Annotated in this window: 43 protein-coding genes and 2 tRNA genes (1 of these 45 running past the window's edge); 23 read left to right on the forward strand and 22 right to left on the reverse strand. The window is 33.9% G+C overall.

Annotated features, from left to right (window positions below; all coding sequences use genetic code 11):
• Window positions 1-1,720 carry the 5' portion of a penicillin acylase family protein gene (locus KMW28_RS09920; RefSeq protein ID WP_169665298.1) on the reverse strand. It extends 719 nt beyond the left edge of the window, so the window shows 1,720 of its 2,439 coding nt (coding positions 1-1,720); it begins with the start codon at window positions 1,718-1,720; the stop codon falls past the left edge of the window.
• A 63-nt stretch (window positions 1,721-1,783) separates the two neighbouring features.
• The gene (locus KMW28_RS09925; RefSeq protein WP_169665297.1) at window positions 1,784-2,425 is read right to left on the reverse strand and encodes an HAD-IA family hydrolase; all 642 of its coding nucleotides are present in this window, start codon (window positions 2,423-2,425) and stop codon (window positions 1,784-1,786) included.
• A 99-nt stretch (window positions 2,426-2,524) separates the two neighbouring features.
• On the opposite strand from KMW28_RS09925, the gene KMW28_RS09930 reads away from it, so the two are divergent.
• The 3 genes from KMW28_RS09930 to KMW28_RS09940 all read left to right on the forward strand — a co-directional run bounded on the left by KMW28_RS09930 (window position 2,525) and on the right by KMW28_RS09940 (window position 7,298).
• Window positions 2,525-3,481 carry a FecCD family ABC transporter permease gene (locus tag KMW28_RS09930; RefSeq protein WP_169665296.1) on the forward strand — a complete coding sequence of 319 codons (957 nt, stop codon included), beginning with the start codon at window positions 2,525-2,527 and terminating at the stop codon, window positions 3,479-3,481.
• Window positions 3,482-4,537 carry an ABC transporter ATP-binding protein gene (locus tag KMW28_RS09935; protein WP_169665295.1) on the forward strand — a complete coding sequence of 352 codons (1,056 nt, stop codon included), beginning with the start codon at window positions 3,482-3,484 and terminating at the stop codon, window positions 4,535-4,537.
• Between the two features lie 133 nt (window positions 4,538-4,670).
• Complete coding sequence (locus tag KMW28_RS09940; RefSeq protein ID WP_169665294.1) at window positions 4,671-7,298, forward strand: GAF domain-containing SpoIIE family protein phosphatase; 2,628 nt, start codon at window positions 4,671-4,673, stop codon at window positions 7,296-7,298.
• Window positions 7,299-7,377: 79 nt separating this feature from the next.
• On the opposite strand, the gene dnaN is transcribed toward KMW28_RS09940, so the two are convergent.
• Window positions 7,378-8,508 carry a DNA polymerase III subunit beta gene (gene dnaN / locus KMW28_RS09945; RefSeq protein ID WP_169665293.1) on the reverse strand — a complete coding sequence of 377 codons (1,131 nt, stop codon included), beginning with the start codon at window positions 8,506-8,508 and terminating at the stop codon, window positions 7,378-7,380.
• Between the two features lie 21 nt (window positions 8,509-8,529).
• A complete protein-coding gene (gene trpS, locus KMW28_RS09950) occupies window positions 8,530-9,498 on the reverse strand; it encodes a tryptophan--tRNA ligase (RefSeq protein WP_169665292.1) in 969 nt (322 codons plus the stop codon).
• Between the two features lie 257 nt (window positions 9,499-9,755).
• Between trpS and KMW28_RS09955 the strand changes: the two genes are divergently transcribed.
• Window positions 9,756-10,274 carry a gamma carbonic anhydrase family protein gene (locus KMW28_RS09955; RefSeq protein ID WP_066207757.1) on the forward strand — a complete coding sequence of 173 codons (519 nt, stop codon included), beginning with the start codon at window positions 9,756-9,758 and terminating at the stop codon, window positions 10,272-10,274.
• 45 nt (window positions 10,275-10,319) lie between these two features.
• On the opposite strand, the gene KMW28_RS09960 is transcribed toward KMW28_RS09955, so the two are convergent.
• Window positions 10,320-10,667: a 4Fe-4S binding protein gene (locus KMW28_RS09960; protein WP_066207754.1), complete on the reverse strand. Its 348-nt coding sequence runs from the start codon at window positions 10,665-10,667 to the stop codon at window positions 10,320-10,322.
• Window positions 10,668-11,071: 404 nt separating this feature from the next.
• Between KMW28_RS09960 and KMW28_RS09965 the strand changes: the two genes are divergently transcribed.
• Window positions 11,072-11,995, forward strand: coding sequence for a hypothetical protein (locus KMW28_RS09965; protein ID WP_169665291.1), 924 nt, complete (start codon window positions 11,072-11,074; stop codon window positions 11,993-11,995).
• Window positions 11,996-12,055: 60 nt separating this feature from the next.
• Complete coding sequence (locus KMW28_RS09970) at window positions 12,056-12,229, forward strand: hypothetical protein (RefSeq protein ID WP_169665290.1); 174 nt, start codon at window positions 12,056-12,058, stop codon at window positions 12,227-12,229.
• 204 nt (window positions 12,230-12,433) lie between these two features.
• Here KMW28_RS09970 and KMW28_RS09975 read toward each other — a convergent pair whose 3' ends face one another.
• Window positions 12,434-13,384 carry a DUF3078 domain-containing protein gene (locus tag KMW28_RS09975; RefSeq protein WP_169665289.1) on the reverse strand — a complete coding sequence of 317 codons (951 nt, stop codon included), beginning with the start codon at window positions 13,382-13,384 and terminating at the stop codon, window positions 12,434-12,436.
• A gap of 269 nt (window positions 13,385-13,653) precedes the next feature.
• Here KMW28_RS09975 and KMW28_RS09980 point away from each other — a divergent pair, with 269 nt between their 5' ends.
• Window positions 13,654-14,091: a thioredoxin family protein gene (locus KMW28_RS09980; RefSeq protein WP_169665288.1), complete on the forward strand. Its 438-nt coding sequence runs from the start codon at window positions 13,654-13,656 to the stop codon at window positions 14,089-14,091.
• A gap of 56 nt (window positions 14,092-14,147) precedes the next feature.
• Complete coding sequence (locus KMW28_RS09985) at window positions 14,148-16,274, forward strand: carboxy terminal-processing peptidase (protein WP_066207743.1); 2,127 nt, start codon at window positions 14,148-14,150, stop codon at window positions 16,272-16,274.
• A 148-nt stretch (window positions 16,275-16,422) separates the two neighbouring features.
• Here the strand turns inward: KMW28_RS09985 and KMW28_RS09990 are convergent.
• Window positions 16,423-16,496 (reverse strand) — tRNA-Met (locus KMW28_RS09990).
• Window positions 16,497-16,533: 37 nt separating this feature from the next.
• Window positions 16,534-16,607: transfer RNA gene (locus KMW28_RS09995), tRNA-Met, on the reverse strand.
• A 342-nt stretch (window positions 16,608-16,949) separates the two neighbouring features.
• On the opposite strand from KMW28_RS09995, the gene KMW28_RS10000 reads away from it, so the two are divergent.
• From KMW28_RS10000 to KMW28_RS10015, 4 genes are read left to right on the forward strand one after another with little or no spacing between them, the layout of a single operon-like run.
• Window positions 16,950-17,342 (forward strand): START-like domain-containing protein, encoded by a 393-nt coding sequence (locus tag KMW28_RS10000; protein WP_169665287.1) that lies wholly within the window; start codon window positions 16,950-16,952, stop codon window positions 17,340-17,342.
• A gap of 14 nt (window positions 17,343-17,356) precedes the next feature.
• Complete coding sequence (mgtE, locus tag KMW28_RS10005) at window positions 17,357-18,703, forward strand: magnesium transporter (protein WP_169665286.1); 1,347 nt, start codon at window positions 17,357-17,359, stop codon at window positions 18,701-18,703.
• A gap of 56 nt (window positions 18,704-18,759) precedes the next feature.
• Window positions 18,760-19,791, forward strand: coding sequence for a thiamine-phosphate kinase (gene thiL / locus KMW28_RS10010; RefSeq protein ID WP_066207736.1), 1,032 nt, complete (start codon window positions 18,760-18,762; stop codon window positions 19,789-19,791).
• A 2-nt stretch (window positions 19,792-19,793) separates the two neighbouring features.
• Window positions 19,794-20,543 carry a YebC/PmpR family DNA-binding transcriptional regulator gene (locus tag KMW28_RS10015; RefSeq protein WP_169665285.1) on the forward strand — a complete coding sequence of 250 codons (750 nt, stop codon included), beginning with the start codon at window positions 19,794-19,796 and terminating at the stop codon, window positions 20,541-20,543.
• A gap of 126 nt (window positions 20,544-20,669) precedes the next feature.
• Here the strand turns inward: KMW28_RS10015 and KMW28_RS10020 are convergent, their stop codons facing one another.
• The 7 genes from KMW28_RS10020 to KMW28_RS10045 form a co-directional block, all read right to left on the reverse strand.
• Window positions 20,670-23,069 (reverse strand): efflux RND transporter permease subunit, encoded by a 2,400-nt coding sequence (locus KMW28_RS10020; protein WP_169665284.1) that lies wholly within the window; start codon window positions 23,067-23,069, stop codon window positions 20,670-20,672.
• A 48-nt stretch (window positions 23,070-23,117) separates the two neighbouring features.
• Window positions 23,118-23,600 (reverse strand): 6,7-dimethyl-8-ribityllumazine synthase, encoded by a 483-nt coding sequence (gene ribH, locus KMW28_RS10025; RefSeq protein ID WP_066207730.1) that lies wholly within the window; start codon window positions 23,598-23,600, stop codon window positions 23,118-23,120.
• Between the two features lie 140 nt (window positions 23,601-23,740).
• On the reverse strand, window positions 23,741-25,438 hold the full coding sequence (locus KMW28_RS10030; protein WP_169665283.1) for a sodium:solute symporter: 1,698 nt from the start codon (window positions 25,436-25,438) through the stop codon (window positions 23,741-23,743).
• Window positions 25,439-25,444: 6 nt separating this feature from the next.
• Window positions 25,445-25,567, reverse strand: coding sequence for a hypothetical protein (locus KMW28_RS28580; RefSeq protein WP_257794074.1), 123 nt, complete (start codon window positions 25,565-25,567; stop codon window positions 25,445-25,447).
• Window positions 25,568-25,569: 2 nt separating this feature from the next.
• The gene (locus tag KMW28_RS10035; RefSeq protein ID WP_169665282.1) at window positions 25,570-28,086 is read right to left on the reverse strand and encodes a PIG-L family deacetylase; all 2,517 of its coding nucleotides are present in this window, start codon (window positions 28,084-28,086) and stop codon (window positions 25,570-25,572) included.
• A 110-nt stretch (window positions 28,087-28,196) separates the two neighbouring features.
• A complete protein-coding gene (locus KMW28_RS10040; RefSeq protein WP_169665281.1) occupies window positions 28,197-29,105 on the reverse strand; it encodes a DUF2911 domain-containing protein in 909 nt (302 codons plus the stop codon).
• Between the two features lie 444 nt (window positions 29,106-29,549).
• On the reverse strand, window positions 29,550-31,115 hold the full coding sequence (locus KMW28_RS10045) for an AbgT family transporter (RefSeq protein WP_169665280.1): 1,566 nt from the start codon (window positions 31,113-31,115) through the stop codon (window positions 29,550-29,552).
• A 401-nt stretch (window positions 31,116-31,516) separates the two neighbouring features.
• Here KMW28_RS10045 and KMW28_RS10050 point away from each other — a divergent pair, with 401 nt between their 5' ends.
• The 3 genes from KMW28_RS10050 (at window position 31,517) to KMW28_RS10060 (ending at window position 35,764) form a co-directional block, all read left to right on the forward strand.
• On the forward strand, window positions 31,517-33,751 hold the full coding sequence (locus KMW28_RS10050) for an APC family permease (protein ID WP_066207725.1): 2,235 nt from the start codon (window positions 31,517-31,519) through the stop codon (window positions 33,749-33,751).
• Window positions 33,752-33,768: 17 nt separating this feature from the next.
• Window positions 33,769-34,506 (forward strand): DUF4262 domain-containing protein, encoded by a 738-nt coding sequence (locus KMW28_RS10055; protein ID WP_169665279.1) that lies wholly within the window; start codon window positions 33,769-33,771, stop codon window positions 34,504-34,506.
• Window positions 34,507-34,597: 91 nt separating this feature from the next.
• Window positions 34,598-35,764, forward strand: coding sequence for a homogentisate 1,2-dioxygenase (locus tag KMW28_RS10060; protein WP_169665278.1), 1,167 nt, complete (start codon window positions 34,598-34,600; stop codon window positions 35,762-35,764).
• Window positions 35,765-35,816: 52 nt separating this feature from the next.
• On the opposite strand, the gene KMW28_RS10065 is transcribed toward KMW28_RS10060, so the two are convergent.
• From KMW28_RS10065 to KMW28_RS10075, 3 genes are all read right to left on the reverse strand, one after another.
• Window positions 35,817-36,722, reverse strand: a complete 906-nt coding sequence (locus tag KMW28_RS10065; protein WP_066207718.1) for an NUMOD4 motif-containing HNH endonuclease — start codon at window positions 36,720-36,722, stop codon at window positions 35,817-35,819.
• 74 nt (window positions 36,723-36,796) lie between these two features.
• A complete protein-coding gene (locus tag KMW28_RS10070) occupies window positions 36,797-37,324 on the reverse strand; it encodes a DUF4924 family protein (RefSeq protein ID WP_066207716.1) in 528 nt (175 codons plus the stop codon).
• Window positions 37,325-37,424: 100 nt separating this feature from the next.
• Entirely contained in the window at window positions 37,425-38,258 is an 834-nt protein-coding gene (locus KMW28_RS10075) for an XRE family transcriptional regulator (RefSeq protein ID WP_066207714.1), read from the reverse strand.
• A 394-nt stretch (window positions 38,259-38,652) separates the two neighbouring features.
• Here KMW28_RS10075 and sppA point away from each other — a divergent pair, with 394 nt between their 5' ends.
• From sppA to KMW28_RS10105, 6 genes are all read left to right on the forward strand, one after another.
• Complete coding sequence (gene sppA / locus KMW28_RS10080; RefSeq protein ID WP_169665277.1) at window positions 38,653-40,455, forward strand: signal peptide peptidase SppA; 1,803 nt, start codon at window positions 38,653-38,655, stop codon at window positions 40,453-40,455.
• 250 nt (window positions 40,456-40,705) lie between these two features.
• Window positions 40,706-41,608: a hypothetical protein gene (locus KMW28_RS10085; protein WP_169665276.1), complete on the forward strand. Its 903-nt coding sequence runs from the start codon at window positions 40,706-40,708 to the stop codon at window positions 41,606-41,608.
• A gap of 197 nt (window positions 41,609-41,805) precedes the next feature.
• Complete coding sequence (purL, locus tag KMW28_RS10090; protein ID WP_169665275.1) at window positions 41,806-45,486, forward strand: phosphoribosylformylglycinamidine synthase; 3,681 nt, start codon at window positions 41,806-41,808, stop codon at window positions 45,484-45,486.
• A gap of 82 nt (window positions 45,487-45,568) precedes the next feature.
• Window positions 45,569-46,168, forward strand: coding sequence for a YdeI/OmpD-associated family protein (locus KMW28_RS10095; protein ID WP_169665274.1), 600 nt, complete (start codon window positions 45,569-45,571; stop codon window positions 46,166-46,168).
• A gap of 62 nt (window positions 46,169-46,230) precedes the next feature.
• The gene (locus KMW28_RS10100) at window positions 46,231-47,238 is read left to right on the forward strand and encodes a pirin family protein (RefSeq protein WP_169665273.1); all 1,008 of its coding nucleotides are present in this window, start codon (window positions 46,231-46,233) and stop codon (window positions 47,236-47,238) included.
• A 66-nt stretch (window positions 47,239-47,304) separates the two neighbouring features.
• Window positions 47,305-48,177, forward strand: coding sequence for a hypothetical protein (locus tag KMW28_RS10105; RefSeq protein ID WP_215585829.1), 873 nt, complete (start codon window positions 47,305-47,307; stop codon window positions 48,175-48,177).
• Window positions 48,178-48,257: 80 nt separating this feature from the next.
• Here the strand turns inward: KMW28_RS10105 and KMW28_RS10110 are convergent, their stop codons facing one another.
• The 4 genes from KMW28_RS10110 to KMW28_RS10125 all read right to left on the reverse strand — a co-directional run bounded on the left by KMW28_RS10110 (window position 48,258) and on the right by KMW28_RS10125 (window position 54,615).
• Window positions 48,258-49,109, reverse strand: coding sequence for a putative zinc-binding metallopeptidase (locus tag KMW28_RS10110; RefSeq protein WP_169665271.1), 852 nt, complete (start codon window positions 49,107-49,109; stop codon window positions 48,258-48,260).
• Between the two features lie 83 nt (window positions 49,110-49,192).
• Entirely contained in the window at window positions 49,193-52,471 is a 3,279-nt protein-coding gene (locus tag KMW28_RS10115) for an amidohydrolase family protein (protein WP_169665270.1), read from the reverse strand.
• Between the two features lie 114 nt (window positions 52,472-52,585).
• A complete protein-coding gene (locus tag KMW28_RS10120) occupies window positions 52,586-53,272 on the reverse strand; it encodes an MORN repeat-containing protein (RefSeq protein WP_169665269.1) in 687 nt (228 codons plus the stop codon).
• A 119-nt stretch (window positions 53,273-53,391) separates the two neighbouring features.
• Window positions 53,392-54,615 carry a DUF445 domain-containing protein gene (locus KMW28_RS10125; RefSeq protein WP_169665268.1) on the reverse strand — a complete coding sequence of 408 codons (1,224 nt, stop codon included), beginning with the start codon at window positions 54,613-54,615 and terminating at the stop codon, window positions 53,392-53,394.
• A gap of 357 nt (window positions 54,616-54,972) precedes the next feature.
• Between KMW28_RS10125 and KMW28_RS10130 the strand changes: the two genes are divergently transcribed.
• The gene (locus KMW28_RS10130) at window positions 54,973-55,617 is read left to right on the forward strand and encodes a hypothetical protein (RefSeq protein WP_183363927.1); all 645 of its coding nucleotides are present in this window, start codon (window positions 54,973-54,975) and stop codon (window positions 55,615-55,617) included.
• Between the two features lie 545 nt (window positions 55,618-56,162).
• Window positions 56,163-57,539 carry a group II intron reverse transcriptase/maturase gene (gene ltrA / locus KMW28_RS10135; RefSeq protein ID WP_169667328.1) on the forward strand — a complete coding sequence of 459 codons (1,377 nt, stop codon included), beginning with the start codon at window positions 56,163-56,165 and terminating at the stop codon, window positions 57,537-57,539.
• Window positions 57,540-57,671 lie beyond the last annotated feature (132 nt).

Here is a 57,671-nt window from a genome sequence, read left to right on the forward strand (position 1 = left end):
TGGCGAATAAACTAAAATTGTCGTTTAACATTTTAGTCATGTCTTGAATAGTAAAATTATTCCCAGAATCAAGTAATTGATGTATCCTTCTATTTCTATAAAATTCATAATATTGACCATATGTATAATATGGATAATCTTTACCTGCAGGATGTTCGTTGGCAGAACTTACAAATCCCTTCTTTGGATTTTTGATACGAATATTATGCTCTTGAGGAATATAACCTTGCCATTTCATATCTGATCTAGCTCCATCCATCACAAACTTTCCTTGTTCTTTCCATTTATTTGGATAACGGCCCTGAATATTCATAGCAATAGTATTATCCTTTGAGATGAATGCGAAGTTTAATGATGGACCAGAAAAATAGGCTAAAGCTGAATTGAACTGCTCATAATTTTGAGATTTGTTCATCAAATAAATCGACTTTAACTCATTAGAAGGATCATGAGCTGACCATCTTAATGCATACCCAGCTCTTTGTTTCTCAGCACCAAATGAGTGATCGTAAACTATAGGTCCCCAAATAGTTTGCTGAATAGTATCTATAATTGATTCGCTCTCTCTTACTTTAATTTCTTCAATATTTAATTCAAAAGATTCATATTTCCCATCTACAATGTAATTAGAAGTGTGGTTATGATCACTGTATAATATCTTATACCAATCTTTATCATCTCTTCTCGCACTTGTCACGCCCCAAGCAATATTTTCATTATAACCAGTAATGATACACGGTATTCCTGGTATACTCATACCCATTACGTTCATTAAAGGAGTGGTTAATTGATTTGAAAACCAAATAGAAGGTAATGATAAATTTAAGTGAGGGTCATTACATAAAATAGGGTTGCCATTGGCCGTCTTTTCAGCAGATAACGCCCAGTTATTACTACCATTATCAGGGTCTGGTTTAAAGCCAACAGTTTTTCTTAAACCCGATAAAGGTTTAAAGTTTTTTGGCTTTTTAGGGTGATGTACATCCCATTGTGCCCAAGCACTATCGTAAGGGACAATAGCTTCTTGGTGAGGTAGCATATCAGGAAATAAAAGATCAAAATTCTTTTTTCCTATTTGCTTGAGAACGTTGGTGTTTTCAAAATCATAATCAGTACCACTTAAAGAATACTGAATAAACTTAAAAATCAAACCTACTTTTAAAGGGGTCCATTCTTCAGGTTTGTAGTTGAAGAATTTATACTCAACAGGATAATCTTTGAAATTTAATTGATTGATATAAGCATTTACACCCTCAGTATATGCCTCTATCACTCCATATATCTTCTTATCTTTCTTCGTCTCTTCGATAAATTTTTCAGCACCATATCTTAGACCAAGTCGACGCATTTTTTTATCGTAATCAATCGTCAACTTACCAAAAACTTCTGATAATCGTCCCCCAGCAGCCATCGCTTGAAATTCCATCTGCCAAAGTCTGTGACGTGCAGTGATATATCCCTGAAGAAAATAAAGATCATGTTCATTTTCTGCATAAATATGAGGAATGAGCAATGAATCGTAATATACTTTTGCTTTATTATTTAGATCTGTAGTAATGATGTTGGAAGTGATTTTGTCATCGTTAATTTCATTTTGCCAAAAACCATGAAATGGATCTAAAAATCTACCAAAAGGGGGGGAGTTGTTGATTTTTGAGTCTAAAGCAACAATACAGAAAAAAGTAAATGCACAGATAATACCTGCAATAGATGACCTCATAATAAAAAATTAATCCGAAAAGCTCGAAAGTTCTCTTTTTATAAAAAATGCAAATTAATTAACCTAATCCATCTTATCAACAGAAATAGAAGTTAAAAGTGGAATTAATTCTTTAGGTTCCTTAATAAGGTAATTGGGATTTTCTTTTTTTAGAATTTGAGCGTCATTAAATCCCCATTCCACAGCAATATTGTTCATGTTGGCTAATTTACAAGCCACGATGTCTCTAACTTCATCACCAATGTAGACACAATTGGAGTATCTCTTTTTTATCTTTTTTAATGGAACCTCCTTTTTAAACAATTTTGATGAAGTAATGATGTCTTCAAAATAATGTTCTAATTTATGTTTTTGAAGATAAGATTTTATATTTTTCTTACTATTAGAGCTCATGATAATTAATCGAAAGTTCAGAGTATGTAATTGCCTTATGACTTCCTCTAAACCCGGTTCAATGCTTAGAGAGTTAATATCTACTCTCATCAGTTTCTTAACTTCATAGATAAAAAAAGGAATTTTCCATTTCTTAATTTTTATCGCTTTGAGCAGTTCTTTTGCTGTTAATTTTCGTACATCAATTTCTACAGTATTGATTTCAGCTAGTTTATATTTATGTTGTAATGACTTTACGATACCTTCGATCAGTAATTGTGATTGGACTATCGTACCATCAAAATCAAAAACAATAGTTAATTTGTTTTTCATAAAGATTAAATGCTTTATGTTCGTGTTATGATTGAAAAAACCAAATCGATTAAATTTCGAATAACCCTTTTTGGATTAGCAATTATACCCTTTTTTCTTTTGAATATAAGTGTAGGGTCATCAGATATTTCCCTGAGCAGTCTTTGGGAAGCAGTAATTCATCAGACGGATGAGAATAGTGGAATATATACCATATTTACTTTGATACGCTTGCCAAAAGCATTGGTAGCACTTTTAGCAGGAGTAGGGTTATCTGTGAGTGGTTTGTTAATGCAAGCCCTTTTTAGAAACCCAATGGCAGGGCCTTCTGTATTAGGAATCAATTCTGGAGCATCATTAGGTGTTGCTTTTGTTTCTCTTTCTGTTGGATTAGGGATCGGGAGCTCTAGTTTTCTACAAAATTCTGGAGCATGGATGACAATTCTAGCATCCTCTGCAGGGGCAGCAATGGTTTTATTAGTCATTCTAATAGTTGCTCACAATCTAAAGGATAATGTTGCTTTGTTGATTATCGGTATTATGGTAGGGGCTTTAACATCGAGTTTAGTTGGTATTGCTCAATATTTCTCAAGTCCAGATGCACTTCAAGAATATATTTTATGGACTTTTGGTAGCTTAGGTGGAATCGTTTACGAACAAATTATTGTGCTCACCCTTATCATTATATTAGGGATTATAGTTAGTGTGACTTTATGTAAATCAATGAATTTGATGATTCTTGGAGAACAGTATGCCATTTCTATGGGGTTAAATATTAAGCGATATCGTTTTCTGTCAATATTATCAGCTAGTTTATTAGCAGGGTCGATTACTGGTTTTTGTGGACCAATCGGATTTATTGGTATTGCGGCACCACATTTAGCTAGAGTTGTAGCCAAAACTTCTGATCACTTTAAATTATTACCTTTGTCGGCATTTATTGGGGCAATAATTATGTTAGGGTGTGACACGATCTCTCATATAAGTGAATCAGGAGTTGTTTTGCCCATCAATTCCATTACCTCTTTAATAGGAGCACCAATTGTTATTTTAGCCATGGTTAAAGGAAGGAAATAGATGAAGACGATAGAAATTAAAAATTTAATTACTGGATATCATCAAAAAAATAAAGAGATTTATAAAGTTGGTAATTATCCTTCTCTTACCTTAAATAAAGGTGATTTTGTTACTTTAATTGGGCGAAATGGAATCGGTAAATCAACTTTATTAAAGACATTGTCGGGTGATATTCCACCTATTGAAGGAGAGGTGAAGATAAATGGAACACCTATTCATCAATTAGACAATATTACTCGTTCTAAGCTGATTAGTTTTGTTTTGCCAAATGTTCAGATCAATGGACGGTTAACAGTAGAAGAAGTCGTTATGTTGGGTCGCTATCCTTATATTAATTGGTGGGGCAAAACATCTGATGACGATAAATTATCGGTTATTCGTGCTTTGGAAAGTGTACAGGCAATGCATTTAAAGAATAGAGATATCACTACTTTAAGTGATGGCGAAAAGCAAAAAGTGATGATTGCAAGAGCTTTGGCTCAGGATACTCCAATTATCTTTCTTGATGAATCTACAGCACATCTTGATTTACCAAATCGTGTGGAAGTTTTCCAGTTATTAAAAATTATAGCAAGAAAAAGCCAAAAAACTATACTATTATCCACACATGAAATCGAAATGAGTTTACAAGTAGCAGACTACATTTGGTTGCTTCAAAAAGGTAAATGTACTTTCGGGACTCCAGACTTATTAGTATCGAAAAACACTATTAGAGAGGTGTTTAATTCCAATTATGTCGGTTTTGATAAGGAAAGTGGAGTATTTAAATTTTGTTCGATCGAAAAACAATTCTCTTTTGGCATAGAATTAGACGTATCAGTTAAAGATTATCTTGGACATCAAGATGTCGATATTAGAATTCTTTGGTTAATAAAGAAATTTATATCGGAAGGTTGTGATGAAAGTAAAGATGCAGATGTTCAGATAAAATTATTGTACTCTACTGATAATGAACTATTGGAATGGAATGTTACATACAAAAACAAGACTTTGATATATCAAGACCATGATAATTTGAATCTTTATAATCAAATTAATAAAGACTTTTTCTCTTGATTATATCATTTATTTGATAATAATTTGAACAAAAATTATATATTTGTTCAGAAGCGTATAAGATATTTACAATTTTTTAATTAGAAATCTCATAATGGGGGTTAATAAACTTTTTATCAAATTCTTTTATTTATTGTCACTGATTTTTTTACCAATACTATCCATTGCTCAAAATCAAACAATTAAAGGGACTATTTTGGATGAAGATCATCGTCCGGTGTCATCAGCAATTGTTTATGTAGACGGTGAAAAAGTTGCCTCTTCTAATTTAAGAGGGGAGTTCACTTTTGAGACAGCGGATAAGACAAAAATCAATACGATAAACGTAATCAAGAATGGTTATAAAATGCAGACTTGGGCTACAAATGGTCCAAATAAAATATCTGTATTATTATCATATGCCCCAATTTATATCGAAGGTACTGTTCTAGTAGGAAAAAGACCTTTTCCAAATAAATTAGTAAAGATCAGTGGAGAACCTTTTTCAGCTGTAAAAACCAATAGTGCTGGAAAATTCAAGATAAAAGTAAGTAGAAATTTTATAGTAAAAACGTCAACAATATTTTTAGTTGATGGTGAACCTGTTTCATCAAGTCAGTTCTTTTTTAGTAAAAAACTGAATAATGTTACTATTAATCTACCGGCAGATAAAAATGCTAATAATGAGGCACCTGTTTTAGCAAAAAAGACACCTAATACACCGACTCAACAACAAATAATTGAAGATAAAGATATTGAAATTGATCCTATCTTAGTTGTTGTAGTTTATGATGAAGATATTTCTCCTGCGGATTCATTAAGAGTAAATATCAACGATAAAGAGTTTTTAACGGATAGTAATGGTGAATTTGAAGTATATGCAGATTCATTAAACGAAAACACTTTAGCGATAAATGACTACAAAATTGTAAAAACAAAATATGATTATGAAGATAATTATATGTTTGTGTATATCTCTAGCTTCGATGAAAATGCTCCTCCAAAAGAGGAAATGAACATCGAATACTCAGAAAATTTCCAAGCTGTTTTCAATACTTTAGAAGCGGAGAAGCAAATTTTACAAGAAACTGGAGTAAGTCTTAGAAAAGAGATTCAGAAAATTTCAGAGAAATTAGAGAAAGATAATACCACTCGATCTAAACAAGCTGCACTAGAAGCTTATTTAGAAAGATTGACATCCTCATTGATTGAAAACGAATTGGCCTATGAAGATGCACAATTCAAAACCAATCAAATGATGGAAAGAATGAGGTCTCAAATTAATCAGCAGACATCAACTATTGAGCAAATAGAAGAGGAGAAAGAATCTGTAGAGAAGGAAAGAATGTTGTATTTTATTATTGCAGCAATTTCTTTAATCCTAATATTCATCTTCTATAAAAATTCTCAGAAGCTAAAAGAACAAAGAGACGACTTAAAAGAAATTACTGAACGTTTGCAAGAAGCAAAAGATGATGTGATCAAATCGCATGAAGAAATGCTTTCTGTAAAGGATATTGGACAGAAGTTTACCTCTCAGTTGGATTTTGAAAACCATATGGTGGATCTACAAGAAAGTGTAAACGAATTGTTACCGGCATCAACTTTTGGTATTGGAGTTTACAATAAATACGAAAGAAGATTAGAGTTTAGAAATCAAGTATCTGATGTTGGATTAGAATCATTCTATTCTGAATCTATTGATGATACTCAAAGTTTAGCGGGATGGTGTTTTAATAACGAGGTAGAACTAATTATTAATGATTATGATACTGAGACCAACCTATACATTCCACAAACTGAAAATAAAAGAGATTTTAGAAATAAGTCGGTAATCTATATGCCGTTAATTATTGATTCTAAAGCAATAGGGGTAATTACTATGCAAGCTTTAGCGAAAAATCAATATGAAGAATTAAACGTCTCTACTTTAAAATCTTTGGCCTCATATGCATCTATTGCAGTATCAAATTATGTGGCTTACAAAGAATTAAAAGAAAAGAACAAGAGCATTTATGATAGTATGCGTTATGCTAAGACTATCCAAAATGCCATTTTACCATCCAATAAATTCATTAAGAAAAGTTTTAGCGATAGCTTCTTATTATACAGGTCGAAAGAATTAGTTTCTGGAGATTTCTACTGGTATAAAGAAAAAGAAGTTGAAGGCAAATTAAGAAAGCTTATTGCGGTAGTGGATTGTACAGGTCATGGTGTACCGGGTGCATTCATGTCGATGATTGGTAATGCATTGTTAAATGATATTACGAACACTAAGAAGAGGTTATCTACTGTAGAAATATTGGATAGTTTGAATGTGGGTGTTCAAGATTCATTGAGACAAGAGGAGTCATTAAATGACGACGGTATGGATTTAGCACTTGTTAGTGTTGTAGAAAATGATGATAAAACTATAGATGTTGAATTCACAGGAGCTAAAAGACCTATCTATATTTTTAAACAACAATCTAAAGAATTGGAAGTTGTAAATGGAGATAGTAAATCTATTGGTTATACTACACGTAAAGTGAAAAACTTTACATCTAAGAAGTTAACCTTAGAGAAAGGAGATATTATCTATCTAAGTTCTGATGGATATGTTGATCAAAATAATTTGGATAGAAGAAAAATTGGTACCAACCGTTTGAAAAGCATCATCTTAGATAATGCAGCTCTTCCATTGGATCAGCAAAAAGAAAAATTAGAAATAGCTTTAGATGATCATCAAAAAGGTGGTGTTGAGCAAAGAGACGATATCACAATAATGGGTGTGAAACTATAGTCGTTTTTAAATAAAGTTTATAAAAAAGGTCTCAAAATCAAATGATTTTGAGACCTTTTTTATTGATCTGTAATGATGCTTAGTAAGAGAAATTATGCAACATAATTGGCATAACTAGCATTAATACATCTTCTGTATCTGGTTGATCTTGAGGAACAAGAAGACCTGCCATACCTGGTTCAGAAAGTCTTAAAGTTACTCTATCAGAAGAGATGTTATTAAGTATCTCGATTAAGAATTTAGCATTGAAGCCAATTTCTAAATCTTCACCATCGTGCTCACAGAATAATCTTTCCTTCGCCTCGTTTGAGAAGTCTAAGTCTTCTGCTGAAACAAATAATTCGTTGTCTTGAATTTTAAATCTTACTTGATTAGTTGTTTTGTTAGCATAAATAACAATACGTTTTAAACAGCCAAGTAATGCTTGTCTATCAAGAGTAACTAAATTATTATTGTTTAATGGAATTACATTTTCATAATCAGGGAAACGTTCGTCGATTAATCTTGAAATTAATCTCATTGTTCCAAATGTAAATACTGCATATTGATCATTAAATTCTAATGATACATTTGTTTCGTCTGCAGGAAGGATATTTTTAAGTTGAGTAAGTGCTTTTTTACCTAAGATAATAGGTTCCATCATACCACTTACTTCAATATCGTTTCTTCTGTAACGAACTAATCTATGCGAATCTGTAGCTACAAAATCTGAATGATCTTCAGTAAAGTTGAAGAATACACCATTCATATTTGGTTTCATATCATCGTTACTTGTAGCAAAAAGAGTGTATCCAATCGCATCTTGTAAAGTGATAGCAGACATAGCCAATGAACTAGACATTGCGATGTCTGGGTTCGAAGGATAATCTTCTGCATTCTCACCAGCCAATTTGTAACGTCCGTTATCTGAAGCGATTTCAATAGTATAAGTATCAAAATCAATTGAGAACGTTACTGGTTGTTCAGGTAAGTTTTTTAATGTATCTGTTAGCATTCTTGCAGGAATGGCAACATTAGCATCAGCGTCAGCTTCAACATTAATCTCTGAGATTATTGTTGTATGCATGTCTGAGGCAGTTATTTTTAATAATCCCCCTTGAATTTCAAATAAGAAATTCTCAAGTATTGGCATAGAAGGATTGTTTGGAATAACACCATTTAGCATCTGAATTTGTTTCAGAATAGTAGATGTTGATGCAGTGAACTTCATTTTATATTTTTAATTAATTTATTAGTAACCAACTTTTTGACGGATTTCAGCTAATTTCTTGTTAGCAATAACTCTAGCTTTTTCCTCGCCAACACTTAATTCTTTTTCTAACTCATCAAGATTGGTCATATAGTAATCAAATTTCTCTCTAGCTGTTTCATAACGTTCTAGAATTAAATTTAATAATGCAGTTTTAGCATGACCATATCCATAGTTTCCACCCTCGTAGTTGGCTCTCATTTCAGCAATTTGCTCTTCAGAAGCCATCAATTTATATAAAGCGAATACATTACAAGTATCTGGATTTTTAGGTTCTTCCAAAGGAGTAGAATCTGTTTGGATACCCATTACTTGTTTTTTCAATTGCTTCTTTGGTAAGAAAATATCAATAACGTTACCATAAGATTTACTCATTTTACTTCCATCTGTACCTGGGATAGTCATTAATTCTTCGTTAATAACGGCTTCTGGTACTACAAAAGTTTCTCCATACTGACGGTTGAAAGCTGAAGTTAAATCTCTAGTAATCTCTAAATGCTGCTTTTGATCCTTACCGACTGGCACTTTCTCAGCATCATAAAGAATGATATCACAAGCCATAAGCACAGGGTAAGTGAATAATCCTGCATTTACATCGCTTAATTTATCTGATTTATCCTTGAATGAATGTGCATTAGCCAACATAGGGTAGGGAGTCAAACAACTTAAGTACCAAGTCAACTCACATACTTCAGGAATTTTAGATTGACGATAAAAAATGTTCTTTTGAGTGTCAAAACCTAAAGCCAGCCATGCAGCTGCAGTTGCATATACATTTTGTTTTCTCGTTTCTGCATCCTTAATGGTTGTCATTGAATGAAGATCCGCGATAAAGAATAATGCATCGTTATCATTAGATTTTGATAGCTCGATAGCAGGTTCAATTGCACCTAGAACGTTTCCTAAATGTTGTCTGCCAGAACTTTGTACTCCTGTTAGAATTCTTGCCATTTTATGTAAACTGACTTGTCTTTATAGTTATTATTTCAATCGGTAAAAATAACAAAAAAAAGTATTATCAAGAATTATTTTTTTACCTCTTTAGTCTCATTTAAATATTAAAAGTTTATATATCCATATAAAGGTATATAAATGTGTGATATCATTAAATTATGTTAGTTTTTGATGATTAAAAACATTGAATTGTAAAAACTGTATTCCGTACCTTGTCTTCATAAATTCCAATTTTTATAAATTAAAAATTTGTTATGGCTTTAATTAGAAAGGTAAAAGGAATCGAACCACAAATAGGAGAGAATACATTCTTAGCAGAAAATTGTACTGTAGTTGGAGATGTTACAATGGGCAAGGACTGTAGTGTTTGGTTTAGTGCAGTTGTTCGAGGAGACGTAAATAAGATTACAATTGGTGATAAATGTAATATTCAGGATGGTGCGGTTATCCATGCTACATATAAAACATCAGCAACTACATTAGGTAATAATGTATCGGTTGGACACAATGCTTTAGTTCATGGATGTACAATTCATGATAACGTTTTAGTGGGTATGGGTGCAATTGTAATGGACGATGCAGTGGTCGAAGAAAATGTTTTGATTGCAGCAGGAGCCGTAGTATTGCAAAATTCTAGATTAGAGTCAGGTTATTTATATGGAGGTATTCCAGCGAAAAAAATCAAGCCACTTGATGATAAATTAAAGGCTGTATTCGAAAGAACAGCTAATAATTATGTAATGTATAGTAGTTGGTTTGAGGATGAAGAATAAAAAAAGGGCAACATTTAGTTGCCCTTTCTTTTTGATACACACGTCTTACTCGTCGTGTAACCATTCTTTCTTTGCTGTAAGCTCTTCTTCTGTTTCTCTGTAATCAGGATCGTCTACACAACAATCAACAGGACAAACAGCAGCACATTGTGGTTCTTCATGGAAACCAATACATTCCGTACATTTATCTGGAACAATGTAGTAGAACTCATCAGAAACAGGTTCTTGATCTTCAGATCCATCGATAGAACTTCCATCTTCCATTTCGATTGAAGTTAAAGAAGTGCCATCACCCCATGTCCATTCAACACCACCTTCATAGATGGCTGTGTTCGGGCATTCTGGTTCACAAGCTCCACAATTAATACATTCGTCGGTGATAATGATCGCCATATTGAAATTCTTATGTTTTAAAAAGCGTCAATTGGTTAGTGGTTCGCTAACGTTTTAGTGACGTTTTGTTTGTTACACAACTAAACTAAGATCTTTAAAAAAAGTTTTTTTGATCTTTTACTTTTACAAAGGTGTACACTTAAATATAAAAAATCAATACCCTAGTTGATTTGAAGACTAAAAAAGTTGGGTTGAAAGGGTATTTATTATCAATTATTATGGAGCTATAACAAAAAGTTATAAGTATTGACCTTGAAATAGTTCAATTAACAATTGCACTATATTGATATCATGTTGTATTTATTTGTCAAAAATGAACTTCCAGAGATAAATGTTTCTAATAGTTAAAAATTATAGGTATTATTAAATATATGTTAAGCTATTCATCCATTAAACTCTTAAATATGTACAAACTTGTTAGATACACCCTAATTCTAAGCTTATCAATACTGGCTTTCTCTTGTGATGATTCAGAAGATGAAAAAGAATTTTACAATACATCTCCTATTTCAGGGGATTGTAGTTTACAGACATACACCTATTCACAAGTTCTCGATAGTGCAGGTGTAACATATAGAAACATTCAAATCAACAGAGACTTTGATTACACTGGAGATAATTTAACATCTTATACCTATAGTTTAGATTATATGGTATTAGATACAAATATGGTAGAACAAAGACAATCACAAAGTTACCAAATCGATTTTTCATACAACGATGATGGTACATTTTCTAATGTAACATCTGGTACAGAAGAACTCTTGGAAATTGTAAATGTTGATGGTAGATTATATTCTTTAAAAGGTACAACTACATCTGGCGGTACATTCGAATTGGTATTTGAATATGATGATCAAAACAGAGTAGAGTATATCGTAAATGCGGAAGATGTAGGTTCTGATAAAGCAGAGATTACTTATTTTAAAATGACATATAATGATGCTGGAGATGTCTCTAGATTGGCATATATGGATGGTGATTTTGAATTTGCCTACAATGAGTATAGATATAATGAAGATATGAGAAACCCTACTCAAGGAATGGTATTTTACATTATTTCCCTTGTTGAAGCGGGTTCATTTGATATTTATGGAGATCCAAGTACTCTAAGTGGAAGTATAAGTGAATTCTTCAGATTATACGTTTACAATACACAATCTGAAGATTATGATTACACAGATTGGATGTCTACAGAATATATAATGGAATTCAACTATCAGGTTAACGATAAAAATTATCCTGTTTCTTCCAATTATAAAGTAGATTTTACAGATACAATTAAAGAAACATATAACGAAACGTATTCTTATACCAATTGTCAATAATTGTAAATGTGTAGTTTAAGTGTTATATTTACCATTGCACTTAAACTACACTTTTAAATTATGGAATTATTTATTGGCATTATTCTCATTTCTATGCCTATTCTTTTTGCTCTCGGACTTTTGGGATTTATGATGTCTGGTCCAAAAGGAGAAGAAGAATCTAAATTAAATATCGTAGAAGAAGGAGAAACAAAAAGAACTGCTTTCGAAGTAGAAAAAACGATTGCAAGCTAAATGTAATCGTTTTTTTTATTCCAAAATTTTAATATCGAACATTTGATTGGTTTCGTAATTTAATATGGTTACTACTTTTATTGAGTAGCATTTTCATAATACTTGATCCTTTTATAAATATAAAAAAGCCAAGATATTTGATACATATTCAATTATCTTGGCTTAATATTTATTTCAAGATTGAGGATCAATCAACTCAATCAATTATTCTTTCTTTTCTTTTTTCTTATGCAATGTATAAACAATACCAATGTTTAAGGCGTGTTTAAACTGAATAGCTTGACCCATTGTTCCATCATCACGATTAACAGTAACATCAGGATCGTATATCAATTGTGTGCCAAAGTTAGCAGACAACCAGTCATTTACCTTCATATCAATCAGCAGGTCCCAATTAACAACCCACTCATCTAAACGATCATATTCGGCAAACATATTATAAGTTGAAGTAAGCGTTACATTTTTTACTAATTCCTTTTTAATGCCTAGTTTAAAATTCATACCTAGCTGATCTCTAAAGTTGTCGCCAGTATCCAAGCCGTATCGAGTGGAGAATACAGTGTCAACAACGAAAGTCATTCTATTGGCAACAGGGGAGTAAGTAGCATAGATCCATTTGGCAGGTGTATACGTCAAACCAATGTTAGCATTTAGATAACCGGGGGCCATAAATGCTGAGATTTGAGTTTCTGTTTCGATTTTTCCACCAGGATTATTTGGATCATCTATGGTGTTGTATTCGAAACCTTTATCAAATTGTGATCTAAAATCTAAAGCGACAGTAAATAATAATTTTTCCGTCCATTTATAGCTGTAGTCAAATCCAAGAACCAATTGGTCGTCAGTTTTTTTCATTGGAAATGCAGACTCTGACTGATTGATCATACCATAAGCCATATCTGTGCTAATTCTGGTAATCGCTTTTTCAGTTTCTCTTATCATTTTGTAGTTAAATACACCGCCAAATGAGTAAGAACTTGTACCACCACCTGTCCAGTTGACTAGACCAACGTTGGAGAAATTTGCACCAATTTTACCTTCTTTTTTCCACGGTCCCTGAGGAGCAGTAGCTGTAGAATCTTGTGCAAATGTTTCACTTGTAATGAAAGAAGTTATGGTGAGTAGAAAAATGAAATAAACTTTTTGGATTTTCATTAGGGATTTATGTTTTGATATTTTTTCAAACTTAATGTAAAACTGTGAAAAAAAATTAAAAAATAAAATTGTATTTCAAGTAAGATTACTTTTTGCATTTCATTTACGCATCAAATAATACCAATTCTTAATGGTGCATCTTAAATTTTAAACAAAAAAGAATTTAATTCGTATTAAAAAAGAATCATTAAAATTTATTATTTTTGATAAAGTAACCCATTGTGTATTCTATATTTGAATACATCTTTAAAACATTATTAATTATCTTCATGAAGTATATTTTATCACTTTTTATCATCTCATTTTTTTCAATCAGCGCAGTCTATAAAGAAAATATAGAATGGAAATCTATTGATATAGCAATTGGACAATCAGAAAATGACAATAAACCAATATTTGTTGATGTTTACACAGATTGGTGTGGTTGGTGCAAAGTATTAGATAAGAAAACTTTTCAACATGAAGATGTGGTGGATTACGTTAAAAATAATTACCATGCAGTAAAGTTAAATCCTGAGAAAGAAGGCTCTTTTACATTTAAAGGGAAAAATTATACTTATGATTCTTACATGGATAAACATAAGATAAACAGTTACCCCGCAATAATTGTACTTCATCCAAATGGTAAAGAAAAAGTATATATGGGTTATCGAGATTCTAAAAGCTTCTTAGAAATCTTGAAAAAGTATAAAAAACAAGTGGATTAATTCGTAATTCAATATTTCTCTATATATTAGTATATCATAGATTAAATTAATTATATATGTCAAAAAGAAAAAAGGCACTTTTCTTACCTGTGCTACTAGTGGGGCTAGGGTTATTCGGGTTTTCAATCATCGCTAGAATCGATGCACCCGAAAACAGCAATAAAAATATCATTAAAAAAGAACTAATATTTACAGCTTTAGATCGAATTCATTACAATACTATTGATGTTAATGATGAATTTAGTGAAAACGCTTTCAACCAATATTTAAAGATATTAGATCCAAACAAAAGATATTTTCTAAAGGCAGATATTAATAAGTTCAATAAATCGAAAGATAAACTTGATGATGAAATCAAGACGGGTGTAAATACAGACCTTTATGAACTTTCAGTTAGAATATTTGATGAAAGAAGACAAGAGGTAGAGAAGATGACTGAAGAGATTCTGGCAAAGCCTTTTGACTTCACTAAGAAAGAAACAATTCTTTTTGACTCCGATGAAATGAAGTTCCCAAAAAATGATAAGGAACGTTATGATAGATGGAGAAAAACATTAAAATATGCTGCTTTGTTGAGAATGAACTCAAAGTTGAAAGCAGAAGAAGCGAAAAAGAAAACTGCAGAAGAAAAAGGAGAGGAGTTTACGCCTACATCATATGAAGATATGGAAAAGGACGTGAGAGAGAAAGTGTTGGCTAATTATAAAGATGTTTTCGATTATATGAGAAAGCAAGATGAAGATGATCATTATGCCAATTACTTAAATTCTATGATCTCAATCTATGGTCCTCACACAGAATATTTTGCTCCAGAAAAGAAAGAACAATTTGATACTGAAATTTCTGGTCACTTTGAAGGTATCGGTGCTCGTTTACAGCAAACAGGTGGAGAAGTAAAAGTAGTTAGTATTATTGCTGGCTCTGCATCTTGGAAACAAGGTGATCTAGAAGCAAATGATATCATATTGAAGGTTGCTCAAGGAGAAGAAGAACCTGTTGATATTGGTGGAATGTCTCTTAAAAATTCTATCAAACTTATCAAAGGACCTAAAGGAACTGAGGTTCGTTTGACAGTAAGAAAAGCAGATGGCCGTATTACTGTTATTCCTATTATTAGAGATGTTGTCATCATCGAAGAGTCGTATGCTAAATCAGCTGTTATCATTGATGAAAACTCAGGTAAGAAAATAGGTTTGATCGACCTTCCTTCATTCTATGTAGATTTTAACGATCGTAACGGTAGAAATTGTGGTAACGATATCAAGCAAGAGATTATCAAATTAAAGAATCAAGGTGTTGATGGTATCGTATTCGATTTAAGAAATAACGGAGGTGGATCTTTAGGTGATGCTGTTCAAATTGTTGGACACTTCGTTGGAAAATCTCCAGTGGTTCAAGTAAAATCTAAAGGTGCAGGTCAGAAGACGTTGAAGCCAGAAGATAACAACATTCTTTATGATGGTCCTCTAGTGGTGATGATCAATAGAATGTCAGCATCAGCTTCAGAAATTGTTTCTGCAGCATTACAAGACCACGGTAGAGCAGTAGTTTTAGGTTCAAGATCATTTGGTAAGGGTACAGTTCAACGTTTTATCGATTTGGATAGAATGACAAGATCTGAAGAGTTGAAGCCTCTAGGATCATTAAAATTGACTATTCAAAAATTCTATAGAATTAACGGTGAAGCAACACAAGTAGATGGTGTAACACCGGATATCTTACTTCCTGATACTTACGGTTACTTGAAAGTTGGTGAAGAAGATCTTCCATTTGTTTTACCTCATGATAGCATTGAAAAAGCTAAATATAACATGTGGGCAGAACAACTACCTTTGGCTGATTTAAATGCTAAATCAAAAGAAAGAGTAGCGAATGATAAAGTATTCAAGATTATTGAGGATAATGCTTTAAGATTAAAGCGCCAAGAAGAGAAGAAATACTTTACATTGAACTTGGATGAGTTTAGAGCTGAACAAGAAAAATTAGATGAGGAGTCTAAGAAATTAAGAGAAGCTGAAACTGTTCATGAAGAATTTGATATTACAGTGATGAAAGATCATTACCCTACTTCTAAGCCTGATTCTGTAATCCAGCAATCAGAAGATAAGTGGAAAGAGGTAATCAAGAAAGATGCTTACATTAAAGAAGCAACAATGATTATTTCTGATATGATGATTCAATAATCATAAATATATAACACAAAAAAGCCTGTCATTTTAGACAGGCTTTTTTTGTGTTCATTTATCATCCCTTCATTTGATGATAACCTGATTCTTGAAGCTTTAGATAATAAAAAAGGTTGTTCAATTACTTGAACAACCTTAATTTTTGTAGCGAGAACGAGAGTTGAACTCGTGACCTCCGGGTTATGAATCCGACGCTCTAACCAACTGAGCTACCTCGCCATGTTTGTGCGGACAAATGCACTATTTTAAGTCGTTGTAGCGAGAACGAGAGTTGAACTCGTGACCTCCGGGTTATGAATCCGACGCTCTAACCAACTGAGCTACCTCGCCATTTCGGTGTGCAAATATGGGGTGATTATTCTAAAAATGCAAAAATCAAAAAACTTAAATTTTTAAATTATTGTAAAGACTTTGATAAGTCTTTAATCTTTAACTAAATAAAATCTGAAGTGCAATATAAAAAAATTTAGAGTAGCCGAAAATAATCATCAAAAAGGCCCTGAAATCGCATTTTTTGATATTCTTTTCCACTCAATGCATTAATAAGTTTCATTTTTTTTAATCACAGCCTAAAATTATTCTTTATTATATTTTTTAGGTTGTTCTTTACCTATTAAATGTTGATAATTGTAAACCAAAATATAGATCAATAATCATTACCAATATTACGTTATGGCAAAATTTAAATATCAGGCGGAATATGAGTTCAAAGTTCCATTACACAAACTTTATCCTTATTTTATAATGCCTAATCTTTTAAAAGATTGGTTTGCAGATAAAGTGGTAGAAGATGCAGAATTAAAAACAATCACTTTTGATTGGGGTAATGATCATAAGGTAGGTAAAATCGCCATTAGGCGTCAAAATCAACATATCAAGTTTGTATTTAAAAATGATGATGAATCTAAAAAATCATCTTACTTAGAATTTAAATTTGATTTCAGCGAATTAGCTCAATCATCTTTTGTAACTGTAATTGACTTTTCAGAAATGGATGATATAGATGAGTTGAAAGAATTGTGGGATGAATTTTTTGGTCGCCTACACGAGATTATTGGTGGCTAGCATAATACGTTAATATGTCATTTGAATTTTCAAATAAATATCTCAAGCAGCTTTCTAGAGCAGTAGAACAGGAAGAAAACGAGTACATCATCAATGAATTTGATGGAATGCACTCTGCCGATATTTCTACTGTAATGGAAGGGTTAAGTGCTGAGGATTGTAAATATATATTGGAATTACTCAACCCATCTGTGGGCGCTGATGTAATTTCTGAAATTGAGGACGATACTAGAAATAATTTTCTAACACTATTTACTCCTCAAGAGCTTTCAAAGTACATGGACAATACGGATTCCGATGATGCGGCCGATATCTTAAACGATATGCCTGTCAAAGTAAGGGAAGAAGTATTAGCCAGTATGAACAATAATGAGAAGGTTCAATATATTATTGATCTTTTGCATTATGAAGAGGATTGTGCAGGTGGTCTTATGGCCAAAGAATTGGTGAAAGCCAATATCAATTGGAATGTCTCTCAATGTATTGAAGAAGTAAGAAGGCAAGGTCAAAATGTAGATAAAATCTATACGGTTTATGTCGTAGATGATCATGATATTCTTTTAGGAAGAATATCCATGAAAAAGCTTTTGATTGCCAATGACCTTACTAAAGTTGCAGATCTTTACGAGCCAGAAATTGCTAAAGTATATTCTTATCTTGATGAAGAAGAAGTAGCTGATATCATGCAGCACTACGATTTAGAAGTGATCCCTGTAATCAATGTGCAAGGTCGTTTGTTAGGTAGGATTACAATTGACGACGTGGTCGATGTTATTACAGAACAAGCGGAGAAGGATCAGCAAGCCATGTCGGGTTTATCTGAGGACGTAGAGGAGACAGATAGTTTGATTGCTATGGCGAGAGCAAGATTGCCTTGGTTGATCGTTGGTATGTCTGGAGGTTTATTAGGAGCTAACTTCTTAGGGGGCTTCGAAGAAGAACTAAGTAGAATTCCAGCAATGGCCTTTTTTATCCCACTTATTACAGCAACAGGAGGTAACGTAGGTATCCAATCTTCTACCATTGTTGTACAAAGTTTAGCAAGTGGTGGTTTCCAAGGTTCAGCAATGAACCGATACTTAAGAGTATTAGTAATTGCCATTCTAAATGGACTTACATTAGCTGCTTTGGTTTACGGTTTTAATATGATTTTCTCAGATAATCATCAATTGGCCATTGTGGTTTCTTTTGCTTTATTTAGTGTGATCATGATTGCCTCCTTTATGGGGACAATAACACCGCTCGTATTGAGTAAATTTGGAATCAACCCAGCTTTAGCCTCCGGGCCTTTTATAACGACCTGTAATGATCTTATTGGCCTTGGAGTATATTTTATGGTTGCAAAAGCATTACTTCATTAAAAAGCGTTTATAACATAAAAGAGGTGTGATAAACATTTTCTTTATACCTTTATAAAATGTCAGAAAACAAAAGAACAGAAGTAGATCAACTAGGTGAGTTTGGTCTGATCGAAAGAATTACAAAAGATGTTGAAATTAATCATAAATCAACGGTAAAAGGTATCGGAGATGATGCTGCTGTGATTGATTGTGGAGATGATTATATGGTGGTTTCAACCGACATGCTATTGGAAGGAATTCACTTCGATTTAAGCTTTATGCCTTTACAACATTTAGGTTACAAAGCGATCGCAGTGAATGTTTCAGATATTGCTGCTATGAATGCTTTGCCTGAACAAGTAACTGTAAGTATTGCAATTACTAACAGATTCTCTGTGGAGGCGATTGATATGATTTATCAAGGTATCAAGGCAGCTTGTAAGAACTATAATGTCGATTTAGTGGGTGGAGATACTACTTCATCAAGATCGGGATTAGTCATTTCTGTTTCAGTAACTGGTCGTGTGGCAAAAGATAAGATTGTTTACAGGTCAGGTGCGAAGAAAGGAGATATCCTTTGTTTATCAGGTGATATCGGTGGTGCATATATGGGACTTCAAGTACTTTTAAGAGAAAAGAAAGTATATGAGTCTAATCCAGAGATGCAACCAAAATTAGACGATTATGAATACATCGTAGGTCGTCAATTACGTCCTGAAGCAAGAACAGATGTTATTCATGACTTAAGAGAAATCGGAATTGTGCCAACATCAATGATTGATGTTTCTGATGGTGTAGCTTCTGAGATTATGCATATCTGTAAAGCATCAGGAGTGGGAGCAGCTATCTATGAGCAAAAACTTCCAGTAGATCAAAGAACATTTGATGCTTGTCACGAGTTTAAGATTCCATCAGTAACTCCAGGTCTAAACGGTGGTGAAGATTACGAATTATTATTTACTATAGATCAAGAAGACTTTAAGAAAGTGGAGAAGAATCCTAATATCTACTTCATCGGATATATTGATGAGGCAGAAAGTGGTGCTAGAATGGTGACTGTAGGTGATCAGATCGTTCCAATTTCAGCACAAGGATTCAAACATTTTTAATTATGGCAGGACACAGTAAATGGGCCAATATCAAACATAGAAAAGGGGCCCAAGATGCAAAAAGAAATAAACTATTTACAAAGTTAGGTAGGGAAATCACAGTAGCAGCTAAAGAAGGTGGTCCTGATCCAGAAATGAACCCACGTTTGCGTTTAGCAATTCAAAACGCAAAAGGTTCAAATATGCCAAAAGATACCATTGAGAGAGCAATTAAGAAAACTCAAGGGAACGATGATATCGTATTCGAAGAGTTAACTTATGAGGGATACTCAAAAGGTGGAGTGGCAATTTATGTAGAGTGTAGTACAGACAATACAAGACGTACTGTGCAAAATGTAAAAAGTTACTTTGCTAAAATGGAAGGTTCCTTGGCTAAAAATGGTTCTTTGGAATTCCTTTTTGATAGAAAAGGAGTGTTCTCTTTTGAGATTTCAGAAGAGGTAGATAAAGAAGAACTAGAGTTAGAATTGATCGATGCTGGTGCAGATGAGATTGAGTTTGAAGAAAACTTAGTTCAAGTGTTGTCAGCGATGGAAGATTTTGGTACTGTCAATAAGAAATTAGAAGAATTGAATATTGAGGTATCAAGTGCTAACCTTCAAAGAATTCCTCATACAACCAAAGAAGTTGATGATGCTACCTTTGATATTGTGATGAAGTTGATTGATCGTTTGGAAGATGATGATGATGTTCAGCAAGTATTCCACGATTTAGAAATGACAGAAGCTCAAGCAGAACGTCACTTTGCATAAAATAAGGAGTTCTTTCTGCTCAAAAATAGTATTTGATATTGATTTGCATCTAAATCAATTATTGATAAAAAACAAACCCCTTGATACAAATCGTATCAAGGGGTTTTTATATGTAAAAGATTTAAGTTAATCTTCTTTGTTTACGTTGATCTTGTGAATATCTATCTCTTCGTCTTCATCTTCGAAATAGAAAGTATCCGTACCCTCGATAACAGGTTGCATTGCATCTTTATTTACATCGAATGTATATAACAAACAAGGTAATAATGTAAGGTTAGTACTCATAGCAACAATCAATGTAACTGATGTCAACAAACCTAACGCTTGAGTCGCTCCAAATGTAGATCCCATAAAGATGGCGAAGCCACAGAAAAGAACAATAGATGTATATAACATTGATGCTCCAGTTTCTCTTATAGCCATAATTATTGCACGTTTCATGTCGTAATTATGAAGAATAATCTCCTGACGATACTTGGCAAGGAAGTGAATAGAGTCATCCACAGATATACCGAAGGCGATAGAGAATACAATAGCAGTACTTGGTTTCAATGGAATACCCAAGAAGCCCATCATTCCTAAAGTAAATAAGAGAGGAATTAAGTTCGGAATCAATGAGAGGATAATGATTCTCAAATTACCAAACAAGGTACCCATGATGATTGCAATTAATACAAATGCAATCAACATACTTTGTTTTAAGTTTTTGATCAAGAAATCATTTCCTTTAATAAAGATCAAGGTCGAGCCTGTAACCGTAGCCTCGATATCTGTTTTTCCTTGGATATCTTTTAGTTTCGGACGAATAACATTATCGACTAAGTTATCCATTTCAATCGAACCAATATCAGCCATTGAAGTAGTTAAACGGATGTACTGACCTGTTGAATCCATCATGGCATTTGCCATTTTTGATGTTTCAGCATCAGTACTATTTCTCGCATACTTCATAATGTAAGTCATCTCACTTCTAGAAGGAAGTTTATAGTAAGATGAATCACCACCATGGAAAGATTGATTAGCCGCTTTTAAGAAAGTAGTAATTGATATTGGAGGAGAAACCTCATCCAACGAACCAATGAATTCTTGCATTTCCTCAATTTTATCAAGGTAGCCTTTCTTCATGTATCCTTTCTTACGACCAGTATTGATAAGAATTTCTAATGGCATGACACCACTAAATTCATTCTCAAAGAATTTAAGATCTTGTTTTACATGGTAATCCTCTGGTAAATCGTCTACCATATACGATTCAGCTGTTACCTTGTAGGAGCCATATATTGATAGAGCGACCATTGCAGCAGTAAAGAAGTAAACTACTTTTCTGTAATGCAATACCAAGATTTCCAATTGATGAATTAACCAGTTGGTAGGTCTAAATTCTAAGTGTTTTAAATGTCTTACATCAGGGGCTGGTAAATAAGAGAATACGATAGGAATAAACGTAATAGAAATGATAAAAGTAACGGCAATGTTGATACCTGCTACTATACCAAATTCCTGCATAGCTTTAATACCCGTAGTAATCAATACCATAAAACCAATAGCTGTAGTAGTATTGGTAATTAAGGTAACTACACCAATTTTTTTGATGATTAAGGCAAGAGCATCAATTTTTGACAATCCACTTGCATAGGCTTGATGGTATTTATTGAGTAGATAAATACAGTTGGGAATGCCTATAACCACCAGCACCGGAGGAAGTAAACCTGTAAGAATTGTGATTTCGTAGTTGAATAGGGATAGTGTACCCATAATCCAAACAATCACTACAACTATTACTAATAAAGGATAAAAAACAGGGGAGAACGACCTAAAGAAAAGGAATAATACTAAGGCCACCACACCAATGGATATACCTAAGAATATCATCGTTTCACTTTTCACCTTGCTAGCCATAATTGAACGAACATATGGCATACCCGCATAATAAAGTTGAATGTCAGCTTCTTTAGCAAAAGCTTGTGCTTTTTCTTCCAACTTCATCATTACAGCGGTCCTGTTTTTCGAATTAAGAACAACAGGGTCCATATTGATCAACATAGCAGTAGCTCCACCCTTAGAAATTAATCTGTTTTCGTAGGCTTTTACTTCTTTTACTTTAGAAATAACACTATCTAACTCTGCCTGAGTTGATGGCTTCTTTTTAAAGAATTGCTCAATTTCGAATTTTTGACTCTGTCGATTTGCAATGAGGTTAGGGACATCTGCAATAGAAAGCACATTTGTGATTCCTTCTAATTCACGGATATCTTCACACAAATCGATGAATTTATTAAAATTATCGAGCTGAAATAATTTAGGATCTTTCACGCCAATAACAAAAGAAGAGGCATCTTCGCCAAATTTCTCTTGGAATTCATTGAATGCAATCATATCAGGATCATCATCAGGAATAATTCTGATGTACTGATAGGACCACTTTACATCTTTGGCATGATATCCCATAAAAACAGTAGTTAATGCAATAACTACTAGAATTGGAATACGATTACCAAGTATAAAACTTGCTATTTTTTTCCACATAAGTATAGAACAAAAAAAGTGAGGGAATGTCCCTCACTATTATATATTTTATTGATTAAAACCTAACATTTTAATAGCAGCTACTGCCGCTTCAACACCTTTGTTACCGTGCTTTCCACCTGCACGATCAAAAGCTTGTTGTTCAGTGTTTGGTGTTAAAAGACCAAATACTACAGGCTTATTGTATTTTAAAGAAACGTTAGTTACACCATGTGCAACTGCATCACAGATAAAATCAAAGTGTTTCGTTTCTCCTTGAATCACACAGCCTAAACAAATTACAGCATCAACTTCTTCGATTTGAGCCATTAATTGAGCTCCAAAAGTTAATTCAAATGCACCTGGGACATCTTCTCTGTAAATATTTTCCTCTTTTGCTCCTTCATTAAGAAGTGTTTCAACTACCGCTCCATGTAAAGATTCAGTGATCTTTGGATTGTATTCTGAAACAACAATAGCAAATTTTTTCCCTGAGATGTCAATATTTTTTTTCTTAGTGTATTCACTAAGGCTTTTTAAAGCACTGGCCATTTTTGATGATTTTTAAATATAAAATTACAAGCTTACAAAGTTATCAATTTTTATGGCTTATAATAATCTCAATTCGAAATTATGCGACCAAAAAATTAAATATTTGTAAGCTTGTAAAATATCTTAAACTGACCTTTAGATTAATCCAATTTCTCTTCTACTTTTTGAGGCGAAATCATGTGTATAATTGATGCAATAATTATCACTGACATACAGCCAATTACATTGTACCACAAATAGGGGACATCAGTAAATTTAAATAAGTAGATGATGATACCTTCCGAGATTAAACCTCCAATAAAGGTAGCATTTGATCCAATTTTCTTGAAAAAGAAAGCGATCATAAAAACTCCTAAAATCACACCATAGACCAAAGATCCTAGAATATTCACCGCTTCGATTAAAGATCCTAACTGATTTGCAAAGGTGGCAAATAAAATGGCGTAAACACCCCACCCAATACTTACTAGTTTAGAAACCTTTAGGTAGTGTTTTTCTTCAGCTTCTGGTTTGATCATTCGTTTGTAAATATCTACGATAGAAGTAGAGGCCAAAGCATTAATTTCTGATGAAGTCGACGACATACTGGCCGAAAGTATAACAGCGATTAATAAACCAATTAATCCAGCAGGAAGGTAATTAATTACGAAACTTAAAAAGATATAGTTGGTGTCTTTAGTATCGATTGTGTCATCAACAGCATTAATCTTTGAAATGATTTCTGCTTTCTGACTTTCCACCAATTCATTACTTGCTATCAATTGCTTTTTAGTGGAATTGATTAACCCTTCATTATCACTATTTAATGCATCAGCATAAGCCAATGCCGCTTTTTGTCGGTCTTGTTGAACTTCTTGATAATCTGATTCATAAGAAGAGAAATTCTCTACTTTATTTTGAGCGTCTTCAAGGGCTACTTTATTAAATAATACCGGTGATGGTTGAAATAGATAGAAAACATAAACCATCGCACCTATAAATAAGATCAGGAATTGCATTGGTATTTTGATCATACCATTAAATAATAACGCTAATCTACTTTGTCCGATTGATGCTCCACTTAAATAGCGTTGTACCTGAGATTGGTCTGTACCAAAGTATGACATGGCTAAGAAGAATCCGCCAATCAAACCTGACCATACATTATATTTGGAAGTTGGATCGAATTTAAAGTCGATGGCATTTAATTTTCCTGATGCACCTGCAATATGTAAAGCATTATTGAACGATATAGCATCTGGCATCATCACAACAACAAGGATCCCAGCCAGAAGCATGCCCACAAAGATGACCGCCATTTGTAACTTTTGTGTTTGGTTAACAGCTTTTGTTCCTCCTATTACCGTATAAGCAGTAACTATAACGCCGATACCAATATTAGTGTAGTTAATATTCCAACCCATCAATGAGGATAGAATCAAAGAAGGAGCAAAGATGGTAAAACCTGCAGCTAATCCTCTTTGGGTCAAGAATAAAATAGCGGTAAGAGTTCTTGTTTTTAAGTCAAAACGTTTCTCCAGATATTCATAGGCGGTATATACATTCAATTTATGGTATATCGGTACCACAACTACTGAGAGAACAACCATAGCCAAAGGTAAGCCAAAGTAGAATTGAACAAAGCGCATCCCGTCTACAAACGCTTGTCCAGGAGCAGATAAGAAGGTGATGGCACTTGCTTGAGTAGCCATAATTGATAAAGCTACAGTAAACCATTTTGCCTCTTTGTTACCCAAAAGATAACTATTCATATCTTTCTGGGCACGTGTTTTCCAAATACCGTAGATTACGATAAAAGCCAGTGTACCCGTAAGTACTATCCAATCTATATAACTCACTGTAGTTTAGTTAAATGCGTTTGAGAACCAAGAAAATAATGTGATAAGGCCGACAAGCTCAGCAATCACAATAATGTACAATTGCTTCCAACTTTTGCCTACAGGAGGTTTGTTGTTTTCTTCTTCCATACTTATTTTCCTTTTTTAGGATTGGGTTTGTAGTTTAACATATTTGCAAAAATTCTGTAAGCTCCAGAAACACCTGCTGGCAATTCTCTAAACCAAGAAATTCCGCTGTAAATAAATGCTCCTTGTCCGTAATCGGCAACTAATAAAGAACCATCTACAGGGTCTTCATTAGGATCTTGCATTCTCAAAATAGGAGTATATTCATCTCCCCATTCATTAGGGAAGTATAATCCTCTTTCTTGTACCCAACCATCAAAATCTTCTTTGTCAATTTTGTTTGGATAGTTCATCAAAGGATGCTTCTTTTCAAGAATTTCTACAGGACTTTCTTCTACTGTTACTCTATCTCTTGATAGTTTGAGGTCAGCATAAGGCCCAATTTGTTTCGTTTTTACTCTATGAGAAGTATTGTATTGCACAATTACATTTCCTCCATTATACACATAGTCCATAAGTACAGGTTGAAGGTATCTCATGTTTTCTAAAACATTGTATGCTCTAATTCCAACTACAACAGCATCATAATTCTTTAAATACTCTTTTGTGATGTGGTCATGATCTAAAATATCTACTCTATATCCTGCAGTGATTAGCGACTGAGGGACAACGTCACCTGCACCCATTACATAAGCAATAGACTGAATATCACCTCTATTAATATTTAATCGGATAAGTTGTATGTTGGCATCAACAAAATAGTATTGTCTATAGATATGCTCATAATCAATGATATTTAATCCTTGATCAATTTTCTGACCTTTATCTGTAGTGAAATAGAGATGAAGGTTTTCTTTTCCATCTTTTTTAGAAGGAGTGACCTTTAATACTATTTCAGCTTTATCACCCTTATTTTTTAAGTCAACATCAAGTGATCCGTTGGATTCGATAGACCAACCTTTCGGTAAGTCATAACCAATTTTGCCTTTTGCATTATCTGTTTTTGCGGTAAAACTGACTTTAATGCTTTTAGATTGATCATCACCAAAAATCAATGTTTTTTGATCAATATCAATAGTTATCGCAGGAACAATACCTAGTGGAATATATACTTCACCTAAAGCAGGATTTACTTTTTTCTGCCAAATGTTAAGCGTTTCTTCAACTTTAACTCCCTGTACTGTTAACTGAACTATCACTGGAATAGGGTAAAAGTTTTCTGGCTGACCAATCATTTTTTGTTTATCTACACGATACATTCCTTTTGATGATAGTTTTTGTAACCAATAAGGTTGAGAGATAGGGAAGTCAGCCGGCACTTTAACATCAATAGTAGTTTTGATGTTTTTATTGTAAGTCAAATCAGTTGATAATTCCTTTTCTGATAGTGCACCAACTTGTACTTTGCTTAATTGAACAGAAGTAGATGATCTATTGATAGTTCTTAATTCAATATTTAAGCTATCACCTTGTGCAACTTGAGCATCGTCAACCAATGCCTCTAAGAATATTCCACTACACTGTAAGATCAATTGATTTATCTTTTCTGATTTTTTGTTGACCCAATAATCAGTTTGATCTAATTTATCAAGTTCTTTTTTGATTTTGATTAGCTGATTGACAGATTTCTCAGGTTTGGAAGGGTTAAAGCTGTCTTGTAATTCCTTGATGTATTTTTCGACTTTACTAGAATTAGCTACTCTTTTCCATGAGGTATCTACATCCTCCATGGGAGAGGATTTCATTTCAGCTCCGGCAAGTAATTCGAAATATTCTCTATTTTCTCCTCTTTGTAAAGCGGCACCAAATCCCTGACATCTATGTTTTGATCGAGCAGTCATGGCGATCTCACCCACATTTTTTCCTAATACAGGAATATAATTTCCAGTTTCTAAGCTGACGAATTGTGAAGCATCAAAAGATTCTCCTTTTCCTCTAAAGAACCATGAGTTGGTATTCCACATAATTCTTTTTGGTTGCCAAGGGGCTACATATTTTAATTGTTCAGGATATTTAGTAGAATCACCAGCAATTTTAAATGCTTCTAGAGCGATGATAGCTGATGTTGTATGATGTCCATGTGTTCTTCCTCCTCTGTTTGGAGAGAATCTCGTAATGATGATATCAGGTCGGAAACGTCGGATATTCCAAACAGCATCAGCTAGTACCTGATCTTTATCCCATACTGAAAGTGTTTCTTGGGGATTTTTCGAATACCCAAAATCGTTTGCACGGCTAAACATTTGTTGTCCGCCATCTACTTTACGGGCTTCAATAAGTTCTTGTGAACGAAGAATACCGAGTTCTTCTCTTATTTCAGTACCAATTAGGTTTTGTCCACCATCACCTCTAGTTAGTGAAGTATAAGCTGTTTCATACCCTTTTGCACGAGCAAAATAGGCAATCACTCTTTGATTCTCATCATCGGGATGAGCTGCAAAGTACATTACTGCACCTAGGGTGTTTAAGTGGTTAATTTCTTGAATGATATTGGAAGTGTTTTCCTTGTTAGCTTGTTTAGGAGTTTGTCCAATACAAAGGGTTGTAATAACAAAAAATAATAGGAAGGATGTTAATCTCATCAGTTGGTTAGTAACATGAAAGGATTCGATGAAAATCAGTGGAGGTATTGTACGGACGTTGCATTGCAACGTCCATACAGATATCATTATAAAACCTCTAAAGTCTAATATTAGATATTAGATTTGTTAGCTTTTTTCCACTTTTTAGAAGCATTAGGCATCCAAGTTTCGATGTCTTTATTTAAGCTACCTTTAAAGTAGTTGTAAGCACCATCAGGTTTTGCTTCACCAAATTTACGTGCGTCAATAGCAGCAGTTAAAGCTTCGTCATATTTCTCTTGACCCGCTAAGATTTGAGCTTTTACCCAATTATTCCAGAAATAGTTTGGACGAAGGCTAATTGAATTTTCAATTAATTCTAAAGCTTTTTCAGGATTTGAAGAAGCATAGAAGTTTGCTGAGTTTTGGAAAGTTCTCCAAACATTCTTAGTACTTGATGCAATATTTGCTTCTGCTAATTTATCTGTAGGAACATTTACTGTAAAGCTAACCATTGTTTTGTCCCACCATAAAGTAACTTTTGCTTCGTTGTCTTTTACAGATTCAATCAAGTAAGTTAATCTTTCTCTGAAAGGAGCAGCCTCAGGCTTTGTTTTGAATGATGCAACATCATCAGCTTCAATTCCTGCGATATCTTGTTTTCCATCTTTATTGTAAGCAAAGATAGATTTGTTAGCACCATTGAAATGGTAAGTCCATTCTGCATTTTCTTCTAAAGAAAGGAAGATGTTGTAAGTACCTGCTTTTACTTCTTTACCGTCAATCATAACATCAGAAGAGAAAGTGATGGCAGTTGGTCCGTTAGCACCAGCTCTCCAAGTTGAGCCAAATTTTTCTAGCTCACCAAAAACAGTTCTACCTTTTACAGCAGGTGAAGAGTAGTTAACAGAAATCTCAGTAACGCCAACTGTTTGTTTAACTTCAGCCGCAGGTGATGGAACTGGAAGATTTTGAGCGAATACGTTTGCTACGCCAAGAAGTAGTGTAACAATTAGTGAAAGTGTTGATCTTTTCAACATAGTGATTAAATTATTTTTTATGAATTATGTGTCCTAGGTCTGAATAGATAATATTTCTTCAAAAACTTGAAATCATATGATCAATTTTGACTTTGAACTAATGAAAGTTTAAAAAGTGTCGAAATAAAGAAAATAGGGGACAGAAATTCAAATTTATTTACTTAAATATTGTTTAAACAATTATTGTAAATAATGTTTAGAAGGATTTTAATTGATACTTGAGCAAATGGCTGGGTAATAATTTATATTATTAATGAAAGATAAATCTTAAAAGAAGTAACTTATTAAAATCAAAAGGGCATAAAAAAACACAAAGGTTTCGCAAGACGAAACCTTTGTGCAACCCAAAAACTAACTATTTCTCATTGCAATCGTGATTGATTGCACTTCAAAAGTAATAAAATATTTATAAATATTATTACAATAATGATAAATTAACATTAATTAAGGGTTGTATTTTAGAAGCGAATCAGGTCCAATAGGGAAATCAAAGATTAACCATATAGCCATTAACGTTACCCAAACCAATAAAAATGCAACGGAATAAGGTAACATTGTGGCGATTACGGTTCCGATACCCGCTTTTTTATCATATCGTTGAATAAAAGCAACAATTAATGCGAAGTAGGACATCATTGGTGAAATAATGTTTGTTACACTATCACCAATTCTGTAAGCCACCTGAGTTAATTCAGGAGAAATTCCCAATAACATAAACATAGGAATGAAAACAGGTGCCATTAAAGTCCATTTGGCAGATGCACTCCCCATCACAAGATTGATCAGCGCAGCTAATAAAATGAAAGAAATTAATAAAGGAATTTCATGCAAACCTAAAGCTTTTAAGAATTCAGCTCCCTTTATTGCAGAGATTAAACCAATGTTAGTCCATTTGAAATAAGCTACAAATTGAGCTGCAAAGAATACCAATACAATATATGAACTCATCGTTTTCATTGATTCACCCATACCTTTCATAATATCTGAATCATTTTTAAATGTTCCAGACCCTTTACCATATGCTATACCACAAATTGCTGCAATAATAAAAATCCAAGAAACAATACCTTTCATTAAGGCTGATTCAAAAATACTAGTCACTTTAGTGCCTTTGGCAATATCTTCAGGAGTTAGAGGTCTTCTTAAAAATCCATCATCAGGAATAATTCCAATTAAGATGATTGTAATGATAACGACTGCTGCAATACCAGCATAGATTAATCCCTTTCTTTCTTCTTTCGTAAGTGCATGCATTTCTTCAGCGACTTCATCACCTTTGTATTCACCTAATCGAGGAATGACAATTTTCTCTGTAACGAAAGTACCAGCTATACCAATAAAGAATGTAGACACAAACATGAAATAGTAATTACATGCCGGATTAATAAGATAAGACGGTTCAATAATCTGTGCTGCTTCTTGAGAGATACTTTGTAATAAAGGATCAATGGTGCCCAATAATAAGTTGGCAGAATATCCGCCAGAGACACCTGCGAATGCTGCAGCTAAACCAGCAATGGGGTGTTTTCCAAAAGCAAGAAAGATAACAGCAGATAATGGTACTAATAGCACATAGCCAACTTCACTAGCGGTATTTGATAGCACACCCGCAAATACAACGACAAAAGTGATGATTTTTTTAGGCGACTTTAAAACCATCAATCTGATGATAGTTCCAATAAGTCCACTTCCCTCAGCAATACCAATACCTAGCATAGCTACTAATACAACCCCTAATGGAGCGAAATCAGTAAAGTTCTTTACCAATTTGGTAAGGATTAAATATATACCATCTTGAGAAAGTAGGTTGACTACTGTAATCATTTCATCTTTTCCAGGATGTTTAACACTAAGATCCATTAGGGAAAATACCCATGATAAAATGACGATAGCAAAAGCAAAACCTGCAAAAAGTGTTGCAGGATGGGGTAGAGCATTACCCACCTTTTCAATAAAACTTAAAAATTTATCGATAGGGTTCTTCTTAACTGAATTGTTTGTTGTGCTCATTTAGATAGATAAGATGTAATAAATTCATTTGTGGAGTTGCCTCCAAAAGTGATGCAATTTAAATAAACCTCAAAAGACTGACAAAAGTACTTTGAAAGATTAATATTTATTGTAGTATTCAAGATACTTTGACTTATTCTACTTTTATAAGTGATGAAGATGAATTGTTATAGGATGATAATTTGAAATTGGAGTAGGTTAAAAATTCTAGAAGTTAAAAACATTAAGACTTAAAATATTTTATACTTTTTGATGTTGATAATCAGATTGATTGATTTATTATGGATAGGAAAACTAATCTTCTGATTGATACTTGATTTTAAAAATAAAGTGTTGAAAATATTTATTTTCGATTTGCTTTTTTTAATTTGACATTGATTTAATGAACTACATACCTATATATGGGATCTAACTTAGATAAAACACAACAGCAGGGATTTGGTACTGCACCAGTTTTTTTTACTTCAATTAGTACAATATTAGGAGCGATTTTATTTTTAAGATTCGGCTACGCAGTATCTAATTTAGGATTGCTTTCTACTTTTTCAATGGTATTAGTAGGGCACTTGGTCACAATACCGACGGCTATGGCAATTTCAGAAATTGCAACTAACCAAAAAGTACAAGGTGGAGGAGTGTATTATATTATTTCTCGTTCTTTTGGAATTACCATAGGAGGCTCAATTGGTATCTCCTTATATCTTTCTCAAGCAATCAGTACAGCATTTTATATTATAGCTTTCGCAGAAGCTTTCAGACCATTATTTCCTTTATTAGAACAATATGGAATTGTAGATCTTAATTTACGTTGGATCACAATTCCAATGACAATAGGTCTAATTGGTTTGGTTATGTATAAAGGTGCTGATTTAGGAATGAAGACACTATATATAGTTGTAGCTATATTATTCATTTCACTTTTATCCTTCTTTATTGGAACAACAGAGTTTTCTCAAAACTTAGATAAAATAAATTGGAGCGGACATATAGAGGGTGGAGATAACTTCTTTAAGGTACTCGCCATTTGTTTCCCTGCATTTACCGGAATTGCAGCAGGAGTGGGGTTGTCTGGCGATTTGAAATCTCCAGAAAAATCGATTCCAATTGGTACCATGCTGGCAGGTGTTTTTGGAATGGTCATCTATTTATTAGTGGCTTATAAATTATCTGTTTCTGCCTCATTAGAAGATTTAGCTGAGAATACACTAATCATGACAGATATTTCTTTTTGGGGTCCATTAATTCCAATTGGATTAGCTGCAGCAGCATTATCGTCGGCAATTGGTTCAATATTAGTTGCTCCAAGAACTTTACAGGCAATCGCAGAAGATCAGGTACTTCCGAATGGATATGTCAACAAATGGTTGTCGAAAATTCAAAAGGGATCAAACGAGCCGGTAAACTCATCATTAATTACCTCAATTATTACTCTTATTTTTGTATTAATCGGAGATATTGATGTAGTAGCACAAATTATCACTATGTTCTTCATGGTAACGTATGGTGCCATTTGTTTGATTAGTTTTTTAGAACATTTTGCTTCAGATCCAGCTTACCGTCCAGTATTCAAATCAAGACCAATTATTTCTTTGGTGGGTGCTTTAATGTGTGGGTACTTAATGTTTAAGATTTCTGCTACATACACATTTATTGCCTTGATCTTTATGGCATTATTGTATCAAATGGTCCGTCAGTTTACACCGAATAAGGAAGGGTTAAAGGCCATTTTCCAAGGTGTGATTTTCCAATTGAGTAGGCAATTCCAAATTTTCCTTCAGAAAACTGAAAAAGACGATGTCGAAGATCACTGGAGACCGGCTGTAGTTTGTGTGAGTAGAAATACTTTCAAAAGGTTCTCTGCCTTTAACCTTGTGAGATGGATTGCCCATAAATATGGTTTTGCCACTTACATTCACCTTATTGATGGTTACTTATCAAAAGAGACCAATAAAAATGCAGAAAAAGACCTACAACGTCTAATTAAGATTTCTGAAGCATCAAAAAGTAAGGTGTATTTAGATACAATGATTAGTCCTTCGATGACATCAGTAATTGCCCAAGTGATTCAGTTACCTTCAGTAGCAGGTAAGGATAATAACATGTTGATGTTTGAGTTTTCGAAAAAGGATCCTGATGATGGATTAAAACAACTTATCGATAACTTCAAATTGATGTCGGTAACCGGTAATGATATTTGTGTATTAGGTTCAGATGAAAGAAACTTTGGTGTAAAAACTGAAATTCACATATGGTTGACTCCTAAAGATCTAGAAAATGCTAACTTGATGATCTTACTAGGTTTTATTATTATTGGACATCCGGAGTGGAAAAAAGCCAAAATTACGTTGTTGGCATGCTTCCCTGAACCAGAATTAGAAGAAAGAAGATCTCAAATTTTAGATTTGATTAAAACAGGTCGTTTACCAATTTCTAAAAACAATGTTCGACTTCTTACTAGGGCGGATGATATGGATATGAAAACAATGATCAACCAAGAATCTAGAGATGCCGATTTGACTATCATTGGGATTCGACTAGAAGCAGCTAAGAAAATTAATGAACAAGTTTTCTATGGTTATGATGATATTGGTGATGTGTTATTTATCCATACAGCAAAAAGGAAAGATATTTCATAACTTGAAAGTATTTATAGATGTTACCATTAGAAACAGAAAATTTGATAAAAACCAATATTGAGGAACATGGGTTTCATATTGGTATGATAGAAGGGGATAAATATTTACCTTCCTATGCGTTTTCTATTGGTTTATATAAATCTTTTCAACATCCAGAAATTATTGTTTTTGGATTGCCAAATGAGGTGATGCAAAACCTACTGACCAATGTATGTCAAGCAATAAAGGACGGGAGGAAATATGAAGCGAATGTGATAAATACAGAAGTTATCAATAATTTCCCTGTTCAATTTATAGACGTAGATCAAGCGTACTATTCGGATTATTTGGAATACATTTCTTGGTTTTATAATCAAAAGAATGATTTTAAAGCTTATCAAATGGTTTGGACTGATAAAGGAGGATTTTTTCCATGGGAATCATCATTTAATAATCAATGGAAATTCAATCAGCCACTATTAGATAGAAATACAGACTTTAAATTCTATGAAGAAAGGTCTCAATCAGTTTATACAACAAAAAATACGCTTGAAGGCAATCCTATTCTATGGGTATATCATACTCATGAAGGTGATTGGGAATTTCATAGTGAAGAACATCCAGATTTTGATAATGCAAAAGTATTAAGTTTTGATGAAATCATTAAATTAGACCCTAGTCTGAATCAGTTGTTCCAACTAAATTATGGTCAGTCAGCCATAAGAAAATCGGTGGATGACGATTGGGAAATCTCCGATTATGAGGAAGAAGAGTAGAATAACTTGAGTTATTGTCCTAGACTTACCAAAATATTATCTATATTAGATATACAACCAAACTTTTTTATAAACACACATAAATACTATCATGACTTACTATTATCGCCTTGGGAAAATTCCGCCTAAGAGGCACACGCAATTCCGTAACGACTCAGGAGAGTTGTATCATGAGGAATTAGTGAGTTCACTTGGCTTTTCTGGAGTGTACTCCAACATCTATCACAAAAATCCTCCTACAAATGTCAAAAAGGTTGGTCCTTCAACACCTTATTCCTATAAAATACTAAAGGATTATGGTTTAAAAATGACCCACCTTAAAACAAGTGGAATAAATTATACAGGAAATGATTTTCTTGAGAGTCGAGTACCTTTAATGGTGAACTCATCTTGTATAATTTCTATTTGTTATCCAGATCAATTCTCTATGCCTTACATCTTTAAAAATGCTGATGGTGATGAGATGATTTATGTATATGAAGGGCAGGGGAATCTAAACTCTCAATTTGGTAAACTGCCTTTTAAAAAGGGTGACTACATTGTTATACCAAGAACGACAATGTATCAAATAGAAGTGGAAGGAGAGATCAAGCCTAAGTTTTTAATTGTTGAATCAAAAGCACCAATTGAAACAGTTGGAAGATATAGAAATGAATTAGGGCAACTGTTAGAACATTCTCCTTATTGTGAAAGAGATTTACATCCTCCAATAGAAATTAATGATTATTCTGATCATAAAGGTGATGTAGAGATGAAGATTAAAAAGGGAGATGCTTTACATCAATATTTTTATGGATACCATCCATTTGATATTGTTGGTTGGGATGGTTTCTTGTATCCTTACACTTTCTCGATATATGATTTTGAACCAATAACAGGTAGAATTCATCAGCCGCCTCCAGTGCATCAAACATTTCAAGCAAGAGGAGCATTTGTCGTTTGTAGCTTTGTACCGAGATTATTTGATTATCACCCTTTAAGTATCCCGGCACCATACAATCATTCAAACATAGATTCCGATGAAGTATTATTTTATACGGAAGGAGAGTTTATGAGCAGAAAAGGTATAGATACAGGTTCGTTTACTTTGCATCCTGGAGGAATTCCTCATGGACCCCATCCAGGAACAATGGAAAAAAGTATAGGAAAAAAAGAAACAAAAGAATATGCTGTAATGGTAGATACTTTTGCTCCATTGCATCTGACTGAAAATTGCTTGCCTTATTTAGATGAGGAGTATCCTTATTCTTGGCAGTAAAGACATAAAAAAGAGGGATCAAAGTCCCTCTTTTTCATAAAAACCAAATTCATTAATCGTACTCTTCTTCTTTTTTAGAATATTGAGTTATTGCTGAAAGATCATTTTCGTTGATATAATTATATAAACGAGTATAACCAATATTCAACAAACGACTAATTTTTGCGATACTCTTTCCTTCTTCAAGGTATTTGTGAATCAGATCTTTTTTACGTTGAGCAATCTCCTTTCTATGCGATTGACCCATTTTTCTAATTCTATCCAATTGAAGAGGTCTTTGTTCAAGCAAACGTGTAGATTTGTCTGCTTGTGTTTCCCAGAACAAGTTGATTTTATTGAGGTTTTTATAATCCCAGTCTCTATAGGCCAACTTATGTGCTTTGGAAGGTTTTAGTTTGCCCATATCCCGAAGAATAATTTCAGCTATGGCTAAAGATTTCCATTTACCATCTTCATTTACACGAATAAATAAACAAGATCCATTATCAGAGATTCTGTGGTATTTATTCTTGTACATGAAATAGTCGTGCCCATCTTGTGGCTTTTCACTTGTCTTTTTTGATGCTTTGCAGCTCTTTACGAACTTCTCAGAATAGTCAGGAATATATTTTCTTTTAGTTGCAAATCTAGTTTTTAGGGTACACCATTCAAGGTTTTCAACGTTGTTGTTAGATTTATCTCCATCTTTATGGATGACAATTTCGTTTTCCTCTTTGGGTTTATCTAGAAATAGTTCAGCTACTAAACGATGTACATAGTATGATTTCTTTTTATCATTAACCTTACAGTCTATAGATAAATATCCACCACCAATGTCTCGTCCTTTAATTATTTCTCCTTTCTGAGATCGAGCGTATGATTTGACTTTTCCTTGGTTACTGATTTCATATTTTTTATCAGTAAAAGGCAGTTCCATCCAAATTTCTTCTGTCACTTTTTCAGGCGAAGTTTTACTCATAATTAATGTTTTGATAAAGTGGTTAGTAAAATGAAGTTGATATTTTACTAGAGAACGTCATATGATGTTAGTTTTTAGTTTTTATCTACTTCTTTGAATTTGTATGCTAGATAAGATAAGACATCACCGAACGAGTCAAGTATATTTTTGGTCGCATTATCAACTTTTTTTCCTCTAGTTCTAAGTAATAATAAACCAAATATTCCATTAATACAAATTTGAATTGGATTAGTAATCAATCCATCGGCAAATTTTAGATTTTCATCAATGTGAGGAGAAGCTTTTTTGTATACTTTTTGGTATTCTTCGTCTTCACTCAACAATTTGTGGTGTAGGGTCGTAATATTGTCAACTTCATCTTGGGCCCATGAACAATGTCCTTCTTTTGTTACCTCTTCTTTTTTCATAAGTTCAAGAAGGTCTTTGTGCCATTGAATTACTTCATCTCTTTCTTTATCGTTTAATTTAGTAATATGATTTACTACGTATTCTCTGATATCCTCAAAATTAAAATCGAAAGCTCTTAATAATTCCTCTGATTGATATATGTAAATGATGTATTCACAGATATTCTGTTCCTTCTTTTGTTGAGCGATTAGCATTATTTTATTACAAAAAAGTAGTGATATAATATTTTATGCAAATATAAAAAAGGGAATAGAAGTTACATGATCTATTCCCTTTTTATGGTTTATTTTTTTATTATTTTTTCCTTTTCAAGCTAAGTACTTCTTGGTCCAGTCGCCAAATAGCTTCTTGCATGTCGTTTAATCCGTTATTTTGATCACTATCTGGGAAGTCTTTAGAAATATGAGCCACTAATTTCCACATTTCACTAATGTCATGAACTTCTACCTCATAAGGTGAATATCTAAGGTTGGTAGACTTAAGGATATATGTATTATTCTTGTCTACATTATTGTACACCTTTTTCAAAACAAAACCTTCAGAACGGGTAGTAACAATACATACCTGTCCGTCTTTAACATTATTCCAATCATCAATATATTCACCAATGATAATCGTACCTTCTTCAAGTGGAGGCATAGAGTCACCACTTATTTCAAAAGCTCTATACGTCTTTCCTTTCGGTAAGAATGGTAAACTATATTTATCTAATTTACTGATGAAATTAAGATCTGAATATCCTGTTGCATAACCCGCTCTAGCACGTTCAGGAACCATTTCAATATTTTCATCACCGTTATCATTAGTGGTAATGGTTAAAATTCTGAGATTATCTCCTGAAATATGTTCTTTAGAGTTTTCCTTTTTCTCAATCTCTTTAGGATCAAGCTTTGTAAGATCTTCTTTTAATATTTGATCAATAGTAACATTAAAGAAGCTACAAATTTTTTCTAATCGTGTGTAATTGGGTTCTGCTCGGCCATCCTCATAAGATGAAATAGCACTTCTTGATACTTGATCAGTTTCTGTGCTCAACTGATCACCAAGGTCAGTTTGACTTAATTTACCATCTTTTTTTTGTCTGAGGTACCTTAAATTAGCACCAAATAATGAGGCGTTTTTCGACATTTGGTATTTTTTTAACCTACGAATACTTAATTTTTTATCAATTTATGATTTTGAACAATTATTGCCAAATTATTAGACTAAAATTGTACTCTTACCCGGTATATTAACAAATTGTGTCTATTTTTAGCATCAAGATAAAGGGATAAGTCAATTCATTGTTGGATATATACAATTACGAAATACAAATAAGTATTGATTATTGGTGTAAGGTGTTGGTATGTTGAAATATCAAAATATTTTTTATGATTTATAAAATCTTTCTTCTTAAATTGAAAATTATTAGAACAAGCTTTTGAAACTTTAATATAAACTCTAAAAACTATCAATGAGCATCTCTAAGTCGTCATAAATTGTTCTTATAAATTATCAACTAATTAAAATTACTTCATTTTTTATGAAAGGTTTTTTAAAAACTACCCTTGCAGTTATAGTAGGCGTATTTATTTCTTCCGCAATTATTTTCTTGTTTTCAGCAATGATGTTTGGGGCGATTATAGCAGCTTCAAGCAAAAGTGAACCGTCTAAAATTGACCCTAATTCAGTATTAGTTCTCGATATTTCAAAAAGCTTTAAAGAAATCGGTGAAACTGATCCATTCGAAAAATTTAATTCGAGTTATTTTCCATCAAATTCGGCAATAGGAATACATGATTTTGTTGATGTAATCGATAAAGCAGCAAAAGACGACAATATTTCTGGTATCTATTTAAAAGGAGGTACTTTTGGTGGATCAATGCCAATGGCAATTGAAGTTAGAGAAGCATTAGAAGAGTTTAAGTCGAACGATAAATTTGTATGGGCTTATGCGGATGGTATTTCAGAAGCTGGTTATTATGTGATTTCAGAATCAGACAAAATCTTTTTGAATCCTCATGGAGGGTTAGAATTTAATGGTTTGTCGTCTGAAATAATGTACTATAAAAAGTTCTTCGAGAAAATTGGGGTTGAACCTGAAGTATTCAGAGTTGGGAAATATAAATCAGCAGTTGAGCCATTCTTAACTGATAAAATGAGTGATGCTAACAGAGAACAAATCACTTCTTATCTGAATAACTTATATAATCATTATTTGGAAGGTGTTGCAGCTTCTAGAGGTTTAGGACTTGATGAGATTAGAGATATTTCTAACAACATGAAAATCCGTAACGCTAAAGACGCTCTTCATTACAAGTTTGTAGATGAGTTGGTTTACGTAGATCAAGTAAAAGAATATTTAGCTGAAAAGTTTGAATTGGAAAGTTTCTCTGATGTTAATACTGTAGGTTACTCAAAGTATAAGGATGCATTAGATGCTAGACCAAGAAGAAGAGGAGAAGGTAAAATTGCTATTTTATCGGCTGAGGGTGAGATTATCTACGGTAAGAAAGAAAGTGGTCAAACAGCTATTAGCAATAAAGATTTGATCGAGAATATTAATGATTTGGCTGAAGATGATGATGTAAGTGCTGTTGTTTTAAGAGTGAACTCACCTGGAGGAAGTGCATTATCATCGGATCTCATTTGGAGAGCTATCGAAAAATTAAAAGAAAAGAAACCTGTAGTGGCTTCAATGTCAACTTATGCAGCATCAGGTGGATACTATATTTCAGCGGGTTGTGATAAAATTATCGCTTACCCTAACACTATTACAGGTTCTATAGGTATTTTCGGTTTAGCTTTTAATCCATCAGAATTAGTTAATAAGAAATTAGGCTTACAAACTTATGCAGTGTCTACTGGTAAGTTTTCTAACTTTCAGTCTGTTTTGGATGATTTCTCTGAAGAAGATAGACAAATTATTCAAGCAAGTGTAGAAGAAGGGTATGAAACATTTACTTCTAAAGTAGCACAAGGTAGAAAAATGAAAGTCGAAGACATTCTTAAAATCGCACAAGGTCGTGTTTGGACTGGTGAACAAGCAAAAGAAGTGGGTTTAGTAGATGAACTAGGAGGAATTGATAAAGCCATTGAAATGGCTGCTTCATTGGCTGAATTGGAGAATGATGATTATCAAATAGAACATTTCCCTGGTGAAAAAGACTTTTTACAAGAATTCTTGACGAATTTAGATAATTCAGCTAAAGCAAGAGTGAAAACATATATGTATGGAGAGTATGCGACATACATGGATAAAACCTTTAAGTGGATGAATTCTATGAAAGGAGTTCAAGCATCCATACCTTATTATCAAGAGATCGAAGGATTCGAAAGACCATAGATTTATTTGAATATTACAAAAAGCCTCTATCATTTGATGATAGGGGCTTTTTTCATTTTTTTGATATACACAATGATTTTTTGATTATCACTAAACTATCATACCGAAAATTTAGTTATTAATAAGTAACCCGTTAATTGTAACTTTCTAAGAATTTCCTTAATACATTTTACATCTTTTGCCCGGAAAGTTTCAATACATTTTTACAATGTTTATCTTATGTATATTAAGAATACCCAACTACTATCTTATGAAAGCGTTGCCCAAGAATGATCATCTTTCTCGTTTTATAGAAAGATTGTATGAAATAAAAGAGAGTAATAATAATAAAGTAACCCAAGCTGATTTAAAATCCATGGCTTTAGAAATGGGCCTGTCCGATTTGGATTGGATTCGCATGCAAGATCTTTTTTCATCACACTTGGCAAGAGCCATAGGGTACCATAAATATAAAAATTGGGAAGATGCTATTTATGAATTAGATCAAGCACTTAGTATAAACCCCTTTAACGTAAAATGTTTATTCCTCACTGCCTCTTGTTATGCGAATAAATATTATGAGGACGAAAAGAAGGCAGATAGGGAGCAATCCATCAATTTTGCCAACAAAGCATTAGAAATAAATCCATTGGATGAAAAGTCACTTCAGTTATTAAGCTCATTAAAAAAAGAAGCAAGGCAAAGAAAAATCATTGAAAGAGAATCCATTAAAACACTTTTAGTAGCTTGTTCCTTCGGTGCAGTAATTTTCACCTCTTTGGCTTACCTTACACTATTTGATATGGTCCCCACAGTATCTGTGCCGTATACATCTGAAGTAACTCAAAACTACAGTAAAGTAAATCCAGATGTTCAATATTTTAGCCAAAATAATAAGAATGGTCACTTTTTCCATCTCACCAGTAATGTGATAAAGATTTTTGAAAAAAAGACAGCCCTAGAACTTCATGGCAAAATAATGTTTGACAAAAAGACCAATTCTATTGTTAACATCAATTGGAAAGACACAGATGATAATGTGATTCACAATAAAGCAGTCACATCAGATCATTTAATTGACATAAAAGATTTAAATGGGAAATTTAAAATCACAGAAATAATTGATTCTGAAATAGCTAGAGATATTTCGAAAATTGAAATTGTGATGGACTAATTTCTCTGCCTATATACCTTAACCAATAATCAACACGTAAACAGATCAGGTACTAGATGAATTTTAGTACCTGTTTTTTTTTGGATTAATCATATTAACTTAATTTTTGATGATGTTTTTTTCAGAAATATGAATAAATAATAAAATTAACCTTACTTTTGGGGGCATATTCAAGCAGTTGAAATCATATACGCAAAATGGTACTCTTTTTTCGAGGCAATACAGATAACGTATTCGCAGTCCACGCCGGTAAGGCATTATCTCAAGATAACTTAGAAAAACTATCTTGGTTATTCGGAAACGCTCAAATCCTTGAGCAAACTTCACTAGAAGGATGGTTTATTGGTCCACGTAAAGAAATGTTGACTCCTTGGAGTACAAACGCGGTGGAAATTACTCAAAACATGGGTATTGAAGGTTTGATCCGTATTGAAGAATTTCTTCAAGTAGCATCGGAAAAAGCCGCTGAATTCGATCCAATGTTGCAAGCACTTTACGAAGGTTTGGATGGTTCAATTTACACTATTGATGTAAAACCAGAGCCAATTCAGCTTATCGAAGATATTGCAGCTTACAACAAGGAGGAAGGTTTAGCTCTAAGTGAAGAGGAAGTAACTTACTTAAATGAAGTAAGTGAAAAAATGAACAGAAAGCTAACTGACTCAGAAGTATATGGCTTCGCACAAGTGAACTCAGAACACTGTCGCCACAAAATCTTTAATGGTATTTTTGAAATTGATGGAGAAGAGAAACCTACTTCTTTATTCAAGTTAATCAAAAAGACTTCTCAAGAAGCTCCAGATAATTTAGTTTCTGCTTACTCAGATAACGTAGCCTTTATTCAAGGTCCTAAAGCAGAACAGTTTGCTCCTAAAACTCAGGACAAACCAGATTTCTTCGAGACTTCGGAATACGAATCAGTAATTTCATTAAAAGCGGAAACACACAACTTCCCAACAACAGTAGAGCCTTTTAACGGTGCAGCTACTGGTTCTGGCGGTGAAATTCGTGACCGTGTTGCAGGTGGTACAGGTTCTATGCCTTTAGCAGGTACTGCTGTATATATGACTTCATACTCTCGTCTTGAAAAAGATAGAAAGTGGGAAGACGGAATGAAAGAACGTCCTTGGTTATACCAAACACCAATGGAAATCTTGATTAAAGCATCTAATGGAGCATCGGATTTTGGTAACAAATTCGGTATGCCTTTGATCGCTGGATCAGTATTGACTTTCGAGCATGAAGAATCAGACAAGAAACACGGTTTCGATAAAGTGATTATGCTTGCAGGTGGTGTTGGTTATGCTAAAAAAAGAGACGCTCTAAAAAATACACCTGAAAAAGGTGATAAAGTGGTTGTTATGGGTGGTGACAACTATAGAATTGGTATGGGCGGTGGCGCTGTTTCTTCAGTAGCTACTGGTGAATTCTCTAATTCTATTGAGTTGAATGCAATCCAACGTTCCAACCCTGAAATGCAGAAACGTGTGTATAACGCAGTTCGTGCAATGGCAGAGTCTGAAGACAACCCAATTGTTTCAATTCACGATCACGGTGCAGGTGGACACTTGAACTGTCTTTCAGAATTAGTGGAAGAAACAGGTGGTAGAATTGATTTGGATAAACTTCCAGTAGGTGATCCAACTTTATCAGCAAAAGAAATCGTAGGTAACGAATCTCAAGAAAGAATGGGATTAGTTATTAACGAAAAACATATTGATACTTTACAGAAAGTTGCAGAGCGTGAGCGTTCTCCATTCTACGTAGTAGGTGAGACAACAGGCGATATGCAATTTACTTTTAAAGATTCAAAAACAGGAGAAGCACCAATCGATATGCCATTGGACTATATGTTTGGTAGTGCTCCTAAAACAATCTTAAAGGATACGACAATTGATCCTAACTTCTCTCAAGTAGAAACGGATGCAGTGAAGGTTCATGAGTATTTAAATGATGTACTTCAATTAGAAGCGGTAGCATCAAAAGATTGGTTAACAAACAAAGTAGACCGTTCTGTAACTGGACGTGTAGCGAAGCAACAAACGGCTGGTGAATTACAATTGCCATTGAACAACGTTTCAGTAATGGCTTGTGATTACAGAGGTAAAGCGGGTATTGCTACTTCCATTGGACATGCTCCAGTAGCTGCTTTGATCGATCCTGCTGCAGGTTCAAGAAATGCCATCTCAGAAGCATTAACAAACATGGTTTGGGCTCCTCTAGAAGGCGGTTTAAAATCAGTTTCTCTTTCTGCAAACTGGATGTGGCCTTGTAAGAACGAAGGTGAAGATGCTCGTTTATATAGAGCAGTGGAAGCTTGTTCTGATTTTGCTATTCAATTAGGAGTGAATATCCCAACAGGTAAGGATTCACTTTCTATGACTCAAAAATACGGTGATGAGAAAGTATATTCTCCAGGTACAGTAATTATTTCTACTGTTGGTGAAGTATCTGATCTGAAACAAGTTGTTGAGCCAGTAGCAAAAGTAGGTAAGAAATTAATCTATGTAGACTTAGCAAAAGATGGTTATTCTTTAGGTGGATCATCATTAGCTCAAGTATTAAATAAAGTAGGTAAGCGCGTTTCTTCAGTTCAGGATGCAGATTACTTTGCAAAAGGATTTGAAGCAATTCAGACATTAATCAAAGAGGGTAGAATCGTTTCAGGACACGACGTGTCAGCAGGTGGTTTAATCACAGCTTTACTTGAAATGACATTCCCATCTAAGAATGTAGCCTACGATATCGACATTACTGATCTTTCTCAAGAAAGCTTAGTGAATATCTTGTTCTCTGAAACGCCATCAGTAATTTTCCAAGTTGAAGACGAAAGAGCATTCTCTAAATTAGAAGATGCTGGTATCAACTTCAAAGTAATTGGTACTGCTGTTGAAGGTGGAGCCACTAAAGTGAAGTTCCAAGACACTACTTTAGAGTTCAATACAGAAGAACTACGTGATGTATGGACGAAAACATCTTATTTATTAGATAGACAACAATCTGGCGCTGAGAATGCAAAAGAACGTTATGAGTCGTATAAGATCTCTCCTTTACATTACACTTACCCTGAAAACTTTACAGGTCAACTTTCTGCTTATGGAATTGATGCTGATCGTAAAGAAAAATCAGGTATCAAAGCAGCCATCATTCGTGAGAAAGGTGTAAACGGTGATAGAGAAATGGCTTACTCTATGCACTTAGCTGGTTTTGATGTAAAAGATGTTCATATGACTGACCTAATCTCTGGTAGAGAAGATCTTTCAGATGTGAACTTCATTGTATTCGTTGGTGGATTCTCTAACTCAGACGTTTTAGGTTCTGCAAAAGGATGGGCAGGTGCTTTCCTTTACAACGAAAAAGCAAAACAAGCGTTAGACAATTTCTACGCTAGAGAAGATACACTTTCATTAGGTGTTTGTAACGGATGTCAGTTGATGATCGAACTTGGTTTAGTAACTAAAGGACATGATCAAAAACCTAAAATGTTACATAACAACTCTCACAAATTTGAATCAGGTTTCGTGAACATGGAAATCCCTGAGAATAATGCAGTGATGTTGAAATCGTTATCAAATACTCGTTTGGGTGTTTGGGTGGCACACGGTGAAGGTAAATTCGATCTTCCTTACGCAGAAGAGCAATACAATATCGTAGGTAAGTACGGATATGAAACATACCCTGCTAACCCTAACGGTTCTGCTTTCAACACAGCCGCTTTAGCTTCAGAAGATGGTCGTCATTTAGTAATGATGCCTCACTTGGAGCGTGCGATCTTCCCTTGGAACTGGGCACACTACCCAGAAAGAAACGACGAAGTTTCTCCTTGGATCGAAGCATTTGTCAATGCTAAGAACTGGGTTGCTGAGCAAACGAAGTAATCAATAAAAATTGATATATTTAGCCTCCACATTAATTTGTGGAGGCTTTTTTAATTATAAAAACTGATAGAACACATAAAGTATGAAAGGATATAAAACGGTTGATGCCTACATTAATGGATCAGAACAATGGGGTAGTGCTTTAGAGTTTCTCAGAGCCTTACTATTGGATACAGAATTGGAAGAAGGTGTAAAATGGGGAGCTCCAATTTATATGATCAAAGGAAAAAATGTTATCGGAATGGCAGCTTTTAAGCAATATGTTGGATTGTGGTTTCATCATGGAGCATTATTGAAGGACAAACAAAAAGTATTGTACAATGCCCAAGAAGGAAAGACAAAAGGACTAAGACAATGGAGGTTTCAAAGCCTAGAAGAACTAATTGATGCCAAAGAGGTGATCATTGATTATGTAAAAGAAGCAATTGATAATCAGAAAGCAGGAAGAGAGGTGGAAATGAGTAAGAAAACTACCACTGTTGCGTTACCCGAATTATTAATTACTGCATTGACTGAGGATCCTTCATTAAAATCATCATTTGATACATTAACTCCAGGAAAGCGAAAGGAATATGCCGAATATATTGAAACAGCGAAAAGAGAAGCCACTAAATTAAGCCGACTGGAGAAGATTAAACCTATGATAAAAGAAGGTGTAGGTTTAAATGATAAATATAAATAGTGGTTACAATATTTGTTTAAACAAATAAAATACCTACATTTGTTTAAACAACTAAAAACACTATGAAAAAGATACATCAAATAGTAAGTATAGGGGCACAGTGGCCAACATTAGATCCATTTTTATTTACAGCACATCATAAGGAGGTATATCCTAAAGGGAATGACGATATGAGTATATCAGTTTCTCTAGAGGGTAGAAATGTAGGAAGCGATTTTTCAAGTAAAGATGGGTGGAGTATGTATCATGGACGAAAGATTCCTGGTTTTCCGTATCATCCACATAGAGGTTTTGAAACAATTACGGTAGTGGAAGAAGGATTTGCAGATCACTCGGATTCTTTAGGGGCTTATGGCCGTTTTGGAAATGGTGATGTACAATGGATGACTGCAGGAAAAGGTGTACAGCATTCCGAGATGTTCCCATTGTTAGCTACTGATAAGGAAAATCCGTTAGAGTTATTTCAGATTTGGTTAAACCTCCCTGCTAAGAGCAAAATGGTAGCTCCTGATTATAAGATGCTTTGGTCAGAAGATATTCCAATTGTTAAAGAAAACGATGATAAAGTTTCTGTAAAAGTGATTGCAGGACAATACAAAGAAACGATTCCTTTGGGAACAACAAACGACTCTTGGGCAAGTGTTAAGGAGAATAATGTAGGTGTTTGGAAAATTCATTTAGCATCTCATACCACTTATCAATTACCTTCTACAGAGGAAGGAACTAACAGGACTTTGTATTTCTACAGAGGTGAAGAAGTACAAATTGAAGATCAATTGATTACAAAGAATTCTTGTATTCATGTAAGTGAAAATGAGGTAATTACTATAAGTACTAATCAATCGGAAGCGTATATTTTGGTATTACAAGGGAAACCAATAAATGAACCTGTGGCTCAACACGGACCTTTTGTAATGAATACAAAAGAAGAATTACAAGATGCGTTTAGCGATTACCAACGTACAGAATTTGGTGGGTGGCCTTGGGAAGAAAAAGAAAAGGTACATGAGAAGTCAAAAGGACGTTTTGCTGTTTATCCTGACGGAAAATTGGAAGAAAAGAGTAAATAATTGTATTAAAATTTGTCAATAAGACCTAGTTAATTGTTATTTTTGTAGAACATCAAATTTTTTAAGATGAAACTGCAAAATATACTTATAGCAATATTCTTTTGTCTTTTCATATGCTCGTGTGAATTGTCAGATGATTTATCTGATGATGATTTTAGCACGTCAAACCCCAATATCAATGAGTTATTAGTAAATAACAGTAAGATAGATGGTGATGAACGATTAGTTGATCAATCATTAGAAGCATTCAATACAGAAACCTTATTAAGTTCAGCATCAAGACAGCTTTTAACGCCTATGATCGATTTAGTAATTTCTGATGATGGTTTAATCTATATGTATACTTTTAAAGATTACAAAGATCAGTGGGGTAATGAAATTGAAGGCCTTGTAAAAGTAACTTACAATGATTTACAGAATAAAGTAAATCGTATTGTGAATTATGAAGATCTTTATGTAAATGGAAATATATACAATAGTATTAAAATGATTGAAGGTTCTGAGAAGACCTATTTTAACGAAGAAGGAACAAAATATATCATCGAAAGATCGGAAAGAGTGCTCTTAACAAACGGTAGTGTTGATTTTGAGGACGGTAGCAGAATAGATGAACGCGAATCTTTGTGGGGACAAGAATCTCTTTTCGAATATAAGCTACAAGATAGATCTGTTTATTGGCAATGGGAGAGAGCAGGTATTTCTTCTGGAAAAAATAGAGGAGGTTGGACATATGCCAATGAAATAAATACTCCTTTGTTGTTAACTTCTGATTGTGTTCATTCTTTTAATGGAATTCCTACTCAAGGAATCATTGATTTTACATTTACGAATACAGAAGATCAAAATATATTTGCCACTTTGGATTTTGGCGATGGTTGTGACAGAAAAGCTGAATTAAAAATTTCTGGTCAAGATGAGACCTACTCAATATATTTTTAAAAAACTACTGTCTTAAAAATCCAACTTTTCTCGTATCAATAACCCAAAAATTAATTTCAGGGTTTTTGATACGAGTTTTTTTATTCTTTAGCCATATATCTTTCCAGATAATTATTCGGAATCATCTTTAATTTAGATCTGATTTTCTTTCTATATTCTACCAGTTCAGGGAATTGATGAAAAAAGATTACTTTATCTTCCTTTATATTTTTAGGTTCCGAAATATCACATAATACAAAAAAGGTCCAAGATTCAGCAAAATCTTCTTCTGGACTCTCACAAGCATAATCACTTACAAATTCGTTATCGTATTCATAATAGAAATTCTGAAGTTTGCGAACTCTTTTGTTTTCATTTTTAATAGCCGCTATTTTATCCCATTCAAAAAGTATATCATCTCCCCAAAAAGCTTTTATATATTTATCCATATAACTTCCTTTTATAGCATAACCTTCCGAGGTTAAATACCCTTTGCTATCATCTTGATATTCGTCTTCAGTAGGTTGCATTTGAGAAGCATTTAAACTAATAAGGTGACCAAACTCATGAATTAAAGTGTGCTGATAATCCTCTATATAATCTGGATTTTCGTTTTTTAAATCCATATCGGCAATATCAAATTCTATGGTCCATTCTTTATTCGATTCAGATAGGGAGTTAAACCCACCTAGATCGTCCTGAATGCCATCGGTGTAGAGACGAAAGCGAACGACATATTTATTAATCAGTTCATGAGGTAAAACACTCATCAAATAATCCCAGTATTTTTTGCCCTCTTTGTTATTGTATTTATTATTGGTGATTAACCCACCGTTGTTTATGGTCCAAATACCAATAGTTTCTCCCACTTCATCATCAAGTTCTTTTTGGGCTTGAAGAGAAAAGTTAATGGAAAGTAGGAATAATAAAGTGAAGCAGTAAATTTTTTTCATATTGATTGATATTTATGAATCAATAAAAATAAAAAAAGCCTATGGTATAGACCATAGACTTCTTTGTATAATACAATATTTTATTAGTGTAAACTACATCCGCACTTTGGAACTGTAAAATTATTGGTTTGTTCGTGCCATTCGAATTGAGGATTGTATCCTTCCTCTTCCCAATAGAACTTCTTTCTCTCTTTACCGTTTGGTAAGGCTTCGTTCATAGTTTTAGAGTCATAAACAACACCATTAATCATTACTTGATGAATGAATTCGGTATTATGAATATCCTCCAATGGGTTTTTATCTAAGATGATAAGATCGGCAAGTTTTCCTTTTTCTAATGATCCAATATCATCGTCTAGACCTAGGTAGTGAGCACCATTGTATGTCGCTGCTCTAAGTGTTTCCAACTCAGTCATACCACCTTGAGCAAGCATCCATAATTCCCAATGCGCACCAATTCCTTGAATTTGCCCGTGTGCTCCCAAGTTGACTTTTACGCCTTTATCGGTCAACATTTTAGCAGATTCTGATGTGGCGATATGTCCAATTTTATATTCTTCTTCTGGAACCATTGTTCTATGTCTCGAACGACTATCAATAATGGCTCTTGGAGTGAAGTTTAATAAAGTTTCTTTTTCCCAAACATTGGTATGTTGGTACCAATAGTATTCACCATTCACACCACCATAATTCACAATTAAAGTAGGAGTGTAGCCTACATTCGTTTGTGACCATAGTTCTTGCACATCGTTAAATACTGGAGTAACTGGAATATTGTGCTCAATACCTGTATGCCCATCCAAGATCATTGACATATTATGATAGAATGTTGAACCACCTTCCGGTACTACCATAATCTCATTTTCCTCAGCAGCTTTAATGACTTGTTGACGTTGATCTCTTCTTGGTTGGTTGTACGATTTTACTGAGATCGCTCCCCAAGCTTTTGTTCTTCTAATGGCCGATCGAGCATCATCCAAAGAGTTGATATTGGCTTTGAAATCCCCATCTGCACCATAAAGAATAACTCCTGTTGAATAAATACGTGGACCTACCATTGCACCCGTTCTCACCATTTCTGATTGGTTAAAAACCATCTCTGAATTGGCAGAAGGATCGTGAGTAGTCGTGACACCATAAGCAAGGTTGGCATAATAGGGCCAATTTTGTTGAGCAGAAAGTCCCAAGCGGAAAGCACCAAGGTGAGCGTGTGCATCTACAATACCCGGCATGATTGTTTTACCAGTACAGTCGATGACTTCAACATCTTTCCCAACAGTTAGGTTTTTACCGATTTCTACAATTCTATTTTCTTTAATCAAAAGATCTGTGCCTTCCAATACTTCATCGCTTCCATTCACAGTAATTATGCGAGCATTCTTCAATAAAATACTAGTTGATGGTTTATCAGATGATAAGGTTAAACCAATAGTAGTACCTTCTGATAATGGATCGACAGGCTTTTTACCATCCACAAATTCGAATGAATCAGACAGGTTTGTGGTAAAATATTCATCCCCTAAAGACCAATGTAAAGATTGACTATCTGATGACCAATGGATATTATATCCAGCGTCCTGAGCTACTTGGGCTACCGGAATTGCTTTTGTTCCCGAAGAAAGGTTTATGGGTTTACCTGCTAACGGCATTGGAGCAATATATACTTTGAAAAGTTCAGTAAATGCCACCCATTTGTTATCTGGTGAAGGAACGAATTGATTCGTATACTTTGTAGTGAAGTGAGTCTTTAAATCCTGTCCATTCAGATCTACACTTTTAAATGCTTTCTTTAAAGAACCAAAGAAGAACCCACCTGATTGGAAGAAAATGCGATCACCTTTTGTATTAAACTTAGGGAAATCTCCATCCTCACTTACTTTTTTCAAAGAAGCAATATCATCTAATTGAAGGGTATACACTCCAGATTCGCCAGTATAAACGTAACCTTGTTGATTATTACCGCTTTCTTTTACAAAAACAATTGATTTTCCATCAGGAGAAAATTGAGGTCTTCTGTAAATACCTTTTGGTAAATCAATAGCTTCCTCCGTTTTAGATTTTATATTTCTGATGATAATTTTACCTTTCTCTTGATCGTTCCATGTCACATAAATCAATTGCTCACCATTAGGAGAAATGCTTGGTTCGTATTCGAAAGCGTCATTTTGTGATGTTAATCGCTGAGGCTTTCCTTTTGGTAATTTCTTAGAATAAAGGTAGCCAGCCGCATGGAAATAAATTGTTTTTCCATCTTTAGAAGTAGTGACGTTTCTTAGTGCTTTGGCTGTAAATTCTTCTGGTGCAACTTCGTGCTTAAAACGTAAAGCTTCTGTGACTTTTTGTTTGACTTCTGCTTCGAAAGGAATGATTTCACCTTGGCCAGTAGTGGTATCTACTTTCCAGATTTTACCTCCTTTACCCCAAATAATAATGTATTTGTCATCAGGAGTCCAAGCATATTTAGGTGATGGTCCAAAAATAGCCCATGCTTCTTGTTGATCTTTTTCCAATTGATCGAACAATGGCTTTTGTGCTCTTGTTTCAAAATCGTGGATATACAAAACAGATTTTGTTCTTACTCTTCTGATAAAAGATAGTTTCTTGCCATCATGAGATACCTTAGGACCGATAGCTCCACCTGGACCGCTGACCACTGTATTTGTTTCACCATTCTCTCTGTTATACGATTTGATAACGTATATCTGATTGTTTGGATCTTTATTGTATTGGAAGAACCCTCCAGGATACATGTCTTCTACATAATAAAGAATTTTACCATCAGGAGATAACTCTGGTTGGTTGATATCTTGTTGTTCATTTTTGCGAGCAACCAATTCAATTCCTTCTCCACCAGAAATATGATACATATGCATAGCACCTGCACCTAATGAACGTGTAAAAGTGAAATGCTTTCTAGCGATAATGTATTGGCTGTCTTCCGTCCACGTTGGATTATTCAATAAACGGAAAGTTTCTTTAGTAATTTGTTTGGCTTCAGAACCGTCGGGGCTCATTACCCAAATATTATCTCCACCACCTGCATCAGAAGTGAAGGCAATTTTTTTACCATCGGGAGAGAATTTTGGCTGAACTTCCCAAGCCATACCTGAACGAATCAGTTTTGCTTTACCTCCTGAAATTGGCATAGTGTAAATATCGCCAAGGAGATCGAATACAATAGTTTTTCCATCAGGGCTAACATCAAGATTTAACCAAGTTCCTTCGTCGGTTGTAAAGTTAATCTCTTTGGTATCTCTTTGAGGTTGATTGACATCCCATTTGTCTTCTTTATCTTGTCCTTGAACCAAAGAAAAGATAAACAGACTCCATAGGGTGAAGATAAAAGTATGTTTTTTAATCATGTTAGAAGTATTAAAATTGAATTGTGGTGAATTTCTATACTTCTTATTGGGTATCAAAAAATAAGCGTAGTGATTAGCTGACAATTAGAAAAATATAACATTTTCAAATCATCTTTATTTACTGTCTTGATCTTTATTTTGAGTCACTTTTTCTTCAGAGAATTTTTTATTCAGTTTATCATTTACCCAATAACCATTAATCACTTTATCCGATTCGACCAATTTACCTTTTCCGTTTTTCATTCCCTTTTTGAACATTCCAGAATAGTAAGTACCATCTTTTTCTATTAAAGTACCTTCGCCTTTAAAGAAGCCTTTAGAAAACATTCCGACATATTTTCGACCATCCTTGTAGTAGTAAACACCTTTTCCGTCAGGTTTTCCTTTAGAAAAGTTACCTCTGTATTCATCACCGTTCGAATAGGCAAGGTTGCCATTGCCATAAAGTTCGCCATCTACAAAATGTCCTTCGTAGCGACTGCCGTCTGCCCATAGCATGATACCGTTACCATCGAATTCATTTTTTTCGAAACTACCTTTGTAAACTGTGCCATTCTCCCAAGTAATTTTTCCATCACCCTCAAAATTTCCATTTAAGAATTCGCCTTCATACACTGAATGGGCATAAGTGAATTTACCTTTACCGTTAGGATAACCGTTTTTCCAAGTGCCTTCATAAACATCTTGGTTCTTGTAAATCATTTTACCAAATCCATCATCACAGTTTCCCGTGATGCATTGTGCAAATGATATATTTGAAATTAATACAAACAGAATTAGTATGGATAGTATGTTCTTCATGCGTGAATTACTTATTTAAGATAACTGGGTCACAATTAAAGAACATTATTCTCATGAAATATTAAAAAATGCTCACAATCGTTAAGGGATAGAAAGGTTTATTAACAGGTAGGTGATTTTTAATAGAACAATAGGAAGAACTGAATAAGACCGGCACAACCACCTAGGATAGCACCTACAACAATCAATATCCATTCATCTTCTTGAAAGGCAGGGCGAAGTAGTCCCTCGAAATCTTCGTAGGGTAGGTCTTCTATTTTTTGTTGAATTTTTCGCTGAAGATCAAATACTTTTTCTGCATATGGAAAAGCATCTCGAATACAGATATGAAACTCCGACATAAATGTGAAGTGTGCAATATTTTTGATGATGTCCAGATGTTTCTTTGTTAGTTTTTCGTCTATAAAACTATTAATAGGAAGTCGAATCTCATCATAAGTTTCATCGACTAATTCTGAAATTCTAAGTTTAAAGATTTCAGATAGTTTATCCTTGCCCGTATTTCTAAGGGTATATCGAAATATACGTTCAATGGTTAAAATTCTAGTGGTAATTAAATGAGCATATTCAAAAGCCACTGTTTTTTGGCGTTGTAAGAAAAGCCCTTGGAACTTCATACCAAAGAAATAAATTGGTTCTTTAGGTTGAAATATGAGCTTTAAAGCCACCCAGTTGGTAAGATATCCCGTGAGGATACCGAATAGTGGTAACAACCACCATGGATTAAAAAAGTAGGCAATCACCATTTGAATCAAACCAAAAAGGAATCCGAAGATTAACCCAGATTTCTCTATGAACTTAAATTCATCCTTTCCACATTTCCAGAAAATGGTATTCAATAGGTCAGGGTGAGTAGTTACGGTATCAAGAGTAAGTTCTTTTAGGTCCAGCATTTCACGAATATTTTGTCCGATATCATGCAAAACTCTTTCAGTCACTTTAGGCACTCTTTCCTCAATAGACTCATATATTTTTAGACGAACAGTATCTGGAGCGTTTTCCCATACAGTAGGTAATTCAGAACGCATCACAAGATCTACCGCATTTCTAGTCACCTGCGATACTGATTCTTTAATTTCATCATTGACAACATCAGGATCTAATAGTGCAAATTGTTCTTCAATACGAAGTAATTTACTGGTAATCAGATCAACAGCTTTAGATGCTATGGAAATAGATTTAGCAGGAATTATTCCCTGCCATCCAAAAGGTTTGATACCCCAAAATTCAACGGGGTAAAACATCATTTTAATGGCAGCAGCATTGGTGAACCATCCAACAAACCCACTTATTAATGGGATGGAGATATATAAAAAAAAGTCTGATGCTGTTAAGTTGTCCATAATACAAAGTTATAGATTTCTGCATGAGTTGAAAATGTTTTCCATAGTAGAATTATATCGTGGATTGTTTCATCTTTGAAATAACCGATTATTACACGAGTATAAACGAGTAATACACGGTTAAGAGAGTAAAATGTTTTAAATTGAAATATGTTAAATATATATCCCTTTTATATTGTAAATAGTCTTATGATACTATTTAAGTACATTTTACTTATAATAAGTAAGTTATGATATTTGTATTCTATATTAGAATTGTTAACGATCAACTTTGAATTGTGAAAGTTGATTGATAAATTGAGGAAATAATTATTACTAATGGATATATGCCATATGGCGTATATCCGGTAAATTTAGATGGATAAACGCCATGGCGTTTATCCAATGTTAGCACCAACCTCGATACAAATGAAGCTGAGTAGAATATTTAATACTAAAAAAACAACTAAGAAATTAGTAAAATTTGTTGCAGGTGATTTAAATAGGCCAGAAATCGAATTTGATTACGGAAAAATATTTGAACAATCAGATAATTCAATAATTATTGCGGCAAGTAAAAATCAAATAGAACTATTAACTGACCTACTGAATGATTTAGAACCACCTTTTTATATTTTGTATGTTTTAGTTGTTTCGAGAATAGGACAAGAATTAGGAAGATATCAATCACCAATTTTTGAAACAAAAAGAGAATTGACTGAATTCCTTAATCGGTACCAAAAGTATTTTGAGACTGACGCAAGACACCATATTTGGATTGGAACTGTTGAAAATAATGGACTTTTAGTTTATGACCAACACAACGTTGTATTTGCATATGGAAATATAAATAAGTTCAGAACACGATTAGCTAAAAATAGATATAAGGAACAAGATTTTTCTTTTCCTGTACCACACGGACATTTATATCATGAAGAAAATGATAAATACGAAAAAAGTATTTTAACAGAATTTGAATGGGAACTTTTTCCACTTCAATCAAATGATATTTATGATGAATAAAAGGCAGGTGCTAACATTAGCTAATCTCCATCCATCGGGTGACGCACCCGCTGGTCGTAGTTTAGCATTTACGTTGGTGTGCCACGATGCTGTGGCTTTCCAGTAGGTGCAAATCCTACCTAAGTAATTTACTGTTCACTTAGAAGAGTCACTGACAGTGATCGCCGTGAGGTGGATAGCTGAAGCTCAGTGATCTCAAATAACCAAGCCGTAATACGGAAGTGTGAACCCATAGTAGCTTCGAAAAGGCAGGCGTAGATGGGGAGAGTTTTGACGGTCTCGAACCCTGTTACATTGTATGAATTAACAGTAACATGAAATACAATGATCTACCGGAGTCATAGGGATGGCGTGGTTATAGATGGAAAGTTATGGAACGTGGGAGATCTGTTATTTCAAAGGTTGGCCACCTTAAACAAGCTGATATAAGTATAGCGAAATTCAGCCTGGTAATAACAGAAGTCGGAGGAGCCCATAGTACTGTCTGACTCTAAGGACAACATAACCTTGGATTAGGGAAGGGGCTCTACTTTAGAAACGCTTATATGAAAGACAGAAAGACCTATATTGACACCGCTCTATTAGTAAGTCCATCTTCTACAAAGACAGATGAACAAGTTCGTGTCTTTCAAAGGAAGCTATACATTCGAGCCAAGCAAGATAAAGGTTTTAAAGCCTATAGCCTAAGTGATAAAATGAGCTTAGGCTACGTGTTAGTCGAATCTTACCGTCGTGTAAAACAAAACTATTCCCATGGTAGAGGTGTCGATAATATGTCATTTGATGACATAGAAAAGTATGGAGTATCGAAGTTTCTGAAAGAACTACAATACGAACTCCAAACAAAAACGTATCGTTGCCAAGCCGTTCGTCAAGTTGAAATACCTAAAGAGAAGAAGGGAGAATTTCGCCTTTTAGGCATCCCGACCATAAAAGATAGAGTCGCTCAAATGGCAGTAAAGATGCTAATAGAACCTTTATGGGAAGCGGACTTTATTGATACCTCTTATGGATTTCGCCCGAAACGAGGAGCTCAAGACGCAGTGAAACAAATCAAACAAAACCTATACGAAGGATACCACTTTGTCTATGATGCGGATTTATCGAAATACTTTGATACAATCCCTCATGATAAGTTGTTTGTGTTGTTAAAAGAGCGAATTAGCGATAAAGGAATACTCAATATTATTAAGCAATGGCTCTGTGCTCCCAAACAGTTAAAGAATGGGAAACGAATACAGTCCAAAATGGGTACCCCCCAAGGAGGAGTGATTAGTCCCTTGCTTTCTAATATTTATTTACATGCTTTTGACCGTATTGTTAATAATCCACGAGGTAAGTTTGCCAAAGCCAACATCCGAATAGTACGCTACGCAGATGATTTTGTATTGATGGGTGACTACTATTACAGTAGAGAAATCCTTGAATATATTAATTCAATAATGCGTAGGATGGGTCTAACGATCAACAAGAATAAGACCTCAATTCTTCATGTACACAAGAAGAGTCTATTCTTTCTGGGTTTTGAATTTCGTTATGTTCGTTCCAAGTTTTCATGGAATACCAAGAAATACACGAACATTCGTCCTAGTATTAAATCAAGAAGTAAACTATTTGCCAATATTCGTGAGCTATTATGTATACGACGTCATTGGAAAATAGAACCCTTGATTTACAAACTGAACTCAGTACTATATGGCTGGTTGAACTACTTTTCTATCAGCAAAGTCACCCATATTTGGGAGACGGCTAAGATTATTATCAAACAACTTGACTATAAACTTTTCAAGTGGCTCAAAAGTAAAGGGCGGAAAGCGCATAAGATGCTTCGCCAGCGTCCCTATCGTATCTTTGTCAAAAGCAAAGGTCTGATAGACTTAGAAAAGTATGCTCGCTTGAAAACACTTGCGAAAGCTCAATGAAGAATTCTATCGGTAAGCCGTATGAGGGAAAACTTCACGTACGGTTTGATGAAGGGGGTTCTGATAGTTTTCTCAAAATGATTACATTTATAATTATTTAAACAGAGAGAGCTATCAGGCTCTACTCTACTA

Source organism: Flammeovirga yaeyamensis, assembly GCF_018736045.1.
Classification (GTDB): domain Bacteria; phylum Bacteroidota; class Bacteroidia; order Cytophagales; family Flammeovirgaceae; genus Flammeovirga; species Flammeovirga yaeyamensis.

Excerpts from the sequence above, each read along its gene's own strand:
- KMW28_RS09925 (WP_169665297.1), bottom strand. The coding sequence starts at position 2,425 with ATGAAAAACAAATTAACTATTGTTTTTGATTTTGATGGTACGATAGTC.
- KMW28_RS09935 (WP_169665295.1), top strand. The coding sequence starts at position 3,482 with ATGAAGACGATAGAAATTAAAAATTTAATTACTGGATATCATCAAAAA.
- dnaN (WP_169665293.1), bottom strand. The coding sequence starts at position 8,508 with ATGAAGTTCACTGCATCAACATCTACTATTCTGAAACAAATTCAGATG.
- trpS (WP_169665292.1), bottom strand. The coding sequence starts at position 9,498 with ATGGCAAGAATTCTAACAGGAGTACAAAGTTCTGGCAGACAACATTTA.
- KMW28_RS09955 (WP_066207757.1), top strand. The coding sequence starts at position 9,756 with ATGGCTTTAATTAGAAAGGTAAAAGGAATCGAACCACAAATAGGAGAG.
- KMW28_RS09960 (WP_066207754.1), bottom strand. The coding sequence starts at position 10,667 with ATGGCGATCATTATCACCGACGAATGTATTAATTGTGGAGCTTGTGAA.
- KMW28_RS09965 (WP_169665291.1), top strand. The coding sequence starts at position 11,072 with ATGTACAAACTTGTTAGATACACCCTAATTCTAAGCTTATCAATACTG.
- KMW28_RS09970 (WP_169665290.1), top strand. The coding sequence starts at position 12,056 with ATGGAATTATTTATTGGCATTATTCTCATTTCTATGCCTATTCTTTTT.
- KMW28_RS09975 (WP_169665289.1), bottom strand. The coding sequence starts at position 13,384 with ATGAAAATCCAAAAAGTTTATTTCATTTTTCTACTCACCATAACTTCT.
- KMW28_RS09980 (WP_169665288.1), top strand. The coding sequence starts at position 13,654 with ATGAAGTATATTTTATCACTTTTTATCATCTCATTTTTTTCAATCAGC.
- KMW28_RS09985 (WP_066207743.1), top strand. The coding sequence starts at position 14,148 with ATGTCAAAAAGAAAAAAGGCACTTTTCTTACCTGTGCTACTAGTGGGG.
- KMW28_RS10000 (WP_169665287.1), top strand. The coding sequence starts at position 16,950 with ATGGCAAAATTTAAATATCAGGCGGAATATGAGTTCAAAGTTCCATTA.
- mgtE (WP_169665286.1), top strand. The coding sequence starts at position 17,357 with ATGTCATTTGAATTTTCAAATAAATATCTCAAGCAGCTTTCTAGAGCA.
- thiL (WP_066207736.1), top strand. The coding sequence starts at position 18,760 with ATGTCAGAAAACAAAAGAACAGAAGTAGATCAACTAGGTGAGTTTGGT.
- KMW28_RS10015 (WP_169665285.1), top strand. The coding sequence starts at position 19,794 with ATGGCAGGACACAGTAAATGGGCCAATATCAAACATAGAAAAGGGGCC.
- KMW28_RS10020 (WP_169665284.1), bottom strand. The coding sequence starts at position 23,069 with ATGTGGAAAAAAATAGCAAGTTTTATACTTGGTAATCGTATTCCAATT.
- ribH (WP_066207730.1), bottom strand. The coding sequence starts at position 23,600 with ATGGCCAGTGCTTTAAAAAGCCTTAGTGAATACACTAAGAAAAAAAAT.
- KMW28_RS28580 (WP_257794074.1), bottom strand. The coding sequence starts at position 25,567 with ATGGAAGAAGAAAACAACAAACCTCCTGTAGGCAAAAGTTGGAAGCAA.
- KMW28_RS10035 (WP_169665282.1), bottom strand. The coding sequence starts at position 28,086 with ATGAGATTAACATCCTTCCTATTATTTTTTGTTATTACAACCCTTTGT.
- KMW28_RS10040 (WP_169665281.1), bottom strand. The coding sequence starts at position 29,105 with ATGTTGAAAAGATCAACACTTTCACTAATTGTTACACTACTTCTTGGC.
- KMW28_RS10045 (WP_169665280.1), bottom strand. The coding sequence starts at position 31,115 with ATGAGCACAACAAACAATTCAGTTAAGAAGAACCCTATCGATAAATTT.
- KMW28_RS10050 (WP_066207725.1), top strand. The coding sequence starts at position 31,517 with ATGGGATCTAACTTAGATAAAACACAACAGCAGGGATTTGGTACTGCA.
- KMW28_RS10055 (WP_169665279.1), top strand. The coding sequence starts at position 33,769 with ATGTTACCATTAGAAACAGAAAATTTGATAAAAACCAATATTGAGGAA.
- KMW28_RS10060 (WP_169665278.1), top strand. The coding sequence starts at position 34,598 with ATGACTTACTATTATCGCCTTGGGAAAATTCCGCCTAAGAGGCACACG.
- KMW28_RS10065 (WP_066207718.1), bottom strand. The coding sequence starts at position 36,722 with ATGAGTAAAACTTCGCCTGAAAAAGTGACAGAAGAAATTTGGATGGAA.
- KMW28_RS10070 (WP_066207716.1), bottom strand. The coding sequence starts at position 37,324 with ATGCTAATCGCTCAACAAAAGAAGGAACAGAATATCTGTGAATACATC.
- KMW28_RS10075 (WP_066207714.1), bottom strand. The coding sequence starts at position 38,258 with ATGTCGAAAAACGCCTCATTATTTGGTGCTAATTTAAGGTACCTCAGA.
- sppA (WP_169665277.1), top strand. The coding sequence starts at position 38,653 with ATGAAAGGTTTTTTAAAAACTACCCTTGCAGTTATAGTAGGCGTATTT.
- KMW28_RS10085 (WP_169665276.1), top strand. The coding sequence starts at position 40,706 with ATGAAAGCGTTGCCCAAGAATGATCATCTTTCTCGTTTTATAGAAAGA.
- purL (WP_169665275.1), top strand. The coding sequence starts at position 41,806 with ATGGTACTCTTTTTTCGAGGCAATACAGATAACGTATTCGCAGTCCAC.
- KMW28_RS10095 (WP_169665274.1), top strand. The coding sequence starts at position 45,569 with ATGAAAGGATATAAAACGGTTGATGCCTACATTAATGGATCAGAACAA.
- KMW28_RS10100 (WP_169665273.1), top strand. The coding sequence starts at position 46,231 with ATGAAAAAGATACATCAAATAGTAAGTATAGGGGCACAGTGGCCAACA.
- KMW28_RS10105 (WP_215585829.1), top strand. The coding sequence starts at position 47,305 with ATGAAACTGCAAAATATACTTATAGCAATATTCTTTTGTCTTTTCATA.
- KMW28_RS10110 (WP_169665271.1), bottom strand. The coding sequence starts at position 49,109 with ATGAAAAAAATTTACTGCTTCACTTTATTATTCCTACTTTCCATTAAC.
- KMW28_RS10115 (WP_169665270.1), bottom strand. The coding sequence starts at position 52,471 with ATGATTAAAAAACATACTTTTATCTTCACCCTATGGAGTCTGTTTATC.
- KMW28_RS10120 (WP_169665269.1), bottom strand. The coding sequence starts at position 53,272 with ATGAAGAACATACTATCCATACTAATTCTGTTTGTATTAATTTCAAAT.
- KMW28_RS10125 (WP_169665268.1), bottom strand. The coding sequence starts at position 54,615 with ATGGACAACTTAACAGCATCAGACTTTTTTTTATATATCTCCATCCCA.
- KMW28_RS10130 (WP_183363927.1), top strand. The coding sequence starts at position 54,973 with ATGGATAAACGCCATGGCGTTTATCCAATGTTAGCACCAACCTCGATA.
- ltrA (WP_169667328.1), top strand. The coding sequence starts at position 56,163 with ATGAAAGACAGAAAGACCTATATTGACACCGCTCTATTAGTAAGTCCA.